Origin of the sequence: Terribacillus aidingensis, assembly GCF_900215625.1 — a bacterium.
In the GTDB taxonomy this organism is placed as follows: Bacteria; Bacillota; Bacilli; order Bacillales; family Amphibacillaceae; genus Terribacillus; species Terribacillus aidingensis.
This window is the reverse complement of the sequence record NZ_OBEK01000003.1, coordinates 57,282-114,011: the sequence shown is the minus strand read 5'-3', so window position 1 is coordinate 114,011 and position 56,730 is coordinate 57,282. Positions and strand designations below refer to the sequence as shown.

General features: G+C 41.1%; 65 protein-coding genes, 1 tRNA gene and 2 pseudogenes (2 of these 68 running past the window's edge). 42 read left to right on the top strand and 26 right to left on the bottom strand.

The window, feature by feature from the left end:
* Positions 1-12, bottom strand: partial view of a metal ABC transporter permease gene (locus CRO17_RS11110; RefSeq protein ID WP_281253820.1) — the beginning only. Its footprint begins 312 nt before the window's first position; the window shows 12 of its 324 coding nt (coding positions 1-12); the start codon lies at positions 10-12; its stop codon lies off the left edge, out of view.
* A 70-nt stretch (positions 13-82) separates the two neighbouring features.
* Between CRO17_RS11110 and CRO17_RS11105 the strand changes: the two genes are divergently transcribed.
* Positions 83-664, top strand: coding sequence for an HD domain-containing protein (locus CRO17_RS11105; protein WP_097042212.1), 582 nt, complete (start codon positions 83-85; stop codon positions 662-664).
* 1 nt (position 665) lies between these two features.
* Positions 666-1,070, top strand: coding sequence for a FosX/FosE/FosI family fosfomycin resistance hydrolase (gene fosX / locus CRO17_RS11100; protein ID WP_097042704.1), 405 nt, complete (start codon positions 666-668; stop codon positions 1,068-1,070).
* A 12-nt stretch (positions 1,071-1,082) separates the two neighbouring features.
* On the opposite strand, the gene CRO17_RS11095 is transcribed toward fosX, so the two are convergent.
* Genes CRO17_RS11095 through pgaC form a run of 3 tightly spaced genes read right to left on the bottom strand, consistent with a single transcriptional unit; the run spans position 1,083 to position 3,609 of the window.
* On the bottom strand, positions 1,083-1,952 hold the full coding sequence (locus CRO17_RS11095) for a polysaccharide deacetylase family protein (RefSeq protein WP_097042210.1): 870 nt from the start codon (positions 1,950-1,952) through the stop codon (positions 1,083-1,085).
* The gene (gene pgaD, locus CRO17_RS11090) at positions 1,949-2,398 is read right to left on the bottom strand and encodes a poly-beta-1,6-N-acetyl-D-glucosamine biosynthesis protein PgaD (RefSeq protein ID WP_097042208.1); all 450 of its coding nucleotides are present in this window, start codon (positions 2,396-2,398) and stop codon (positions 1,949-1,951) included. The genes CRO17_RS11095 and pgaD overlap by 4 nt, the downstream gene beginning before the upstream one ends.
* A complete protein-coding gene (gene pgaC / locus CRO17_RS11085; RefSeq protein WP_425444443.1) occupies positions 2,359-3,609 on the bottom strand; it encodes a poly-beta-1,6-N-acetyl-D-glucosamine synthase in 1,251 nt (416 codons plus the stop codon). Before pgaC ends, pgaD begins: the two co-directional genes overlap by 40 nt.
* A 569-nt stretch (positions 3,610-4,178) precedes the next feature.
* On the opposite strand from pgaC, the gene CRO17_RS11080 reads away from it, so the two are divergent.
* On the top strand, positions 4,179-5,432 hold the full coding sequence (locus tag CRO17_RS11080; RefSeq protein ID WP_245864775.1) for a DUF5068 domain-containing protein: 1,254 nt from the start codon (positions 4,179-4,181) through the stop codon (positions 5,430-5,432).
* Positions 5,433-5,495: 63 nt separating this feature from the next.
* Here CRO17_RS11080 and CRO17_RS11075 read toward each other — a convergent pair whose 3' ends face one another.
* The 3 genes from CRO17_RS11075 to CRO17_RS11065 form a co-directional block, all read right to left on the bottom strand.
* Positions 5,496-5,933: a hypothetical protein gene (locus CRO17_RS11075; protein WP_143596018.1), complete on the bottom strand. Its 438-nt coding sequence runs from the start codon at positions 5,931-5,933 to the stop codon at positions 5,496-5,498.
* Positions 5,934-6,077: 144 nt separating this feature from the next.
* Positions 6,078-7,517 (bottom strand): MDR family MFS transporter, encoded by a 1,440-nt coding sequence (locus CRO17_RS11070; RefSeq protein WP_425444448.1) that lies wholly within the window; start codon positions 7,515-7,517, stop codon positions 6,078-6,080.
* Between the two features lie 7 nt (positions 7,518-7,524).
* On the bottom strand, positions 7,525-8,379 hold the full coding sequence (locus CRO17_RS11065) for a TetR/AcrR family transcriptional regulator (protein WP_097042202.1): 855 nt from the start codon (positions 8,377-8,379) through the stop codon (positions 7,525-7,527).
* A 185-nt stretch (positions 8,380-8,564) separates the two neighbouring features.
* Here CRO17_RS11065 and CRO17_RS11060 point away from each other — a divergent pair.
* Positions 8,565-8,637, top strand: a tRNA-Val gene (locus CRO17_RS11060).
* A gap of 244 nt (positions 8,638-8,881) precedes the next feature.
* On the opposite strand, the gene CRO17_RS11055 is transcribed toward CRO17_RS11060, so the two are convergent.
* Together CRO17_RS11055 and CRO17_RS11050 are read right to left on the bottom strand one after the other, a co-directional pair.
* Positions 8,882-9,724 carry a tyrosine-type recombinase/integrase gene (locus CRO17_RS11055; protein ID WP_245864774.1) on the bottom strand — a complete coding sequence of 281 codons (843 nt, stop codon included), beginning with the start codon at positions 9,722-9,724 and terminating at the stop codon, positions 8,882-8,884.
* A 127-nt stretch (positions 9,725-9,851) separates the two neighbouring features.
* Positions 9,852-10,058 carry a helix-turn-helix domain-containing protein gene (locus CRO17_RS11050; RefSeq protein WP_097042201.1) on the bottom strand — a complete coding sequence of 69 codons (207 nt, stop codon included), beginning with the start codon at positions 10,056-10,058 and terminating at the stop codon, positions 9,852-9,854.
* Between the two features lie 497 nt (positions 10,059-10,555).
* On the opposite strand from CRO17_RS11050, the gene CRO17_RS11045 reads away from it, so the two are divergent.
* The 13 genes and pseudogenes from CRO17_RS11045 (at position 10,556) to CRO17_RS10980 (ending at position 20,023) form a co-directional block, all read left to right on the top strand.
* Entirely contained in the window at positions 10,556-11,008 is a 453-nt protein-coding gene (locus tag CRO17_RS11045; RefSeq protein WP_097042199.1) for a hypothetical protein, read from the top strand.
* A gap of 107 nt (positions 11,009-11,115) precedes the next feature.
* Entirely contained in the window at positions 11,116-11,253 is a 138-nt protein-coding gene (locus tag CRO17_RS17560; RefSeq protein ID WP_097042197.1) for a hypothetical protein, read from the top strand.
* Between the two features lie 194 nt (positions 11,254-11,447).
* Positions 11,448-12,278, top strand: coding sequence for a C40 family peptidase (locus CRO17_RS11035; RefSeq protein WP_097042196.1), 831 nt, complete (start codon positions 11,448-11,450; stop codon positions 12,276-12,278).
* A gap of 11 nt (positions 12,279-12,289) precedes the next feature.
* Complete coding sequence (locus tag CRO17_RS11030) at positions 12,290-12,658, top strand: DUF3139 domain-containing protein (RefSeq protein ID WP_097042194.1); 369 nt, start codon at positions 12,290-12,292, stop codon at positions 12,656-12,658.
* Positions 12,659-12,765: 107 nt separating this feature from the next.
* Complete coding sequence (locus CRO17_RS11025; RefSeq protein ID WP_097042192.1) at positions 12,766-13,071, top strand: HNH endonuclease; 306 nt, start codon at positions 12,766-12,768, stop codon at positions 13,069-13,071.
* Positions 13,072-13,633: 562 nt separating this feature from the next.
* Complete coding sequence (locus CRO17_RS11015; RefSeq protein ID WP_097042189.1) at positions 13,634-14,005, top strand: hypothetical protein; 372 nt, start codon at positions 13,634-13,636, stop codon at positions 14,003-14,005.
* Positions 14,002-15,633: pseudogene (locus CRO17_RS11010) on the top strand (terminase TerL endonuclease subunit). The gene CRO17_RS11015 and the pseudogene CRO17_RS11010 overlap by 4 nt, the downstream one beginning before the upstream one ends.
* Before the next feature lie 72 nt (positions 15,634-15,705).
* A pseudogene (locus tag CRO17_RS11005) lies at positions 15,706-16,074 on the top strand (phage portal protein); the annotation flags it as partial.
* Positions 16,075-16,679: 605 nt separating this feature from the next.
* The gene (locus CRO17_RS17555) at positions 16,680-16,949 is read left to right on the top strand and encodes a hypothetical protein (protein ID WP_179636991.1); all 270 of its coding nucleotides are present in this window, start codon (positions 16,680-16,682) and stop codon (positions 16,947-16,949) included.
* Between the two features lie 30 nt (positions 16,950-16,979).
* Complete coding sequence (locus CRO17_RS10995) at positions 16,980-17,222, top strand: NUMOD4 domain-containing protein (RefSeq protein WP_097042185.1); 243 nt, start codon at positions 16,980-16,982, stop codon at positions 17,220-17,222.
* 694 nt (positions 17,223-17,916) lie between these two features.
* Positions 17,917-18,249 (top strand): ArsR/SmtB family transcription factor, encoded by a 333-nt coding sequence (locus tag CRO17_RS10990; protein WP_097042182.1) that lies wholly within the window; start codon positions 17,917-17,919, stop codon positions 18,247-18,249.
* A gap of 18 nt (positions 18,250-18,267) precedes the next feature.
* Complete coding sequence (locus CRO17_RS10985) at positions 18,268-19,536, top strand: NAD(P)-binding domain-containing protein (RefSeq protein ID WP_097042180.1); 1,269 nt, start codon at positions 18,268-18,270, stop codon at positions 19,534-19,536.
* A 4-nt stretch (positions 19,537-19,540) separates the two neighbouring features.
* Positions 19,541-20,023 (top strand): GNAT family N-acetyltransferase, encoded by a 483-nt coding sequence (locus tag CRO17_RS10980; protein WP_097042179.1) that lies wholly within the window; start codon positions 19,541-19,543, stop codon positions 20,021-20,023.
* A 381-nt stretch (positions 20,024-20,404) separates the two neighbouring features.
* Here CRO17_RS10980 and CRO17_RS10975 read toward each other — a convergent pair whose 3' ends face one another.
* The 6 genes from CRO17_RS10975 to CRO17_RS17550 form a co-directional block, all read right to left on the bottom strand.
* Complete coding sequence (locus CRO17_RS10975) at positions 20,405-20,788, bottom strand: hypothetical protein (protein ID WP_097042177.1); 384 nt, start codon at positions 20,786-20,788, stop codon at positions 20,405-20,407.
* A 463-nt stretch (positions 20,789-21,251) separates the two neighbouring features.
* Entirely contained in the window at positions 21,252-21,452 is a 201-nt protein-coding gene (locus tag CRO17_RS10970; protein ID WP_077310104.1) for a cold-shock protein, read from the bottom strand.
* A 727-nt stretch (positions 21,453-22,179) separates the two neighbouring features.
* Positions 22,180-24,018 (bottom strand): rhamnogalacturonan lyase family protein, encoded by a 1,839-nt coding sequence (locus CRO17_RS10960; protein WP_218839527.1) that lies wholly within the window; start codon positions 24,016-24,018, stop codon positions 22,180-22,182.
* 697 nt (positions 24,019-24,715) lie between these two features.
* Positions 24,716-24,883: a hypothetical protein gene (locus CRO17_RS18050; protein ID WP_425444442.1), complete on the bottom strand. Its 168-nt coding sequence runs from the start codon at positions 24,881-24,883 to the stop codon at positions 24,716-24,718.
* Positions 24,884-24,977: 94 nt separating this feature from the next.
* On the bottom strand, positions 24,978-25,208 hold the full coding sequence (locus tag CRO17_RS18045) for a DUF7010 family protein (RefSeq protein WP_425444441.1): 231 nt from the start codon (positions 25,206-25,208) through the stop codon (positions 24,978-24,980).
* Positions 25,209-25,459: 251 nt separating this feature from the next.
* Entirely contained in the window at positions 25,460-25,627 is a 168-nt protein-coding gene (locus tag CRO17_RS17550) for a hypothetical protein (RefSeq protein ID WP_179636989.1), read from the bottom strand.
* A gap of 386 nt (positions 25,628-26,013) precedes the next feature.
* On the opposite strand from CRO17_RS17550, the gene CRO17_RS10955 reads away from it, so the two are divergent.
* The 3 genes from CRO17_RS10955 (at position 26,014) to CRO17_RS10945 (ending at position 28,702) form a co-directional block, all read left to right on the top strand.
* Entirely contained in the window at positions 26,014-26,991 is a 978-nt protein-coding gene (locus CRO17_RS10955) for an aldo/keto reductase (protein WP_097042174.1), read from the top strand.
* A gap of 146 nt (positions 26,992-27,137) precedes the next feature.
* Entirely contained in the window at positions 27,138-27,566 is a 429-nt protein-coding gene (locus tag CRO17_RS10950) for a MarR family winged helix-turn-helix transcriptional regulator (protein ID WP_097042172.1), read from the top strand.
* 113 nt (positions 27,567-27,679) lie between these two features.
* Entirely contained in the window at positions 27,680-28,702 is a 1,023-nt protein-coding gene (locus CRO17_RS10945) for an NADH:flavin oxidoreductase/NADH oxidase (RefSeq protein ID WP_097042170.1), read from the top strand.
* 45 nt (positions 28,703-28,747) lie between these two features.
* Here CRO17_RS10945 and CRO17_RS10940 read toward each other — a convergent pair whose 3' ends face one another.
* The gene (locus tag CRO17_RS10940) at positions 28,748-29,596 is read right to left on the bottom strand and encodes a nucleotidyltransferase (protein ID WP_097042168.1); all 849 of its coding nucleotides are present in this window, start codon (positions 29,594-29,596) and stop codon (positions 28,748-28,750) included.
* A gap of 109 nt (positions 29,597-29,705) precedes the next feature.
* Between CRO17_RS10940 and CRO17_RS10935 the strand changes: the two genes are divergently transcribed.
* Positions 29,706-30,281, top strand: a complete 576-nt coding sequence (locus CRO17_RS10935; RefSeq protein WP_097042166.1) for an HAD-IA family hydrolase — start codon at positions 29,706-29,708, stop codon at positions 30,279-30,281.
* Here the strand turns inward: CRO17_RS10935 and CRO17_RS10930 are convergent.
* On the bottom strand, positions 30,236-30,676 hold the full coding sequence (locus CRO17_RS10930; RefSeq protein ID WP_097042164.1) for a hypothetical protein: 441 nt from the start codon (positions 30,674-30,676) through the stop codon (positions 30,236-30,238). The two genes, CRO17_RS10935 and CRO17_RS10930, sit on opposite strands and share 46 nt — an antisense overlap.
* A 170-nt stretch (positions 30,677-30,846) precedes the next feature.
* On the opposite strand from CRO17_RS10930, the gene CRO17_RS10925 reads away from it, so the two are divergent.
* From CRO17_RS10925 to CRO17_RS10910, 4 genes are all read left to right on the top strand, one after another.
* Positions 30,847-31,281 (top strand): DUF3139 domain-containing protein, encoded by a 435-nt coding sequence (locus tag CRO17_RS10925; RefSeq protein ID WP_179636987.1) that lies wholly within the window; start codon positions 30,847-30,849, stop codon positions 31,279-31,281.
* A gap of 56 nt (positions 31,282-31,337) precedes the next feature.
* Positions 31,338-31,853: a DUF402 domain-containing protein gene (locus CRO17_RS10920; RefSeq protein ID WP_097042160.1), complete on the top strand. Its 516-nt coding sequence runs from the start codon at positions 31,338-31,340 to the stop codon at positions 31,851-31,853.
* 143 nt (positions 31,854-31,996) lie between these two features.
* On the top strand, positions 31,997-32,425 hold the full coding sequence (locus CRO17_RS10915) for an NUDIX hydrolase (protein ID WP_097042158.1): 429 nt from the start codon (positions 31,997-31,999) through the stop codon (positions 32,423-32,425).
* Between the two features lie 166 nt (positions 32,426-32,591).
* Positions 32,592-33,458 (top strand): SDR family oxidoreductase, encoded by an 867-nt coding sequence (locus CRO17_RS10910; RefSeq protein WP_097042156.1) that lies wholly within the window; start codon positions 32,592-32,594, stop codon positions 33,456-33,458.
* A gap of 119 nt (positions 33,459-33,577) precedes the next feature.
* Here CRO17_RS10910 and CRO17_RS17545 read toward each other — a convergent pair whose 3' ends face one another.
* Positions 33,578-33,736, bottom strand: coding sequence for a hypothetical protein (locus CRO17_RS17545; RefSeq protein ID WP_179636985.1), 159 nt, complete (start codon positions 33,734-33,736; stop codon positions 33,578-33,580).
* 180 nt (positions 33,737-33,916) lie between these two features.
* On the opposite strand from CRO17_RS17545, the gene CRO17_RS10905 reads away from it, so the two are divergent.
* The 6 genes from CRO17_RS10905 to lacZ all read left to right on the top strand — a co-directional run bounded on the left by CRO17_RS10905 (position 33,917) and on the right by lacZ (position 43,622).
* Positions 33,917-35,395, top strand: coding sequence for a response regulator transcription factor (locus CRO17_RS10905; protein ID WP_097042154.1), 1,479 nt, complete (start codon positions 33,917-33,919; stop codon positions 35,393-35,395).
* Between the two features lie 12 nt (positions 35,396-35,407).
* A complete protein-coding gene (locus CRO17_RS10900; RefSeq protein ID WP_097042152.1) occupies positions 35,408-37,186 on the top strand; it encodes a sensor histidine kinase in 1,779 nt (592 codons plus the stop codon).
* 268 nt (positions 37,187-37,454) lie between these two features.
* Entirely contained in the window at positions 37,455-38,729 is a 1,275-nt protein-coding gene (locus tag CRO17_RS10895) for an ABC transporter substrate-binding protein (protein WP_097042150.1), read from the top strand.
* Positions 38,730-38,837: 108 nt separating this feature from the next.
* Positions 38,838-39,734: a carbohydrate ABC transporter permease gene (locus CRO17_RS10890; RefSeq protein WP_245864784.1), complete on the top strand. Its 897-nt coding sequence runs from the start codon at positions 38,838-38,840 to the stop codon at positions 39,732-39,734.
* On the top strand, positions 39,731-40,555 hold the full coding sequence (locus tag CRO17_RS10885; RefSeq protein ID WP_097042148.1) for a carbohydrate ABC transporter permease: 825 nt from the start codon (positions 39,731-39,733) through the stop codon (positions 40,553-40,555). Before CRO17_RS10890 ends, CRO17_RS10885 begins: the two co-directional genes overlap by 4 nt.
* Before the next feature lie 25 nt (positions 40,556-40,580).
* Entirely contained in the window at positions 40,581-43,622 is a 3,042-nt protein-coding gene (gene lacZ, locus CRO17_RS10880) for a beta-galactosidase, LacZ type (RefSeq protein WP_097042146.1), read from the top strand.
* Positions 43,623-43,657: 35 nt separating this feature from the next.
* Here lacZ and CRO17_RS10875 read toward each other — a convergent pair whose 3' ends face one another.
* Positions 43,658-43,975: an antibiotic biosynthesis monooxygenase gene (locus tag CRO17_RS10875; protein ID WP_097042145.1), complete on the bottom strand. Its 318-nt coding sequence runs from the start codon at positions 43,973-43,975 to the stop codon at positions 43,658-43,660.
* A 121-nt stretch (positions 43,976-44,096) separates the two neighbouring features.
* Positions 44,097-45,080: a GMP reductase gene (guaC, locus tag CRO17_RS10870; protein ID WP_097042143.1), complete on the bottom strand. Its 984-nt coding sequence runs from the start codon at positions 45,078-45,080 to the stop codon at positions 44,097-44,099.
* 158 nt (positions 45,081-45,238) lie between these two features.
* On the opposite strand from guaC, the gene CRO17_RS10865 reads away from it, so the two are divergent.
* Complete coding sequence (locus CRO17_RS10865) at positions 45,239-45,892, top strand: reverse transcriptase-like protein (protein ID WP_097042141.1); 654 nt, start codon at positions 45,239-45,241, stop codon at positions 45,890-45,892.
* Positions 45,893-45,925: 33 nt separating this feature from the next.
* On the opposite strand, the gene CRO17_RS10860 is transcribed toward CRO17_RS10865, so the two are convergent.
* The 3 genes from CRO17_RS10860 to CRO17_RS17540 all read right to left on the bottom strand — a co-directional run bounded on the left by CRO17_RS10860 (position 45,926) and on the right by CRO17_RS17540 (position 46,961).
* A complete protein-coding gene (locus CRO17_RS10860; protein ID WP_097042139.1) occupies positions 45,926-46,327 on the bottom strand; it encodes a hypothetical protein in 402 nt (133 codons plus the stop codon).
* 100 nt (positions 46,328-46,427) lie between these two features.
* Positions 46,428-46,712: a hypothetical protein gene (locus tag CRO17_RS10855; RefSeq protein WP_097042138.1), complete on the bottom strand. Its 285-nt coding sequence runs from the start codon at positions 46,710-46,712 to the stop codon at positions 46,428-46,430.
* 108 nt (positions 46,713-46,820) lie between these two features.
* Positions 46,821-46,961, bottom strand: a complete 141-nt coding sequence (locus CRO17_RS17540) for a hypothetical protein (protein WP_179636983.1) — start codon at positions 46,959-46,961, stop codon at positions 46,821-46,823.
* 183 nt (positions 46,962-47,144) lie between these two features.
* On the opposite strand from CRO17_RS17540, the gene solA reads away from it, so the two are divergent.
* The 4 genes from solA (at position 47,145) to CRO17_RS10840 (ending at position 50,576) form a co-directional block, all read left to right on the top strand.
* Complete coding sequence (gene solA, locus CRO17_RS10850; RefSeq protein ID WP_097042135.1) at positions 47,145-48,266, top strand: N-methyl-L-tryptophan oxidase; 1,122 nt, start codon at positions 47,145-47,147, stop codon at positions 48,264-48,266.
* A 101-nt stretch (positions 48,267-48,367) separates the two neighbouring features.
* Positions 48,368-48,538: a hypothetical protein gene (locus CRO17_RS17535; RefSeq protein WP_179636981.1), complete on the top strand. Its 171-nt coding sequence runs from the start codon at positions 48,368-48,370 to the stop codon at positions 48,536-48,538.
* Positions 48,539-48,750: 212 nt separating this feature from the next.
* Positions 48,751-50,247: a murein hydrolase activator EnvC family protein gene (locus tag CRO17_RS10845; RefSeq protein ID WP_097042133.1), complete on the top strand. Its 1,497-nt coding sequence runs from the start codon at positions 48,751-48,753 to the stop codon at positions 50,245-50,247.
* Between the two features lie 125 nt (positions 50,248-50,372).
* Positions 50,373-50,576, top strand: a complete 204-nt coding sequence (locus CRO17_RS10840) for a hypothetical protein (protein ID WP_097042131.1) — start codon at positions 50,373-50,375, stop codon at positions 50,574-50,576.
* Between the two features lie 12 nt (positions 50,577-50,588).
* Here CRO17_RS10840 and CRO17_RS17530 read toward each other — a convergent pair whose 3' ends face one another.
* Entirely contained in the window at positions 50,589-50,735 is a 147-nt protein-coding gene (locus CRO17_RS17530) for a hypothetical protein (protein ID WP_179636979.1), read from the bottom strand.
* A 72-nt stretch (positions 50,736-50,807) separates the two neighbouring features.
* On the opposite strand from CRO17_RS17530, the gene CRO17_RS17525 reads away from it, so the two are divergent.
* The gene (locus CRO17_RS17525) at positions 50,808-50,978 is read left to right on the top strand and encodes a hypothetical protein (protein ID WP_179636977.1); all 171 of its coding nucleotides are present in this window, start codon (positions 50,808-50,810) and stop codon (positions 50,976-50,978) included.
* Positions 50,979-51,009: 31 nt separating this feature from the next.
* On the opposite strand, the gene CRO17_RS17520 is transcribed toward CRO17_RS17525, so the two are convergent.
* Both CRO17_RS17520 and CRO17_RS10835 read right to left on the bottom strand, forming a co-directional pair.
* Positions 51,010-51,183 (bottom strand): hypothetical protein, encoded by a 174-nt coding sequence (locus CRO17_RS17520; protein ID WP_179636975.1) that lies wholly within the window; start codon positions 51,181-51,183, stop codon positions 51,010-51,012.
* Between the two features lie 356 nt (positions 51,184-51,539).
* Positions 51,540-51,740 carry a cold-shock protein gene (locus tag CRO17_RS10835; protein ID WP_097042129.1) on the bottom strand — a complete coding sequence of 67 codons (201 nt, stop codon included), beginning with the start codon at positions 51,738-51,740 and terminating at the stop codon, positions 51,540-51,542.
* Between the two features lie 536 nt (positions 51,741-52,276).
* Here CRO17_RS10835 and CRO17_RS10830 point away from each other — a divergent pair.
* The 5 genes in view from CRO17_RS10830 to CRO17_RS10810 are tightly spaced (at most 18 nt apart) and all read left to right on the top strand, a layout consistent with a single transcriptional unit that may run on beyond the window.
* Positions 52,277-52,624 carry a hypothetical protein gene (locus tag CRO17_RS10830; protein ID WP_097042128.1) on the top strand — a complete coding sequence of 116 codons (348 nt, stop codon included), beginning with the start codon at positions 52,277-52,279 and terminating at the stop codon, positions 52,622-52,624.
* A complete protein-coding gene (gene surE, locus CRO17_RS10825) occupies positions 52,621-53,409 on the top strand; it encodes a 5'/3'-nucleotidase SurE (RefSeq protein ID WP_097042126.1) in 789 nt (262 codons plus the stop codon). The genes CRO17_RS10830 and surE overlap by 4 nt, the downstream gene beginning before the upstream one ends.
* 13 nt (positions 53,410-53,422) lie before the next feature.
* On the top strand, positions 53,423-54,436 hold the full coding sequence (locus CRO17_RS10820) for an ABC transporter substrate-binding protein (protein ID WP_097042124.1): 1,014 nt from the start codon (positions 53,423-53,425) through the stop codon (positions 54,434-54,436).
* Positions 54,437-54,454: 18 nt separating this feature from the next.
* Positions 54,455-56,161: an ABC transporter permease gene (locus CRO17_RS10815; RefSeq protein WP_097042123.1), complete on the top strand. Its 1,707-nt coding sequence runs from the start codon at positions 54,455-54,457 to the stop codon at positions 56,159-56,161.
* Positions 56,158-56,730 carry the 5' portion of an ABC transporter ATP-binding protein gene (locus CRO17_RS10810; protein WP_097042121.1) on the top strand. 507 nt of this gene lie beyond the right edge of the window, so only the first 573 of its 1,080 coding nucleotides appear in the window; the start codon lies at positions 56,158-56,160; its stop codon lies off the right edge, out of view. The genes CRO17_RS10815 and CRO17_RS10810 overlap by 4 nt, the downstream gene beginning before the upstream one ends.

The window sequence follows — 56,730 nt, the reverse complement described above, 5'->3', positions numbered from 1 at the left end:
GTAATGAATCAACGTAACGGGAAGAAAGTGTCACAACAAGAGCTTAGAAAATTATGGTAATATGAAGACTTGGAGGGATGAAATGAATGCAATCAAAGGGATATTAAACGTTTTAAACCTTGCCGAGAAACTTAAATTTGAAATGCGTCACAGCTGGCTGTCAAACGGACGTCAGGAAAGTGTGGCAGAGCATACATGGCGGGTGGGACTAATGGCTGTTTTACTGGAGCCGTACATAGAAGAATCAATGGATATGGCAAAACTGTTAAAAATGATTATGATTCATGACTTAGTAGAAGCAGAAGCAAGAGATATACCGGCTTTTGATACACTGTATGATGCAGACAGGAAAGAACAAAAGCGTCTGGCAGAACATGCAGCAATGAAGAATATTGAAGCTATGCTGGATGAAGCGCCAGGCAGCGATTTACGACAGCTTTGGCTGGAATTTGAAGCAAAAGAAACATTCGAAGCGAAGGTAGCGAATGCATTGGATAAGCTTGAGGCGCAGCTGCAGCATAACGAAGCCGATATGGAAACATGGCTGGAAGTTGAAAAGGAAATGATATATCTGTTGTCACCACACACAGCGTTTCATCCGGTATTGGAGGAATTGCGAAAAGCAATTGTAGCGGATGCAGAGGCGAAATTGCATGTCCGATAAGATGATCAGCGGTATCAGTCACATTACTTTTGTTGTGAAGGATTTAGATCGGACAGACAAGATCTTCCGTGATGTACTGGGAGCTGAAGAGGTGTATGATAGCGGGGAACAACATTATTCTTTGTATCGGGAAAAATTTTACGTAGCAGGCGGCCAATGGATTGCTGTTATGGAGACAGAAGAGATCGTAAAACGAACATACCATCATGTAGCGTTCCGGGTGGAAGGATCCAGTTTGGCAGCGTACAGAAACAGAATCAAACAGGCAGGATTGGAAATCAGACCTTCTCGAAGTCGTATAGGCGGAGAAGGAGAATCCATCTACTTTTATGATTACGATAATAATCTATTTGAACTGCACACGGGCACGCTGCAAGAGCGGTTGGAAGCATACAAAAAAGGATGAAGCGCGGCGGCTTCATCCTTTTTTCTGTGCCTCTAGATAGGGCAAAATAACAGCATGGAATGTATCCGGGTTCGTAACAATCCGGTTTAAGTAATAAGGATAATCGTTCGGTGTGATGGATTGCGGTGCAAGGATAGCTGCTTGTTTGAATCCAACATCTTCTACTATTTTTGCGACCGCGTCATTTGTGTTGCCGTATGGGTAGGCGAATGAGGAAGGCGTCACATTTAAATTCTCTTCAATTGTCTGGACGCTCTTCTTTAAATCTTTACGAAAAGCCTCTAAATTCTTGTTGTCTAAAAACAGCGGTTTATCGGCTTCTAGTCGGTGCATATCGTATGTATGTGAGCCAATTGCAGCCAGTCCGCTGTCAACCATTTCCTGCAGCTGCGGCCAAGTTGCCATTTGCAAGTTCTGGAAGTTGTCATCGCCAACATGTCCTGCAATGACATATAGCGTAAATGGTATGTTCTCTTGCTCCAGAATCGGAAAAGCATTTTCGTACACCGTACGGTCGATATCATCAAAACTGATCCACACACAGCGTTCTGGAAATTTGCCGTCTTGCTGATATTTGCTCAATTCTTCTGGTGTAACAAACGTTGCATCCAACGCCTTCAGCTGTTGCAGCTGTTCTTCAAAATCATCTTTATAAACACTATAGCGCGTTAATTCATCAGAGCGTGTGACGAGAGAGACTGTCTTATTAAAGACAGTGGGCTGCCGCACCCGGTGGTAATTCAATCCAAGACAGCCATCCTTGTTTAAAGCATGATCAATGTTCGTTTCTTCTGCCTCGTCAGCCTCATACAAGTGGATGGCGCGAAAGGTGATCAGTCCGACAACACATACAATGGTAAGGATTAGCAGGATTTTTTTCATTCTTTCAGATCCCGTACTGGATTTTTATGGAACTCTATGTAGTTACTTGCCTGCAGTTTCTTGATTGTTTCCAGCGGCAGGAGCTCCAGCTTTTTCAAATCATCTACAGAGACGGGCTGTGGCTCTTTGCGGCGAGACTTACTGCCAAAACGTTTTTTGTTATACGTCCGCCAGAATATAAAATAGAGAAGAAAAACCACGAAAATACACACGCCTATCAGCATAAAGGTCCGCACCTCTGCATTTGACGTCTTAAATGCAATTTTCAGGACGCCGCTGTACCTGTCATTTGTATTAAATAAAGCTGAAGCAAAGAACCACACAACAAACACACTGTAAATCCACATTACTAATGTGAACAACAGGCTGATAATAAAACGCGGCAGCGGCTGTTTTTCGAGAATAATCACTTGTTCCTGCCGATCCCGCGGTCTGGGCTTTTCCATGTCGCATAGCCTCCTTTATAGCGTGATGCAATAGCGCGAGGAAACGCGCTGATGACAACACCAGTATTGATGATCCAATAAATAGCCGGATACCAAGAGGCCCAAAGATAGAACCTTCTGACTTTGTCATACTTTGAATCTATCTGTAAGGATATAAACAGCTGAATCAAACTCATAAATACAAGTGCAAAAGAAGTAAACGTCAGCCAAATAAGCATCTCTTGGAAAGTATCCGCAGTAATCAGCAGTGAAACCGTAACGAACAGCCAAGCAAACGCCCAAAAGGTGCTGATCCATTGCTCTATATACACAATCCAGATACGGCGCTGATTCCAATGAAAAAGCACACGCCAGTGGCGGAGCATGACTTCTTGGCCGCCTTGTGCCCAACGGACACGTTGCTTCCAGATACCGCTCAAACTCTCTGGCACGAGCATCCAGCAAAGCGCCCGCGGCTCATAACGAATATCCCAGAAGCGCTGCTGTAATTTCCAGCTTACCGCAATATCCTCTGTAATCATATCTCGATCCCATAGCCCAACATCAAGCAAAGCACGTTTCCGAAAGGCCACGACAACTCCAGAAACGGTCATCACTTTACCAAGAATACGTTGTGTCCGTTTGATTGCCCCAATGATGGAAGAGTATTCCACCAGCTGCATTCGGCTAAGTAATGTATTCCGGTTCCGGATGCGCGGATTACCAGTTACAGCACCTAAACGCTCTCCTTTATGAAGGAAATGGTGTATCAAGTAGTATGGAGCATCGTTATCAAGAATAGCATCCGAATCCAAGCAAAGCAGGTATTCGCCGCGAGCTGCATGCGCGCCGAGGTGCAGTGCATTCGCTTTCCCGCGATTGTCATATGACTGAATTACCCGGATGCTAGGATGTTCTCGACTGAGCTTTTTTAGTATGGCAGCTGTATTATCTTTGCTGCCATCATTAATCAAAATAATTTCTTTCCGCGGATAATCCAAAGCGAGCAAATTATCCAATGTTTCTTCTATGGTATCTTGTTCGTTATAACATGGGACTAAGAAACTGATCAGCGGCCAATCGACCTTCTCAAAATCAATTTTTGGAACCTTGTCACGAAACCAAATATAAACAAGCGTACCGGCTATCCAAAATAGCGACATCACAAATGGGTACCAAAAGACAAAACTAGCGATACCGTTCAGTCCTGGTACAAATAGGTTATTAAACAAATTCGTGCCCACCTTCATTAATTCTCAACTGCGTTATCAAATTATAATAGAATAGGAGCTAAAAAGCACGAAGAATTTTGTTATTCTTTGTAAAAAATAGTTAAATAAATAGGCTCTTATAATCAAATACTCTTGATTTGAAGTTGTAGAGTAGATAAGAAGGCCCGCCATGCACTTTGCAGGATTAAATCTTACACTAGAAGAATAGCTGTGATAGAACATCCAATATTAAGATTAAAGTAGATACTTTCCCGTAGTGAAAATGACCTTTAAATATGTAATTTTAAAGAATAAAACCCTTTTTTATCCATAAAAAGGAGAAGACTATGTAAAGTAGCATTCAAATGATTAAGTTTGTCAAAACGTTGTAAATCCTTTTTCAACGTCTCTTTTGAACTGTTTTCTAGGGTGTGCGCATTGGCGGTATACAAACCTTTATATGGGCAGTGTAATTTATACTATACCTTTTTTTATATAGAAATAAGCTCCTCATTTTGTTACTTATTACTGGTATTGTAAATATTTAGAACGTGATACCATGTGATTAGTTTTGATTGGAGGATGAATAAATGAATAATAAATGGATGCTACTTCTTGGAGCGCTGCTTGCAGTTTTTATAATTGGAGGCTGCGGGTCTGATAGCAAGGAAGCGAGTGCAGATGAAGAGAAAAATTCCGCTGAAAAAACAGCAGCGAGCGAAAACAATGAGGATGAACCAAAGGAAAAAACAGAAGACACAAAAGCTGCGACTTTCCCTGAACTAATTGATTATATGAAAACAACAACTGATGCGGAAGAAACTAAAGTTTTCTATGAACATACAGAACCCCAAACACACGAAATGGAAGGCGTAACTGTCTCTCTTGATGCTTATTCACTTGTGGGAATCAAGGATTTCCATACAGATTTCAGCATCCCGTTCGATGATGAAACAAGCGGTGCAGTTATTTTGGCCAAATACACAGTGAAGAATGATTCAGACAAAGAAATATTCTATATGCCGAGATTTGATTTAAGCTACTCAAGCGGACTTGTCTACAACAGTGATTACAAAGAACTTCTTCCGGAAGATCAGCAGTTATTTGAAAAAATAAATCCGGATACTAAATATGCGATTAAAGCTGGGGAATCTGTAACAGGATTTGTAGCTTATCCATTTGGAACAGCGGAGTTAGAAACAGTAATGAGTGAAGGTTCTGCTTTAATTGAAGTACGAGCTGCACAAGCAAAAGCAGATGATTTCGACAATCCAATCGGAAAAGATGGCAAGTTCACAATCAATTTTGACGAAGAAGGAGCAGAGAAAACGGAAAGTAATAAGGAATTCTATCAAGATGCAGTGTCTATAGAGAATATGGGCGACAAGCAAATGATTGATCAAAAAGAAGATGTAGGGGAAAGCAAAGAGCTTGGTGATGCAACGATCACATTAGACGGCTACCAGTTCACAGAATTTAAACCAAATGAAATTGAAGCACCTCGATTCGAGAATTTTAAAAACGGAATCGTTCTGTTAACGGTAAAATTCAATGTGGATAACAAAGGTTCTGCAAACATCGCACTAGACAATCTGCGTTCCAATCTTTATGTAAATGATGGCGCTCAATATCAAATGAACGAAGGGATGCTGTCTCCTCATGAATTCGGCGAAGTAGCTTCAGCAGGAGGAACTGCTGACCTGTTCCAAGTATACGTGCTGGATAAAGAGCAATACGATAAGATTTGGAAAGACAAAGCATTCGATATCGAACTTGGACCGCTGTATGATGATAATGTGAAAGATGTTTCAAAAGGGAAGAAAGCTGAATTTAAGCTTAAGTAACAAAGAAACAAGAAACCGATCAGCTGCTGCTGATCGGTTTTATTGATTATGTATGTAGGATTATTAAGGTTCAGATCCAATCACAGCGTTTTCAGGCGTAATGTTGTCTTGTTGCTGCTGCAAATATCCATATCGGGTAAAAGCTCTCGCGTACGCAAATGTTCCATTATCCTTAACTACAACAACTAGTTCCATATCATCTCGCAACGACATATCTACGGGATCGTGGAATCGCATACCAAGCTTTGCCTTCATATATGCTTCATCTGTGTAGGGTGGGAAAATAATAACTTCCTTCCACTCATAATCAATATGATCCCCAAAATCAAAAGTCTCAGAACTCGCAGTTTGCAGCTGTTCATGAAGACTTGCTTCCAATGTTTTATCGTGACTTACAGATATTCGAGGCACAATGATAAGAATCACGATGAGAATAAGTACTGCGAGTGATAGCATGACTAGCAGCTTTTTCGCTTTTTTAGATATAATAATCTGCTCCATTCTAGTTATAAGATATGAAGTTATTATAATACAATTTGTTTTCTGTTTACATATTTTTAGCAATTAAAGAAAAATGAGGATTGAAAAAGACAGAAGCCATCTGCATAAGATTGCTTCTGTCTTTTTATGAAATATTAATTAGATTTAACCCTCAGTACCTAATGTTTCGGATGTAGCTTGCTTCCCGCTTGTATTGTTACCTTTTTTCAAGAAGAATGCCAAAACTAAACCAATTGCTGATAGTATGACAGCTGCAAGGAAAGCGGCATCCATGCCTGTTACTTGTGCTTTCGCAGGGTTGGTGAAATCACCATATTTAATTGTATTCGTCATGATCGTAATCAAAATGGCTGTACCAATCGACCCGCCGACTTGACGGAAGGTATTGTTCATTGCCGTCGCATGCGGAATCAAATGATTCGGCAAGGCATTAATGCCCGCAGTGGTGAGCGGCATCATAACCAGTGCTGTTCCCGCCATTCGTAACGCGTAAATTATTACGATAAAGGTAATCGACGTATCCAGCTCTAGGAAAGCGAACGGAACAGTTGTCGCTGTCATCAGCAGGAAGCCGACAATAGCCAGCGGTTTAGCACCGATCCGGTCGAAGATAGCTCCGACAAATGGAGATAATACGCCCATTACAACTGCTCCCGGCAATAACATTAAACCGGAATGAAATGCACTGATATCTCGCAAGTTCTGAGTATACAGCGGCAAAATAGTTTCTGTACCAATCATTAAACCAAAAACAAGCATCCCCATGATGGTAGTAATCGCAAATGTGAAATTCTTAAATACTCTAAACTCTAACAATGGTCTTTCCAGCTGCAGCTGGCGAAGAATGAATAAGAGAAGCGACAGCGCACCTATTCCAAGAGTGCCCATAACCTCCAGATTAACCCACCCGCTAGTACCGGCAGAACTAAATCCGTATAAAATACCACCAAAACCGATGGAAGAATACACAACAGAAAGCACATCGATTTTTGATTCCCGAAACGTTGTTACATTTTTCATGATAAAAATCGCCAAAATCAAATCGATAACAGCAATCGGCAATACAATATAGAACAAGTAGTGCCATGAGAAGCTGTCTACAATCCAACCGCTAAGTGTTGGCCCGATTGCCGGTGCAAACGCAATAACAAGTCCGAACATTCCCATTGCCGTCCCGCGTTTTTCAGGAGGGAAGATTGTTAAGAAGACTGTCTGCATCAGCGGCATCATAATGCCGGCGCCGATTGCCTGGATAATACGAGCTAGTAGCAGAACGCTGAAAGTCGGCGCAACCGCTGCCACAAGTGTCCCGATACTGAAGGTTGTCATGGCAAACAGGAATAACCTTCGGGTCGAATACTTTTCAATTAAGAAGGCCGTAATAGGAATCAAAATCCCGTTCGTCAGCATAAAGGCGGTCGTCAGCCACTGCCCTTCATCCGCGGTAATAGCAAAGTCACTCATAATATGAGGGAGTGCTGTAACCAATAAGGTTTGGTTCAATATCGTAACGAAAGCACCGACAATAAAAATCGCCACTGTCGCTTTTCTGTTTATTTGCATGTTTTGTTCTGCCATGTGTATTCCTCCATTACATGAGTAACCGAACGGATCGGATACATTCTTTTAGTAAGGATTGTTGATCTAAGTACGTCAGCAAAGCTTCAACAAGATAGCCGGTCGGTTTATCTTTTGCTAATTCTTTTTCCAAGTGGTCTGCCGCCTCAGTCAAAGCTGCATCTTGCAGCGTATTCGTCGTGATTTCCTGGATTTGCAGGAAAATTGTATGCATTAATTCGGCGTTTCCAGGCGACTCGGCCAGGTCTGCGTGGTAATGTAATTGGATATGCTGCTCATCCAAAAGAGGAGCCCGCCGCAGCTTATCTGTTACGATTGCATCCATCACCAGCTTCAACTCATGTGCTACTTCAGCTGGGTCGCGGATAATCACGCCATCCGCCAACATTTTTAAATATGGATTCAGCAGACCGAGCAAATTCAGTGTCATATCCCATTTGAATGGCTCTGCTTTTTCACCATAGAGATTAAGAATCATATCCTGGTGCCACTTCATAAGTGTAGCTCTAACATTGTTCATATGCCGCTGAAGTTCAGAAGACTCCTTAAAAGGAGGAGAGAACATCAACATCTGAATCAAATGCTTGTTTTCTTTAAAAGATTCAATCTCCAACACAATCTTTCGCTCAAACCGAGCTTCCGCAGATAAACTCTTATCCGCCTCAATTAAAGCCGCCTTATTTGTCAGCTGCTGGTGATTATATTGAAGCAGCTCATCCAATAAGGATTCCTTCGAATCAAACAGCTTATAAATAGAAGCTTTTGAAATCTTACAAGCTTCTGCAATCGACTGCATGGACACCTGCTGAAAACCAAATTCCGCAAACTTCTGCTTCGCAGCCAATAAAATCTCTGTCTTCCGATCCATCTACATCCCCTCACTCAAAAACTCGTTGGTTTTATAAAAACCGATAGGTCACTATTGGCACTATACGCCCCAGGAAATCGAAAGTCAATACATATGCTATAGGGTACCCGAATTCTCTCTTCCTAAAAGCGTTGACAAGCCCTAGCATCTAGAATAAAATAATACAAGACGTTACATTACATAATGATTCCGTAGCTCAGCTGGGAGAGCACTACCTTGACAGGGTAGGGGTCGCTGGTTCAAGTCCAGTCGGAATCACTACTTACAATCGTTGATATGAAGCGATTTATAAGAAAAACACCACTTTTAAAAGAGTGGTGTTTTTGTCGTTTATAGGGTGTTTGATACGAATTTGATACGAATGCTTACTCGTTCTGTGCGTAGAACATTTTGCCGAACTCAGCGACAGTATCTTTTTGCAAGTTGGGTAGCAAATGACTGTAGGTGTCTAATGTTATTCGTACGTTCGCATGGCCGAGTCGTTCTGATACGATTTTCGGATTTACTCCAAGCTGGCATGCGTATGCCGTAAATCATGAAACCTTATTCTTTTTACGCCGCTTTGTTTTATCAAACTATAAAATATTCGGTTGAGGTTTCTAGGGTTAAGAGGAGTACCTACGCTAGTCCTTATAACTAAATCATGCTCATTCTTATAAAGAGGCCTGTTAGCCATAAGCTCTTGCTTGTACATGGACTTCAACCGCAATATTTGATTGAGTGTATTTTTGTCTACGGATATTCTTCTGTTACCTGCGCTAGTTTTGGCGCCAATGTTTAACTCGCCATTCATATCCATTGTCTGTACAACAGAAAGAGTTTCATTCTGTTCATCTATATCTTTCCAACGTAGACCCAGTATTTCTCCACGTCTCATGCCTGTTGTTAAAGCTATTAGAAATACAGAATAATATCTGGAGTTCTTTGCAAAGTCTAAGAATGTCTTGATATCATCCTCATCCCAAACTTCGACTTCTTTCTTTGTTACCTTCGGTGGGTCTACCAGAGCTGCAGGGTTACGGAGGATCATATCCCACTTCTGCGCTTTATTTAATGAATCATTTATAATTGTGTGCAACTTTCGTAAGTTCTCAGATGAAAGACTTCCGCTGCTTTTCACATCGTTATAAAAAGACTGGATGTCCCGAGGAGTAATCTTGCTTATTTCTAAATGACCAAGCGCCGGCACAATGTGGCTATTTACATAATAGGTGTAGCTTTGAAAAGTACTCTTACGAACATTCATACCTTTATCTTCAAGCCAGGACTTCATGAACTCTGCGTACAAGGTTTTGGAAGGTTCAACATATACGCCTTTGTTCATAGCATCTTTCGCTTCAGTCATGGCTGCCTCGGCGTCTTTCTTTGTTTTAAATCCACGCTTCAGTTTCTTTTTATATTTACCGTTCTCTTTATAGCTGAAGGAATAGTACCTTTTTTCGTTTTGGCATTATCATCTTTGTAGACAGGCATTACTCATCTTCCTTCCATACGATGACTTGATTGATTGGTATTTGATAATGACTGCATACCTTGTCTAATACTTCCATGGCAACATATTCATTTCTGCCCATCTTAGCCAGGGTGGCAGAAGAGATACCAACATCTTCACGCATCTTCGATTTTGTTTCCTCTACATCAATAAGGTGCTTCCATAAGGGAGCATATGAGAAAGGCATGTAATAACCTACTTTCCATCATTTATGTGCATATTATAAAACTAATTGTTTAACTATGTAAATGTTTGTTTTATGTTTATGTAGGAACATACGGGATTTTATAGAAAATATTTCTTTTTTTACTCTAAATAAGTTCATGTCACTCCTTATATTTCCGTGTATATTTGTATTATCAACAGTCGGCCAAGAGATACTTGGCTGGCTTTTTTTATGCCTACTGTCCTCTACGTAGGGGACACATTCACTGTCCTCTACGTAGGGGACACCACTGTCCTCTATATAGAGGACACCAAAAATAGTTCCTTCATATAATGGAAAACTGCTAAAGAAAAGTATTAAAGAAATATATAAAGAAATACCTAGCAAACGTTATTTGCTAGTTTTAATGAAATAAGAAGTATAAAAGACTATGTGTTATTTATTTCCATGGGGTATTATAGAGTAAATTAGCTTACTGTAAGAGTTATTTACACTAAAGTTATTTAGGAGGCAAATATATGGAAAGCAGTTCATTAACGTCAATAACGAAATTAGATGCACTTTTAGAGGAGTTTAAAGCTTCTAGAGAAGAACTTAATCAAATTGTAGCCGAAAAAGCCCAGTCTTTACGGAATATGCTGAGTGAGCGTAGTCATCTTATAGATTGGTATTGTAATAATAAAGTATTTTTCATGCACCCAACAATACAGTACGTTACAATGGTTGGACCTATTCTCGGAATGGATGAAAAAGAAAGAGATGTATTTGTCTATGAATACCAGTCTGGCATGGTATACAGGTATAGCAGAGCTAACTCCAGAAAAAAAGAAGCAATCTCATTTGAAAAGATTGTTGAACTTGATCAGTTCGATAATGCGGTGTCAGGGTTGGAATATCTCAATCACATCTTAGATGATCTTGTAAAGGACATGCGTGAACAAATCAATAAACATAAAGGCGATTTTAATTAATCTAATGATTAAATTCTAATAAATACTTGTTATAGAAAGGCATTCTCCTTTAATTGGAGGATGCCTTTTATAGTTCATAAATTTAAAAAAGTAGGTGATGGGATGAGATGAAGAATAAAAAGGCTGCAGCTGCTAAGAAGGTAAACAAGCCGATGACCGATAAGGATTGGAAAGAATTGATGGGAATGAACCGCGATACTTATAAGCGTGGTAAGGGTGGAGTGATAAGGAGTACGAAGAGGTGATTAGATAGAAACGGGTAATAAGGAGGGCGATTTACCTGTGGATACATGTATTTATAACTAGTAGGACACACAAAAAACACATGGTGGTGGTAAATTATTCAAATCGGCCGATTTTTTAGCATGTTATTAGGTGTCTTGACGTCTACGCCTAGTAATCAAATTAAAAAAATCTAAGAAATCGAGAGTGTAGTACAATGAAAAAGTTTATATCAGTCTTACTAGCAACCATATTTACCTTTACCCTGCTGTTACCTATGACAGCTAATGCAGCACAAACTTCTGATTCAGATTACGAAGCACTGTATAATCAAGCAATACAAGAAGGTATTGTAAATAAAGAAGAATTAAGTTTAGAAGAATGGTTGAAACAGAATGAAGAGTTTCAACAGATATATGATGATGGGGTTAATGATGATGTTCTAGATCCTTCTACACTTAAATATGGCGAGTGGTTAAAATTAAATAATTATGGCCAGGAGCCAAAAGATGAGGATAACGACCAAGTAGTTACTTTTAGAATCCGTGCCAAGTCTACTTTTACTGTGAGACCAGGAGATATCTTTATTACTAATTCTACTTCTGGATCAGGAATAGTTGGACATGCAGCAATAGCTAACGGGTCAAACCATATCTTAGATATGCCAGGAGTAAAAAGAGGTAAGTCGAAAAAGAACAATAACCGTCAGTTAACTGTTTCGCAATGGTTATCAAAATATGATAATGGTTGGATTAAAGTATATAGAATAAAAGATAAAGCGTTAGCAGCCCAAGTTGCTAAATATGCAGATAGACATTATTATTCTTCTAAAGGAACAGCAACTAAAGATATTCATATAGATTATGGATTGACTCCACACTTGTATTCATTGACTCCAAGCTATTGTTCAAAGCTAGTTTATGATGCATACTATTATGGTTCTGGGTCAAAAAATGTAATGAAAAAACACACTGGTTATGTATTTCCTTATGACCTAGTTACATTTTTTAATAGAAGTTATAAGCCATCCAAGGTACATACTTATTAATAGGAGTTATTATGAAAAAGAAAATAATGATGATAATAATACTAATTATTGTAATTGTAGGTGCCGTATCTTTAGGGAATTACTTCATAAATAGGTACACTGCAGAAAAGAAGATAGACTCGTATATAGAAGACTACGGTATTTCTAAAGAAGATATAAGCGACGAGAATTACCCATTATTCGGATCACTTAATTCACCACCGGGATTTGTTAAAGTAATCTATACTAAAGATGATGGGGATAACTTTTATATTTTTGAATATGACAAAGATAATGATAAAGTTGATGTCTTTGGAAATGTACGTGGAAACGAAGTTCCAATTGATGATGAATTTTTCAAGGAACTTAAACATCAACCTTCTGATAAAGTGTTGCCATAATTTTAAACCCTTTTACCTAATAGGTAGAAGGGTTTTGTATTAACTAAAAACATCGTTCGTAGTTATCTTTCTACAATAAAAGCAGAAAACTCAGAGGGGTAATTTTCATGACTGAGTACAAGACCAGGCAGCAGAAGCAAAGGTTTTATAAGTCAGGACCATGGCGCAAGCTAAGGCTCGTTGCATTAGAGCGTGACAACTATGAATGCCAGCAGTGTAAGAAGAAAGGAAAGTTCAGCAAGGGACAGAACGTTCACCACATACAAGAGATCTATCATCATCCTAAGCTTGCTCTTGAGTTAGATAACCTTGAGACACTATGCATCAACTGTCACAATGAGGAACACAAGAGGACGTTCAATAACATTGGTACGAAGAAGGATAAGAAGGAGTGGAATGATGAGAGGTGGTAACGGAATTTGTATCACTTTCTCAAAGAGAACCAAGAAAGATACAAAAAGTATATATAATTAATAAGTAGCCATAAGATATACTAACTGATAAAATTATGGTATTAATACCCATTAACACTTTGAATTTGGTATTAAAGGAGGTGACCATATTGCTTTTACTAAAAATATTGATAGGTACTATACTTGGTCTCGTCGGAGTTGCTTATGAAATGTTAGTTTCTAATCCTAACCATTTGATGGTTTTCATTTCTTCAATAATTGGAGCTATATTAATTGGCTGGGCAATAGCGGAGATTATTCTAAATAATAATACCTCAAGTGCGAAGAACAATGTGAAGTTGTAATTAAATATCAGTTGATATAAGGCGACCTTTCAAAAGGGAGGCGTCTTTTTCTATACTTGTGACTAGAATAGTTGCGATTCTAGGATTTAATAGTGAATAACATTAGACCCCCCGCCTAAAGTTTTGGGCGTTTTTTTATGCTTGGGGAACCGGGGCAGGGGGTCGATTTTCCAGATTTATCGCGCGCGAGTGAGTGAGGGGAGGGGGGGTACCCATGAATGTCGAGGAAATATTCTAAGGAAAAACAGAATGAACAGATTGCAGCTGAGATAGAAAAGTGGAATGCGACGCTTAGCAAGATGCCATCGAACAAGCGGGAAGCTGCACAGGTTCTTGTCGAGCGGGTTGCTTTTATGACTGTCACTCTTCGCATATTGGAAGAAGACATAAAAGCTAAAGGGCCGACTTATAGATTCGTGAATGGTTCACAAAAGATGCATGTGGAGAACCCCTCCCAGAAATCTTATAACACCATGATCAATCGATACACTGCAGCATGCGATAAGCTGCTTGCTATGGTGCCGAACGCTCCGGTAGATATCGATAAAGTACAAGCCAAGAAACAGCGCTCTGCGGAAGACTTGGTATGATACAGAATCAATATGTCACTGAGTACATCAAACTCTGGAAGACGGGCAAAATTGAGCTGAATAAAGAGCGCATAATGCTCATTGCCTATCTGGAGAAACACATCCTCACCCGGGATGACTTGTACTTTGACGAAACCATGCTTGAAAACTTCATAAAATTTGCTGAGCGATGGTACTTCCCATTAGAGCCATTCCAGAAATTCTTTTCGGCGTTTGTCTTTCTTTTGTATAAGGAAGACGACGCCAATTTTTATGAGCAATTTTTATTACTCATGGGCAGGGGCGCCGGTAAGATGGTCTCATCTCCGCCTTGGCGCACTTCTTTATCATTCCGCTGCATGGCATCCCGAAATATAACGTGTCGATTGTGGCCAACAACGAGAAACAGGCCAAGACATCTTTTAAGGAAATCTATGACACTATAGGATCCAGAGAAGTTCTGGAGGATATGTTCTATCGCACCAAAGTTTTGATAATGGGATACGACACTAAAAGCGAATTGCAATTCCATACATCAAACGCTGGAACAAAAGATGGTCTGCGCGATGGCTGCGTTATCTATGATGAGATTCATTCCTACGCCACATTCGATACCGTAAACGTCTTCTCTTCTGGACTTGGTAAGGTACGTAATTCACGAGAGTTCTTTATCGGCTCAGATGGGTATGTCCGCGATGGTTTTCTGGACAAAACAATTCAAAGAGCCATGGACATCCTTGAGGGTAAAGAGTTGGACGATCCGCTGTTCCCATTCATTTGCAGAATCGATAACGTTGATGAAATGCATGACCCGGACAAATGGGGCAAGGCAAATCCTATGTTCGAATATGAAATGTCGACATATGCGAAAGGATTGCTAAGAAAAGTCAAGACCCAGTATCGTCAGTTGAAAACAAACCCTTCTAGCGTATGGAATTTATAACGAAGCGAATGAACTTTCCGGAAGTAGATCTTGAAAATCAGTTGCTACTTGGGAAGAAATCGAAGCCACTAACAGACCGATGCCTGACTTGCAGGAAAGGACTTGTATCGGCGGTCTGGATTATGGGAGGATTAAAGACTTTGCAGCCGTTGGTTTGCTGTTCTACGTCGATGGCAACTACGTCTGGAAAACCCATTCATTTGCTCGAAAAGGATTCCTCGACTCTGTGGAGCTGCAGGCACCGATTCGGGATTGGGAAGATGAGGGACTGCTGACTGTTGTTGATGGTCCAGTAATAGACATCAAGCATATTGTGAATTGGTTTGTAGAAATGCGAGAGACCTACGGGATAACGAAAATTGTAGTCGATCTCTACAGATTGGATTTGGTCAAGACAGCATTGGAAGATGCCAACTTTGAAGTCCTGTTTATACGGAACCCGCGAAGTATCCCTAGCAAGCTGGCTCCGAGAGTGGAAACGATGTTCGCTAATCGCAATCTAATCTTTGGAGATAACCCACTTATGCGCTGGTACACAAACAATATTTATGTCAAGACCAGACCTGACGGTAATAAAGAGTATCTGAAGAAAGACGAGTATCGCCGGAAGACAGACGGCTTCCAGGCGTTCATTCATGCTTTGTGGCAGGCCGATGAAATAGTGCAGGATGTCGGAGAATTCTTCCTGGATGCACTAAATTTCTAAACAGAAGGGGGTGATAGATTGGGAGTGTTAGATTTATTTGGACTGCTTAAAAGGAATCGCGAAATAGATCAGATGATTGATTTGGATCTCTTTGAAGACAGTTCTAATAAAACTCATTTGAAGCGTGTGGCTATTGAAACATGCATAGGGTTGATTAGCAGAACAATAAGCCAGTCAGAGTTCCGAGTTAGGAAAGATAAAAAAACAATCAAAGATGAAATGTATTACAAGCTGAATCTACGGCCCAATAAGAACATGACAGCTTCATACTTTTGGCAAAAGGTTGTTCGAAAGCTGATATACGACAATGATTGTTTGATAGTCCAAAGCGATTCTGGCGACTTACTAATTGCTGACTCTTTCGTTAAAAACGAATATGCGGTGATGGAAGATGTGTTTAAAAATGTCATTGTGAAAGATTACGAATTTAAGCGTAGCTTCCTGATGCTGGCAGAGTTTTGGATAGTGGAGTTCGCTGATACGCTGAGCGACCTCACAGCAGCTATTCGCACTGCGAAGGTAAATGCTCCAGGAACCATCGAAGATGCGCTCAGCGATGTGCAAGGCGAGAGTACACGCGGTCTTTAAGTCGGAGATAACCGGAGAGTTGCAAAGCAACGAGTAGCGAAGGCATTCGAGAGGCATGGTCTCACATCATTTGTGAAGGACAATAAGCGGCTGCCGCTGGATTTCTATGCTGGCCTAGTGGCGGCAACGAAACTTCGAGACGCAACGGTTACCGGTATCAGCAAATGGTGAATGCCCGTAATAATTACTTGAGGTTAAGTAAGAAACCTCTTGTCTTACCTGCATGGTTACATATAGTAGCTTACATCGTATTCCTTTATGCAATTACTGGTGTATTGTATCTCTTAATCATGTTATTACCAGAGGGATCAGATGGTTCAGAAAGCTCAAATCTATTAATGATAGGGTATCTGTTTCTTATATGGATCCTTTATTACGTTTCGTTTAAGATAGGTCAGAATAAATTACATAAGAGAAAACTACAAAGAAATAGAACACAATTAAGTAAACACGAGGAAATGTTTAATCAATCGAGAAATCAGCTAGATAGTACTGTTACTAATATTCCACCAGCCTATTTAACTTTAAATGCTCTTACGAAACTTCATGAGTACTTTGCAAATGGTAGAGCAGATTCTTTAAAGGAAGCGCTAAACTTATATGAAGCAGAGAAGCAACACCATGCTCACCTACAAGCATTATCTGATGTGAAAATCATGCAAGAGGAAATGATAAGAGTCACGAACGAAAATAACCGATTACAATGGATGGGCATGTTCAGAAGATAAAATATAAGCAAGTCTTATAAGGAGCTTATTATGGAAGAGATAAAGAGAAGCATCAAAAACTATGAAGAGCAGTATGAGATAACAAGCAGCGGAAGAATTATTTCTAAACACACTAACAAAGCTAGGCATAAGAAAGGTGACGAGCATGGTTATACACATGTTCATTTATCTAAAAATGGTATACGAAAACTATATAGGACCTTCGATGTTTGGAAAGAGAATTTTCCGGAATTAGATACTACAGAATATAAAGGATTAAAGTTAATTAAATAATACTTTGGCGGAAGCAGTAAGGATGTAGAAAAAGTGGGCGCCAGTTGACGTCCATTTGGCGTCCAACTCGATTGACATTAATAAAGAACAGTCAGTATTATTCCAACCAATTCAGAAGTGAATCCCAATGTACAAGGCTTTATTCTACTCTTACCATATGCGAACATACGTACCAAATGACCTTGACAGGGTAGGGGTCGTTGGTTCGAGTCCAATCGGAATTACTACATTGAAAAAGCTTGGAACCCTTGGTATATAAGGGGGCCAGGCTTTTTTTGTTTATCTTGTTGAGAGTGTTTAAGGGCGATAAGTAAGCAAATGCTTTCGTGAATCCGAAACCGTGTGATCTACCCATTTTCAGGTTGAAGGTCAGGTGACGCTGATTGGAAGCCCGAACCCACGCACGTTGAAAAGTGCGGAGATGAGGGGAAATGCTAACATTTCGCTAATATAAACATATCAATTATGTACGATGTAATAAAAACCAGCGTGTAGGAAATCAAGTTATTAGATTTGCAATGGAGGAGCACTAAGAATTGGTGGAAGTAAGCCCGCCCTTTTAAAGGGTAAGACTAAAACGGGTTGGGCTTTAACGGTGCGGTATAAAAGATATTTATACCTCCTTTACATCAAAAAAAATTGATGTATTATGTGATTATAAACATCAAAAAAATTGATTTAGGGGGATTGGTGTATGGAAACTAAAGAACTTTCGATAAATGATTACCAAGGAATTTTTAAAGCGTTAGCTGATACGAAGCGGTTAGAGTTACTTCAATTATTATCGCAAGCCCCGGGTGAAGCCATATGTGTTTGTGACTTAACAGAAACAATGGAAATGGCACAGTCCAAGCTTTCTTATCATCTTAAAATCCTTCTCGACGCTAACCTAATAACTAAGGAGAAGCGTGGTACATGGAATTACTACTGCTTAAATCCATCTATGTTAAACCACATACTTTCGGAAGAACTTTGCTGCTTATTCAGAGGTCCGGCGGTAAAAGCTGAGAAATGCTGTACTAACTAAATTAAAGGGTGGAGTTGTATGAGCAATCAATTACCTGTAGTTATTATTGGTGCCGGTCCTGTAGGCTTAGCGGCTGCGGCGCATTTAGTGGAATATGATTTACCTTTTGTGATTTTGGAAAAAGGAGAAAGCGTAGGAAGCAATATCCTAGAATGGGGTCATGTTCAACTATTTTCTCCTTGGGAGTACAACACGAATCAAGCAGCAACGAAGTTATTAGCTGAAACTGAATGGCAACATCCAGATAAAAATAAGTTGCCAACTGGTCAAGAGTTAGTAAATGAATATCTAAAACCACTTTCACAGTTACAAGTAGTACAAGAAAATACACGCTATAATTCCCAAGTTGTTGCTGTAACTAAAGATGGTGCGGATAAATTAAAATCTGACAACAGAGGTGAACGGGCATTTGTAGTCCATTATAAAATTAAATCTAAATTAGAGAAGGTTAGTGCTTCAGCAATCATAGATGCAAGCGGAACTTGGCAAAATCCGAATCCGCCTTATGCTGATGGTGTGTGGCTTGATGCTTCTATCAGCGATTCAGTACATACGAATATCCCGGCGGTTCAGCAGCAACAAGAAGTATTTAAAGATAAGCATACTGTTGTGATTGGATCTGGCCACTCTGCAATGAATACGTTGCTGAACCTAGCGGAGCTTAAGAAAGATTATCCATTAACAAAGATATCTTGGGTTCTTAGAAGAGAGTCACCGGTATCTGCATTTGGAGGAGAGGAACAAGACCAGCTTGCAGCTCGAGGTGCATTAGGATCAAGCGTACATAAGCTTGTAGATCAAGGTGTTGTAGATGTATTCGCGCTGTTTAATGTTGAAGCGATTGATTATGATGGATCAAACTATACATTAAGCAGTAAGGCAGGGAGAATTATCTCTTCCGTTGACGAAATCGTAGTTAACACAGGAGCGCGGCCAGATTTTAGTTTTCTTCGAGAAGTCCGGTACGTAATCGATCCAATCGTAGAGAGTACACCAGCATTAGCACCGCTTATCGATCCAAACTTGCACAGTTGCGGAACAGTTCGTCCGCACGGCGAGGGAGAATTAAGACATCCGGAAAAGAACTTCTACGTTGCTGGAGTTAAGAGTTACGGCAGAGCTCCTACGTTCTTACTGTCTACGGGATACGAGCAGGTAAGATCCATTGTCGCTTCTATTGCAGGTGACGCTGAATCGGCTAAGCAAGTAAAATTAAAACTTCCAGAAACGGGTGTATGTAAAACTGATATAGTTACTGCAAAACAACGAAGCTGCTGTGGTTGTTAAGGCAATGAAATCAGTTCAGGTGCGTGAATTCGTAAAAAGCGATTGGGAGCGCGTAAGAGACATTTACAAGATGGGTATAGATGGTGAGAACGCTACTTTTGAAACCGATGCTCCCGATTGGGAACATTGGAGCAAGAGCAAATTGACATATGGCAGGTTGGTCGCAGAGATTGAGGAAAAGATAGCAGGTTGGGTAGCGTTATCCCCTTATTCCTCTCGCCAAGTATATAAAGGTGTTGTTGAAGTGGGTATCTACGTAGACCCTGACTTTCAAGGTAAGGGTATAGGTTCTGCGTTGTTAGAAAATGAGCTTAGTGTTTGTGAAAAAGAAGCCGTGTGGACAGTGCAGGCAAGTATCTTCCCCGAGAACGCTGCAAGCTTGGCGCTGCATCAAAAGTACGGTTTTCGTGTGGTTGGTAGAAGAGAGAGAATTGCTCAGTTAAATGGAAAATGGAGAGATGTTTTGCTGATGGAGAAGCGATTATGATTACAAATAAAGGTGGAGTTTTAAGCAAAAAATACTATTTTAAGCTTATGAAAACTTATTAAATTGCAGAAAAGATGAGGCCGGCAACAAAATTGACAGGGGTCGTTGGTTCAATTCCAATCGAAAGCACAAAGAAAATCCCAAAAGCCGCAACGGTTCTTGGGATTTTTTGTGCACGTTTCTCGCACATCATTACTCGGTATTTAAGTGGAGTCTAACTTTTTATAGCTGATTAATTGTTGACGCTTTTTCAAGACAGCCATAAAGATTTAAGGTGAAGAATGTGATGTATTTGCTTTAACACATCCAGCATGTTGCATGTCTCCCATATCTTAATCGGCTGCGGTTTTATGTAGCTTAGCTATTACATGAACAAGTAACTTAGTTCTCGGGTTTCTTATCTACACTTAAAATGTGACTTTTATTAAGAGCTATGAAAGCGATAATAAAGAATGCAATGGAGGAAACTATGTAAAGATCAAATTTGAAAAGCCAGGCTAAAATGATACCTATAACACCGATAAAATATAAAGTTTTTGAAAAAGGATTTACTTTTATTGTGACAGAAGAATCATCATTAACTTCAACCTTATTACTGTATCCGCCACCCTGGACAGTAGTTCTAATATTGACGAGTTTGCTGTCCGGTTTAAACTCATAGGTTTCGCCATTTTTAAGTTTAGTTAGCATTCGATCAACCGCATACAATTTAATGCGTGCTAAACCACCATAATAATTCTTTTGTCGAGTAACTTTAATAGTCATGTAGAAAACCACCTTTATAAAATACCTTAAAAATATATCATAATTTACCAATAATTACTATGCGAGTTGATTACTTCTTAAGATAGCTAAGGAGAGGAGAAAGTAGTAGATTTTACGACCCTGGAACATGAGGAATGTACAAGTTTCTTTGGAAGTACTTCTCTGATGGAGACGATTTCTACAGTAAACAAATGAAGTTAATGGTAATGAGTGAAAAGAAGAAGAACTGCTAGAAGTCAAAGAAAGGATGATTTTTCTAGGGAAGAGAATGAAGAATAACTTAAAAGCTAAATACTCTTGTTGATGGTGCACACGGTAACATGGTATATGGTATTAAGAAGGGGAATACTGGAGTCGTGCTAACGCGTTTTCATGAATTGCTCGGAGGTTATCTTATAAGGACATTCTTATACGAATAGAATACAAATAAAAAAGACTCCGAATGGAGTCTTTTTTAAAGAAATTAACCTTTGTTTACGTTAACAGCTTGAGGTCCGCGTTGACCTTGTTCGATTTCGAAAGATACTTTTTGACCTTCGTCTAAAGATTTGAAGCCTTCGCCTTGGATAGCGCTGAAATGTACGAATACATCGTCTCCGCCTTCAACTTCGATGAAACCGAAACCTTTGTCTGCGTTAAACCATTTTACTGTACCTTGTTCCATAGTATTGCCTCCTGTGGTGGGATATCCCACGCTTGTATTACTACCCTTGTTTTTAAGATAAAAAATTATAAGGAAGAGATCTCTCTTCTCGCAAATTTTACACCGAACAAAAATAATTAACCTTAGTATATCACCTAGAAGTAATTTTGGCAAATGCCTAATAGTATTTAATTTAATTGGTGAGCATCTGGTCTAGGTTTTTACTAATTTTTTATGATCGTCACGAAAGAATATACTCCCATTTACAGGGCTGCAAATACAATTAACATTCCGATAAAAGAGATATGCAACCTGCTAAACAGAGTTGGCATTATGGCCATACACAATAGAGTTGCAAAAGTGGTCTGCATGAAAAAGGAGATAATCAACACATTTATAGTAAAGAAAATTGCGAGAAGTCTGATGTTTAAAGTGAAACTGAATAACATTTAGTGTTAACTAAAAAAATGTTCGGCGATTGCATGGAATATAGGAACGTATTTTTGCTGGATTTACTGGTGATAATGTTACACGAGTTTAGAATAATGTGGTGCGCTGCAGAGATAATCAATGAAGAGAATATACGAGTTAAGTGCAGCTGTTATCAGCGAACATAATCATGCAAGCTAAGAAGGACAGATAGAGTGTTGCTAATTCAGTTATTTTTAAGAAGAGAGGGTAAGGTGTTGGGAAAGTAAAAGAAAGCCCCTGAAGCAAACTCCGGGGGCCTTCCCAATCTATTAATCAATCATTGTGCCAGGTAAATATTCGGTTTCGGAGGTGCCGCCATCTCACTTCCAAGGTAATAATCAGTTAAATGAGACTGATAATACCCTTTGAGTGTCATGCTATTCCGATACATTGGGTTTTGAGCTAGTGTATACAAGCGTTTGTCGGTTGGAGTAGAAGTTGTAAATATGATTAATTTATCATAATCTCGATTCGTCATAACTACTTCTTCGCGCCAGTCACCGAATATATCACCATAAAACGCCGGAGCTCTTCGGTCGTTTACTTTGGCGAATTCAAATTTCCAATTTGTTACGAGGCGGGAAACTTTATTGGTGTCGTAATTCCACTTTTCAATTTTCCCGTCATTCCAGCTTTCACTTAGCAGGTCTCCATCCCACCATAAGCGGAAGGAAGGGTAGGGTTGATTTTCTCTCGTTGTGATTTGCGTATTTGTGGGACCATTGTAAATGCCTGAAAATGACCAGACCTCATATCCAGGGTATCTTGGATCTATATCTCCAACGTCGGCTCGCCCTACGTCCTGAGTTCCAGCAGTTGCTTTATCTACATGCTGCCAAAGCATGGAGCCGTTTGATGCATCATAGTAATGCTCCATCAAACCACTTCGGTTATCTTGTTGTACACCAAATCCTTGGAAACCGTCACTGTTGGGATCGAACTTTCCTATATAAAAACGATCGCCGTGTCCGACATTGTCATCAGCTAGAGAATAACGTAAAGTACCATCGCCATTTAACATAAAACCAATTTGGCTTATTTCATCTTTTCCGTCGCTATTGTAATCACCAATTCGTATTTGATGGCTATCGCCAGCGTCCTGAGATCCGCGCAGCCATTTCCAATCCATCTCTAGATCTGATCCATTATAACTATAAGCAGACATGACTAAATTAAATGTTCTGTCTTTATTGCGATTTTTCGCATAAACGACAACGCTGGGTGTTTTTCCGTTTAGATAACCAATTCCTAGTTGAGTAGCAAGCGGGCCCATGGAGATATAATCATTTGGTAAAGAGCTCGTGCTTTTCAGTTCCCCAGTCAATCCATCGAGGATAGCTATCCATTGTTTAGAGTCGCTGCTATCTGTCCAGCGCTCCCCATCACCAAAAGTTACGCCGTCAGCAATCTTGAGAATGACCTCTGCTTTTCCATCACCATCTAAGTCATAAACTGTTGCGCCATCCCACATACCGGTATCCAGTGTTGCGGAACCAGGGGATATTCTGTTTTTGTTTTTACTGTTTGGTCCCATGTTTGCTGACCACAAAAAAGTACCGTCTTGTTTGTAAGCTTCGACTACTTGGTGTTTTTCTTTATTGCGTACAACCAAGTAGTCATATTCTCCGTTCCCATCAAAATCGCCTATCCATACGTTGCGGATTGGCCCACCTTTTTTTATGGGGATTGATACATAAGGACCGTCTGCCTTACCAGCTTTTAATGTAAACGTGGAGCCGGCTTTTTGTTCATTTGTTTCCTTTCCGCCAATAACAGGAACGATGCGATACGTGTTGTCTTCTGATGTATTAGCAGTCTTGTCTTGATAGTTTGTGCTGTTAGTTAGAACAGAATCGTTAAGTTTAATTTCTTTCTCACCCGGAGAGGAACGATAAATATTAAATCCTATTCCTGGTTCATCCAATGCGAGCAAGCGCCAGCTGATAAACACATTGGACCCATCGCGAACAGCAACTGCACCGCGTCCAAGCTTTTCCATTTGTCTTGGAGCAGTTTCCGCTTGGGCGGAAACAAGTGGTAAGAAGGATGATGCAACGAGTACGATTGCTATCAGCATACTGATAGCCTTACAGATTCTTTTGTTAAAGTAAGACAAAAAATCTCCTCCTAGTGATCGTATAACGAAATCAAATGGATACGGATGCCGGAGTTTGTTTTGCGTGTGATTCTGTCCGATTGTCTTCGTCTCTATTTATTTCGACATAATTCGCCATCGTTACATAGGTCTATAAAGCTGATTATTCATTGTTAATGTTGTTTTTAGTCGTATTATCGTTCAGAAAAGTTAACCTCAACAAATTTAGTAAATGAAAAAGCGCAAATCAATAATGGTAACGGGTTCGGCACTGTAGCGCAATACACCAAGAATGGAGATATGTCTTAAAATGGTGATTAAGTAACAATGAAATATATACCGTAGCAGTATAAATAAGACAACAACAGAGCCTGAGACAAACAAGGTTAATTCATTCTAAGAGCGAACTTTCAATAAATCGAACATTTTTTAAAGCAGTCCTCAGATAGTTGCTTAAGCAAAATGCACGTTTTCCGCGGTGTTGGTCTGCTCGCAGGTGATTAAACCTGCTGCGTTTTGGCTCGTGCCGTAGGAGGAGTGAATCGCTTTTTCTGTGGTGCTTTCGTAGGCAGCTGCGCTAGTGAGGGTTTCTCATAGCGCAATTCAGCGGCGTGTATTTCTGAAGCGGCGCGCTGCACGCTAGTTCTTATCGAAGAAAAAACTCCAAACAATACTGCTGTTATTCGCAGTATTGTTTGGAGTTTATATAGCAAAACAGTTATGCTCCAGTCTCTTTCATATACGTTACAGATTTTTTCTTATAATCTAAGTGAACCAATAAATTAAAAATACTAAAAGAACAACCATTGCAAGTGGCTCTAACCATAGATTTTTTCCATCTAAGAATATTCCTAAAAATAATTATTACCGAGATTATTGGTGCCATTACATAATATGGTTTAGCATTATAAAACCATCCGTAAGGAAAAAGTGAGCTCCTGTTATGATTGTAAATAACATAATGGCATTACTCGGGCTTTCTATAATTCCCAAGAAGGAATAGGAAAATAGATCAGCTGAGCAAGATTTAAATATAAACCTAGATCACCCAATGGATTATCTTTGGATTTCCAATCAGCTTTTAATAAAGTAGAAATACCAACGGATAAAGGAAACAACCTGTTGCAAATAACATAAAGATGTTTTTCTGGTTCGATTCTTAAGACAGAGTAAACAGTATTGTGATGATTGACCAGATGATAAGCTGACATTAAAAATCAGATTGCGTTTTTACTTGTGACTGTTAATTCATTTTCTAATTTTAGTAATCTCCAAGCTATTCTCCGCTTTTATTTAACCACTCACTATGTAAGTTATAGATAAAAATTATTCCTAACCATTTAATCATAATTTTTCCACAATGCTTCAAAAAATAGCCCACTTATCTTTAAGTGAACTAGTATAAGAAAACTTTATAGCTATTCGCTGTCCAGATAACAAGCGCTCCGTTGACGTGATTATTTTAGTGATTAACATGGTTGTCGCGGTTTGCATTTAAGTAATTAGCCGCTTCAGTTTTTGCTTGTTGTGTTGCTGCCGCAGAGATTTCTTCGTGATAATGAAAAAGGTGTTTGGGCGTTAAGACTGTGATAATGGCTACAATAAAAAAGCCGAATAAGAACAATAACATGTTTATATCTCCTCTTACATTTTCGTTTGTACTTATTATAAGAACCTCTTGTGTACATCATGTGTTGTTCTCGTCTGATTTTAATATAAATGCGAATTTTCTAGTTGATTGTCAGCTTTTTATTTTTCTAAGACGATACACGAACTGTCCTGATCCTTCTAGTCAGGAGAAAAGACGTTGATAACAGATAAACTTTCGCTAAAACAGGGATTCAGCGTGCCAGTGTAGAAATGCTTTTTGAGGACTTTGGGCAATAGCTGCTTTTTTCAGTTCTTTGCCTAAGCAGGATTGGTTTAAAGAAGGGAAGCCCAAGTAGTTGTTATGACAGGTAATGAAAAGTGAGATTACTAGTTTTCGTAAATAACAGATAGATTGGAGATTCAAACATGGACTATCAATACCTGGGTAAATCAGGATTAAGAGTGAGCAGGCTTTGTTTAGGCACAATGAATTTTGGTACTGCTACGGACGAAAAGGAAGCATTTCGTATTATGGATACAGCACTTGATGCTGGCATTAATTTTTTTGATACGGCTAATGTTTACGGCGGTGAAAATGCTGGTCTGACGGAAACTATTATCGGTAAATGGTTTAAGCAAGGCGGAGGCAGAAGAGAAAAGGTAGTGCTCGGTACAAAGGTTTACGGGTCCATGCAGGATGCAATGGATGGTCCGAATGATAAAGCGGGATTGTCAGCATTTAAAATACGGCGGCATCTTGAAGGATCGCTTGAACGCTTGCAAACGGATCATGTTGAGTTGTATCAAATGCACCACATTGATCCTGCCGTAACTTGGGAAGAGTTATGGGGAGCCTTTGAATTAGGTATCAGCCAAGGCAAAATCGGATATGTCGGTTCCAGTAATTTTGCGGCCTGGCAGCTTGCTGTGGCACAGGGCGCTGCTAAACACCGCCATTTTCTTGGCCTTGTATCGGAACAGCATAAGTATAATTTGAACTGTCGGTATGCTGAATTAGAAGTGCTTCCCGCAGCAAAACAACTCGGTATCGGTATTATCACATGGAGTCCGCTTGATGGAGGGCTGCTCGGCCGAAATGCGCTCAAGAAATTGCCTGGAAGCCGCAGCGGGGACATTGCTGAAAAGATAAACACGCAGCGAACTCAATTGGAACAGTTCAAAAGTTTGTGTGATGAATTAGGAAAATCTCAAGATACTGTTTCGTTGGCTTGGCAGCTTGCTAATCCCGCCGTAACAGCGCCGATTATCGGACCGCGTACGGTTGAACAGCTCGAGAGCGCTTTTGCGGCGATTGAAACGAATTTAGATCAAGCTGCTTTAAAACGCTTGGATGAGATATTCCCAGGTCCCGGCGGTCCCGCTCCGCAAGCGTATGCTTGGTAAGCAGAAAAGATTCATTAGAGAAAAATTTGAAGGAGGGGTTATTATCCCTCCTTTTCTTTGTGCTTGAAAATTAAATTTGAGCTGCCTTCTCAATTCCAGTATAGTTAGACGTATAGTATTTGAGATAAGAATAGGTGGAATTTCTTATGACAAACCAGGCGTTCATGGATGAGTGGTTGGCACTGGACAACTTACAAATAAAAATAAAAAAGGAACTGGAAACAGTTCTTCAAAAAGAGTACAGCTTATCAATCAAAGAGTTTTATGTTTTATACTATCTTTCCGAAGCTCCTGAAAAAAAGCTCCGTTTACAGCAGCTGCAGGAATTGATTGGCCTGAGTCAAAGTGCGCTTTCCAGGCTGGTTGGTAATATGGAAGCAAGCGACTGTGGTGCTTTGCAAAAGAAGGACTGTACAGATGACCGCAGAGGAACGTATACGCAGCTCACAGAAATAGGAGAGCAAAAACTGCAGCGTGGCTTGGAAGCGTTTCATGAAGTTTTAAAAACGAATCTTTCAGAAGTTGATTCGGAAGGTATCTTCCAGCAATTATTGCAGAACCTAAGAATGACCTAAAAGTACCTAAAAAGGTACTTTTTTTGTGGAAGCTTTTAAATTGACAGGACAATTTAGAAACGCTAAATTATATGCATGTGTAATGCATGTATATTTATGGAGGAGTGGTTAACATGGATAATTTATTTAGTACATACAAAATAAAGAATCTAGAACTGAAAAACAGAGTTGTCATGCCGCCGATGTGTCAATATTCCGTAGAGAAGAAAGACGGTATCGCGAATGAGTGGCATTATCAGCATTATGTCAGCAGAGCAGTTGGCGGAACTGGGTTAATCATTGTGGAGATGACAGATGTAGAGCCTGACGGACGAATCACAGATTATGATTTAGGGTTATGGTCAGATGAGCAAGTTCCAGCGCTAACAAGAATTGTAGACGCAGTGCATAGCCATGGCGCAAAAATTGCCATCCAAATCGCACATGCTGGACGTAAAGCAGAGGATGCAGCAGAGCCTGTAGCTCCATCTGCGATCCCGTTTGATGAGAACTCGAAGACACCTCGCGCGCTTACAACGGACGAAGTGAAAGGAATGGTCGAAAAATTCCGTTTGGCCGTAAGACGTGCCGTACAAGCCGGGTTTGATGCAATCGAAATTCATGGTGCGCACGGCTACTTAATTCATCAGTTCCATTCTCCGCTTACAAACAAGCGAGAAGATGAATATGGCCAAAATCTAACGAAATTCGGCCGTGAAGTTATTGAAGCAGCTAAAGCCGAAATGCCAGCTGATATGCCGTTAATTATGCGAATTTCGGCAAAAGAGTATGTGGAAGGCGGCTATGGTATTGAGGAAAGTATCGAGTTCGCAAAAGCATACAAAGATGCAGGAGCAGATGTATTTGATATTTCTTCTGGCGGTGAAGGCCAAATTGCTGCTTGGGGAAGACCAGGAACACATGCAGCTTACCAAGTGCCATTAGCACGTCAAATTAAAGAAGCGCTGCAAGTTCCCGTAATGGCAGTCGGCAGACTAGATGACCCAACATTGGCAAACGCTGTGATTGGAAATGAAGAAGCAGATCTTGTCCAAGTTGGAAGAGGGATGCTGCGAAATCCATATTGGACATTAGAAGCGGCAAAACAGCTGCGAAAAGAGACAGCTGTACCGAAGCAGTATGAAGCTGGATTTTAAGTGAATTTGCCTATGAAGCCCGCCTGCGGAACAGGCGGGCTTTTTTTAGGGATGCAGTTTCATGTTACTGATTCTGTGCGGGTTATAATGCAATAGCCATTTGTCAGCTTCTTTAACCAGCCATTCTTCCATCACATTTAAAAAAGTCATTAATTGCTTCCAATCTGGAACTGGATTAATCGCATATTCCAGCGCTTGCCTCATATTGAGTTTGTACTGCGGATAGTGTTTAGCAAATGCTTCATATGCAGGGTATAAATCTCGCGTGTAGCGTTTTACATGGTCCAGTACGAAAGCAAGGCCAGATCTGACGATAATCTTCATAATCCAGCTGCAGCAATCTAAAACATCCTCTTTCTCTTCATTATCTTGAAGGTCCTTTTTCGCTTGTTCAATTTGGTCCTCTAAGTGGACAATGTGGTGATTAGCCAGCGTCTTATCAGCTTTGTATGAAGGTAAATGCGAGCTGACATCTTCACCTAATACGCAAACGCTATGTGTTTTGATCATAAACGGGATGATGGAAAAAGACTTCGTATCGTTAAAATCTTCGATAGGATAAAAACTCATTTCAATACCGCTCACACATGGGAAGCTGTTATTTAATTCTTCTTCTGCTTTGCTAACCCAGACTAAATCTGTAGCTTCTATTCGCTTCTTTGTGATACAAATTGTATCTAAATCAGAAACTCCTAAGATTCCCAGACCGCGCGGAATAGACCCCCGTATATAGATACTGTGCAGATTTGAACCAAGCTGGTTTTGATAAGTAAGTATTACCTTTTCAATTAAATCGTCATAAGCAGATGCAATTTTCGTTTGATTTGCTTCGTTTATAATATAACCGCTATCATCATTTGGGCAAAAGCGGCCAATGTTTTTAATTTGTGTCAATGTATATCTCCTTATTTTCTCTAAATGTAAAACGATGTATCTATTTCCTATTCTAGTTATGTTAGACTTGTCCTATCAAAACTATACAGGTAAAAGGCAGGGATACGCTTTGAACATCCTATGGGATTTCGACGGAACATTATTTGATACTTATCCAGCTTATACGCACGCTTTCTTGACAGTAGTGGGTGAACATATCCCAGAAAAGGAGATCTACCAAAACTTAAAGGTTTCGTTCGCACACGCAGTACGATATTATGCTGTTTCAAGTGACAAAGAAGCTGAAATTAAAGAGATTATAAAAAAACTAGTACCAGCTGATTTAAAGCCATTCGATCAAGTCGAAGAGATACTGAAATTTGCGGACAAGAATGTGATTATGACACACAAAAAGAGAGCACAAGTTCTGGATATTCTGCAGCACTACGGCTGGGAAAAGTATTTTGTCGACATGGTAGCCGGTGATGATGGTTTTCCGCGGAAGCCAGATGCGGCTTCGTATAAATACTTACATAACAAACATGGTGTTGATTTAGCAATTGGCGATAGAGAACTGGACTTACTTCCTGCGAAGGAATTGGGTATCTCTACATGTATGTTTCAAGGGCAGTGTAAAGCAGCTGATTATCAGTTAGAGAATTATGCTGATTTCTTTAAGTTGGATTTCTTAGTCACTAAACAATGACCAGTATTTATGTATTCATAATACCAGTTTGCTTCATAGGTACGGATCAGCTTCCACATGCCGTTTTTATTTGTGAACGTTTGGAAGAACAGATTTGATGTTTCAATTAGTTTCCCATCAAGAGTCATTGTTGCTCGGATGATGGCCATTATTTCTCTATCATTGAGTGACAGGATTGATATTGGAGTGAGAACCCATTCCATTTTTTTATCTTCAAAATAAGCAAAGGCTTGTTTCCATCCTGTCACCGATAATTCCTTCCCATAATGAGAGAGAATTCCATCTCGTACTTCAACCCCTTGAAATGCCTCGTCAATTACATCCGCGATAAATTCAACATCCGCTGTTTTCCATTTTGCTAGATACTGATTAATAAAAACGTGAAAATCTTCCATCTTCTAACCTCCCTTTTATGATTGTATCCTGTAAATTATCGATGGACTTGAACTGTTTACGTAGTTAGTATGATAAATTGAGTTTATCAGATTTTTCCATCTGCAGTACGGGAATTTACAATACTAGCAAACCTATCAGTTAAACATAGTTCTGGAAGGAGATTTTCTTTGTGAAAAAATATCGATGGCGGGTCATTCGAACAGGAGTTATCTTATTACTGCTGATCAGTACGCCTTTTGCCTTTCTTTATCTATTGAATAACGGAAACCCATATACACGCTTTTGGACAGAAAAACAAGTACCATCTCATCTCGCGGAACAAGGATATACAGACGATGATTACCTGGAGGCGCACTGGGTTCTGCCAAACTATCGGATTAACAAAGATATCTATACAGATGGCTTTGTTGTTCGATTTAAAGATGAACCGAATGTCGTCTATACATATGGAGTAAAGCGTCATGGAAAGGAAGTTGTGCAATATTGTGAGAAAGAAATAGGAGAAGCTGAGTCGGATGATGCGTTGCAGATTGTGATATCAATGGATGAGCCATCAGCGAAGCATAGCGAGAGTACATGCATTGATTCAATGGCTAATAGGTAAATAAAGCAAGGATACTGCAGATCGAAGTCTTTTGCCGCGCAAAGAGGAGAGGTAAGATGAAGGAAATCATCCATTTAAAATCTTATAAATATCCAAATATACCTCACTATGAATGGAAAGGACAATTGCTTCAAAAAAAGCCAGATTACGCTATGGTGCTTTGTGAAAAAGGGAGAGAGCTGAAACACCATACGAAGGGCATTACATTTACGATAGACGTCACGTCGCTGGAATACTTCTTTTTTAAGGAAGGATTTACTGTCGCGATGGAGGTAGGAGCAGGGGAAATACTATCTTATTATTGCAATATTGCTACGCCTTCCGTATTTGAAGGAGATGAACTCCGTTATATTGATCTGGATCTAGATTTAATTAAGAAGAGAAATGAGAATTGGCAAGTTATCGACAAAGATGAATTCGAATCAAATGCTGTGAAATATAGCTATCCTCCTGACCTGAAGAGCTATGCTTTAAAGTCATTGGAGCTATTGCGGAAGAGGATCAACACAGCTTCGTTTCCTTTTGATGGAAGTGGATTGGATTACTTGTCTGATAATAAACTGTTTCTGTGAATGAGCTGTCTCCATTGATATAGTTGCGCTTTCTTTAGCGTTGTGGTGAGGACGTATATACCTTTATGTTATAAAGGGAAAATAATTACAAACTTTGTCGATAGAAAGCTAGATATTATGACAAATAGGAGGAGTGAGTATCAGTGTTTATAGTCAATGTCGAAGGAGCCATTCACCGGAACGGAAAATGGCTATTAATCAAAAGAAGTGAAAAAGAGGAGCATGCTGCTGGTGCTATTTCCATGGTTGGAGGGAAATGTGATCAAGAAGGCATGTCATCTGATATATTAGAGCGGACATTAAAGCGGGAGATTTATGAAGAAGTCGGCATAAAGGTTAATGATCTTACTTATGTGAACAGTTCGTCCTTTGTTACGGATAAAGGAACACATGTGATTGATATTGTATTTCTTTGCGAACATATATCAGGTGAACCTTATGCCAAGAGCGAGGAGGAAGTTGCTGCTGTGATGTGGATGAGTGCGCAGGAAGTTCTTGAGAATCAGCATTCACCAGGCTATTTAAAGGAAAATATAAGACAGGCGGAACTAGTGCTGCTGCAGGGTAAGTGAGAAGAGCGGCAGTCAATAAATAACGGTACTTTATTTTACCAGCAAGATGATATGTTAAAATCCTGCTCTTCATGCTGACTTCAACTCATAGATTATTCATTTGTTTCACTCTCATCCAAACGTGGAAAGAGTATCCATGAGATAACTCAGCAAAGGAGAGATAATCATGGAACCGAAGAACATGCAAACAAATGGGACACCAAAGCAAGAGCAGGAACGTCAGCCTGGTATTGAATCCAGAATGGAGCCGCTGCCGCATCAGCCGAAAGAATATAAAGGATCTAGCAAACTGCAGGATAAGGTGGCGCTGATTACCGGAGGCGATTCTGGTATCGGACGTGCTGTTGCTATCACCTATGCAAAAGAAGGTGCTGATGTTGCTATTTCTTACTTGGACGAGCAAGATGATGCGGAAGAAACAAGACGATTAGTCGAAGCAGAAGGGCGGAAATGCTTGCTGCTTCCTGGAGATATTAAAGATGAAGAGCATTGTGTCAACTTGGTAGAAAAGACAGTGAAGGAATTCGGCAAGCTGAATATCCTTGTAAGTAATGCGGCTATTCAGTATGTAGTCGATGATGTTCTTGAGATTTCAAGTGCGCAATTCGAGGAAGTATTCCGCACAAACTTCTTCCCGCTATTCTACTTGACAAAAGCTAGTGTGAAGCATATGAGCGAAGGTGACTCTATTATTGCAACGTCTTCTATCAATGCTTTCCAAGGCAATGCCATCTTCATGGACTATTCAGCTACGAAGGGTGCAATTACGGCTTGGATCAGAAGTATTGCGCAAAGTTTAGCGGGTAAAGGCATTCGTGCTAATTCTGTGGCACCGGGACCTGTATGGACACCGCTTATTCCCGCATCTGTTCCAGCCGATAATGTGGAGAACTTCGGTCAAAGTAATTTAATGGGCCGTCCTGGACAGCCGTCTGAGCATGCATGGGCATATGTGATGCTGGCTTCAGATGAAAGCTCCTATATGACAGGTCAAACAATTCACATTAACGGCGGACAATATACGTCTTCCTGATGAAGGTGAGAAAGTACCAGCTAATGCCAGCTGGTGCTTTTTTTATGCATTCATTTTTCACTTTTCTGGAGTAGCTTAGGCATCCAGGGATGATTTTAAGATTCATTAGTAATCAGCTCCTAAGTCCACATATGGAAGATACGCACAATACTGCGCCCAATCCAAAGAACAAAGCGAATGGGCAGCTCCGGAACCCAGAGCAGTACATCAATAATATCCCATTTGTAACTTGGCTTTTCTGCCTTTTTTCGCTGTCTTCTTCTTTCACGAGGCGTCAAACTGCATCTCCCCTTACGTCATATTGTTAGTTTTATCATAGCATAATCACTAACAATATTTGTAAATAAGTATAGGTAGATTTTTCTGTATCTTGACAAATGAAAGAAACGATAACACTATTGAAGAAAGCGCTTTCCGAGTGAAGAAATGATGACTGGATAAAGGGGTGTCATACACTTATGGAATTATGCAAAATATTAATTGTAGATGATGAGATTCTTATCCGGCAGGGGATTAAGTATTATATAGATTGGGAGAAAGAAGGCTTTTCAATTGTAGGGGAAGCGTCGAACGGACAAGAAGCTTTAGAGCTGATTGAAAAATTGCGGCCGCATATTGTGGTTACTGACGTGGTCATGCCAATCATGGACGGCGAAGCATTAACCAGAGCTGTGAAGAAGCAATACTCGCATATCGGTTTAATTGTTTTAAGCAGTTTTAGTGAATTTGATTATGTTCGAAATGCTTTTCAAAACGGGGTTGTCGATTATATTCTAAAGCCTAAACTGAATGCAGAAAGTTTGCTTAAAGCGTTGCGTCAAGCAGCAGGTAAATTAGATGATGTGAATCTGAACAATAATGAAGCGCATGAACAGACACTAAATGAAAAACTGCGAAAATTATATGAAGGAAAAGAAATCAACATAGAAAACGAAACGGCTGCAAATTTTCCGGGTAATTTCTTTCAAGTAATCAGTTACAGATATAAAGCTGACCAAGATGCTGCGTCGGTTTTTGGTGCTATCGAAGGGAAGGACGGATCTCTTACGACGCTGTTATCATCTGCAAATTATCATCTTTATTTGTGGAATGGCAAGAAAACACTCGTTAAAGACAGTTTTTCAGGATTATTGAAAACAGGTACCGTGTGCAGTACAAATTCTTTTCTTCATCTTTCCGAACTGAAGGGCAAGCAAAAGGAATTAGAAAAAATAGAAGGATATCGGTTTTTCTTTCCCGATAGTTCTTTTCTATCCGATGAAACGCTCCCGCCGCCCCCTCGCGAAAGGCGTCTGTTTCAACTGGATTATTTTATAGATGCTTGCAAAATGGAGAACTTCCGAGAAGCTTTTTCTTATTTAGAAGAGCATCTGGAACGAATGGCACTTGATTATCAGCAGGATGTGGATGAATACAAAGCATTTCTTAATAATATTCTGTTCAATCTGCTGGTTCTGCTTGGTAATTTGAAGTATCAAATAGAAGTAATGCAAGCAAAGAAATATCTGTACTTTCAACAGATCAGCCGAGCGGCAGATGTGTATACTGCAAACGAAATCGTCACGTCATTCCTCATAGATGCTGAGGGGATTGTGAAAAAGGAAGAAGAAGAGCAGGGGCATATGCGTAAGCTGACAGATTATATTAAAGCGCATTATCATGAGTCCTTATCACTTACGGACATTGCACAGCATTTCCATTTTAGTCCGTCTTATTTGTCCAATTACTTTTCTACGCACAGCAAAGAGGGATTCAGTGAATACCTTAATCGGATCCGGATCGAGGCGGCTATCGTGTTGCTCAGACAGAATGATATTCCAATTTCCAAGGTTAGTGAGCAGGTTGGGTTTTCTGATCACAGTTACTTTTGCCGTGTTTTTAAAAAGCAAACAGGCTATTCTCCTTCGCAATACCGGCGGAAAAGGATAACGCCTTGAGGAGGTGAAGAGATGAGATTCATTAAGGATCGGCTTCATCCTAACGGGTTGTTTATGAAGTTGTTTTTCATAACGGTTTCCCTAATTATGCTAGTGGCTGTGACGGTAACACTTGCAACAATCCGGATGGCAGAGCAATTTTTTGTTGAAAAGTTCAGTATTACAAACTCCCAAATTATTAATCAGATTCAGAATGATTTTGAGGAGTTGAATTATAGCATTGTCATGGCTGCCACAGACATCAGTCAAAGCAATACCATTGAAACATATCTATTAACAGATGAGCAACCTGATAACGAACGGATACTCAGGCTATTTCTTGTGATGCGGCAAATAGATAATTTGCGGGAGCAGCTTGGAGATCAGAATGTTGAGATTGCCATTGCTGATCAAACGGAGATTGTTTATACAACAAACTTTACATATTGGCCTGCTGCATCTATTGACATGCGTGCACACCACATTACACAATCAGTCACGGCTGAGCCGAATAAATTACTTTATTTCCAGGCTTCGCAAGGTAATGCGGATGATTACGTCGTTGCTGCCAAGACATTGATGAATCGCGAAACAGATCAAGCATATGGTGCTGTATATTTTCCAATTAAAGAAGAGCAGCTGCGTTCTTTTTACCAAGATTATGTTAAAGCAGGGAACGATTTTTATGTGTTGAATCAAGAGGGGAAAGTCGTTTCGAGCAGTATAACCAATACAATTGGTACATCGCTCCCCGAGCTTCATCAACAAGCAGAAACGATGGTAATGGATGGCGAGTTGTTCCAGGAAATAAACAAGGAAGACACAAGTAAAATAATGGTAGCAGAGTATTTGCCATATTTTAATATGTATCTTGTGAACATGGTGGATAAGCAGGCGGCAGTCGGTAACTTAATTGATACCAAGCAGATTATCTTTTTGCTGGCAGGCGTCGTTGTGCTTGCGCTGGTGATTGTATTCCTTGTTACCAAGCGGCTAACCAATTCTCTTTCCAAGCTCGTTAATGACATCGAGGCAGTACCTAAGAAAGGGCTGAAGCGGCGGCTGGATTATACAGGCACGTATGAAACAAAACAAATCGGCTTGGCTTTCAACAGTATGATGGATGAACTGCAAGGGCATGTGGAGAAACTTCTTAAAGCCCAAAAGCAGCAGCGTCAGGCTGAGCTGGCGGCTTTACAGCAGCAAATCAATCCGCATTTTCTATATAACACGATGGCTTCCATTAAGTTTTTAGTAATGATGGGAGAGCGTACAGAAGCGGAGAAAACGATTGATGCTTTTATTACGTTGTTGCATAATACAATTGGAAATGTGGACGAGTCCATTACGGTAGAATTGGAATTAGCCAATTTAAAAAACTATGTACTTATCAATCAGAAACGGTATGGAAACAAAATTCAGGTGCAGTTCATGGTTGCGCCGGATTGTATGCAATGTCAGATACCAAAACTAATTCTTCAGCCTTTTATTGAGAACTCATTTTTCCATGCGTTTCATAAAACAGCAGCAGGAACAATATCTGTACTTGTATGGAAGGAAGCAGATGAGCTGCTCTGTGAAATTGCAGATAACGGCGATGGCATGGCAGCGGATGGCAAAGAGCTTCCCAATACAAACCGAAATAGACAGTTGTTTTCAGGTATAGGGGTAAAGAATGTGCATGAGCGGATTCAGCTGCTGTATGGTACCGACTACGGTGTGACGATAGCTAGTAAAGCAGGAGAAGGGACGACCGTAAAGCTGCGGCTGCCGGCAATTCATACGGAGCCAGATGAGGAAAATGTCATATAAGTATGCTTTTCAGAAAAGGGCATAATTGAGCTTGTTCGCCAGCTTAATGGTGCTTGTTAATCGGTTGTGAAAGCAACCAGGAAAAACAGCAAATCAAATCAAAATAAAGTGCAAAAAACAAAATATAATCCTAATCCATACAATGTAAGCGCTAACAATGGAGTGATTTACTCCTACTATGGATAAAGAATTTCCTAACAGAGAAGGAAGTGCGCATGCTACGATAAGAACATAAAGATAGCGCTTACAAAAAGAGGAGGGTTATATAATGAAGAAGTTTTTAGTACTTTTATTTATTAGTATGCTCGTTCTGTCTGCTTGTTCTTCAGGCTCCAATTCAGAAGCGGATGCCGACACAAACGATATAAAAGTTTGGGCCTGGGATCCGAACTTCAATGTAAAAGCGATGGAGCTTGCCAAAGAAGCATATAAAGAAGAAAACAGTGAGCTGAACATTGAAATCATTGAAAATGCCCAAGATGACATTATTCAGAAGCTGAACACGAGTCTTAGCTCTGGTACGACGAAAGGGATGCCAAACATTGTGCTGATTGAAGATTATCGTGCACAAAGTTTCTTACGATCCTACCCGGATATGTTTTATGCGGTAGATGATGCAATCAATACAGAAGAATTTGCTAAATATAAAATACCGCCGACAAGCTTCGAAGGTAAGCAATACGGTGTACCTTTTGACTCCGGTGTAGCTGGTTTGTATGTACGAACTGATTATTTAGAAGAAGCTGGGTACAGCAGTGAAGATCTGCAGAATGCTGACTGGGAGCAAGTAATTGAAATCGGTAAAGCTGTGAAAGAGGCAACAGGCAAACAAATGATCACACAGGATCCAAAAGATCTTGGGCTGCTGCGCATGATGATTCAGACAAGTGGTGCATGGTATTTGGAGGAAGATGGTGTAACACCAAATATCGCCAATAACGAAGCGCTGAAAGAAGCTTTCCGTTTGTATAAGGAAATGATAGATGCAGACTTAGTAAAACCGCATGCTGATTGGAGTCAGTTCATCGCATCCATCAATAACGGAGATATTTCCATGGTGCCGAGCGGTAACTGGATTACACCATCCATTAAAGCAGAAGCATCACAATCTGGTAAATGGGCAGTAGCTCCATTCCCGAAACTGCCTGGTATGGAATCTGTCAATGCATCTAACCTAGGCGGAAGCTCTTGGTATGTGTTAAATATCCCTGGTAAAGAAAAAGCAGCCGAATTCCTAGGTAAAACATTCGGAGCAGAAGGCAAATTTCATCAGCAATTCGTTGAGGAGATTGGCGGTGTAGGAACTTACCAGCCAGCACTTGAAGGAGATGCATATCAAGCAGAAGATGAGTTCTTCGGCGGCCAGAAAATTCTATCTGACTTTGCGTCATGGACGGAAGAAATTCCACAGGTGAACTATGGTTTGCACACGTACGTCATTGAAGACATCCTTGCAAACGAAATTCAGAAGTATCTGGATGGCGAAAATTTGGATACTGTTATGGATAATGCACAATCGCTGGCAGAACAGCAAGCGAAGTAATCAATGGCTCTGGGATGCTGCAAACAATTATGCTGCTTCCCGGGGCTTTTTTAGAAAGGAGCCCTTATTGTGAATATACCAAAGAACCTTGGTCCAGAAGAAGTTGCTATAAAACCAGCACCACGCCCAGCGCGGTCTTTACGGCTGAAAAATACGCTTGTTGGCTGGTCATTTGTCTGCATAGCTTCCCTGCTTATTGGAATTTTCTACTTCTACCCGATGGTGCAAGCATTAATTCTGTCTTTTCAGTCAGGAACTGGTGTACATCTGTCTTTTGTCGGATTTGAAAATTATGTGCGTCTATTCCAGGATCCTGTGTTTCTTACCACTGTGAAAAACACAGTAATTTATCTAATCATCCAAGTACCGGTGATGATTTTATTGGCATTATTTTTGTCTGTTGTACTCAATAACAAGACGCTCAAATGGAAAGGGTTTTTCCGAACTGCAATCTTTTTGCCGTGTGTCACGTCACTTGTTGCATACTCCGTTGTATTCAAGTACTTATTCGCACCAGATGGCATCGTTAACATGATGCTGCTTAAGATTAATCTGGTCGCTGAGCCAATTCAGTGGCTGACAGATCCATTTTGGGCAAAAATCACAATCATCCTGGCTATTACATGGAGATGGACCGGATACAATATGATTTTCTATCTATCGGCGCTGCAAAACGTGGATCGATCTATTTATGAAGCTGCTAAGATTGACGGTGCTTCTGCTGTACAGCAGTTCTTTAAAATTACCATTCCGATGCTGAAACCGATTATTTTGTTCACCTCCATTACATCTACAATCGGAACTTTGCAGCTATTTGACGAAGTTATGAATATTACAGCGGGCGGTCCAGGAAATGCAACCATGACCATCTCTCAATACATCTATAATCTATCATTCAAGTACACCCCTGACTTTGGCTATGCTGCGACTGTATCTTACGGCATTGTCTTCTTAATTGTCATCTTCTCGATCATCCAATTTAAAGCGGCAGGTGATAAAAAATGAAACGACCGAATAAAGTAATTGGCTACTTGTTTCTAAGCATTTGTGCGATCATTTCTATCTTTCCGTTTTATTGGATGGTCGTTAGTATGACCAACACCTCAGCAGATGTTACAAGAGGCAAACTGCTGCCGGGCGGGCATTTTATCGAGAACTTTAAGAACCTTTTGCAGACAGTCGACCTTGTACCGGCGTTATCAAATTCGGCTCTTATAGCAGTAGGAACGACTGTGCTGAGTTTACTAATCGCTTCCTTAGCAGGGTATGGATTTGAAATCTATCGAAGCAGAGCGAAAGACGTTGTGTTTAATATATTACTATTATCGATGATGATTCCATTTGCTGCATTGATGGTGCCATTATTCCGGATGTTTGGTTCTATCACACCTATGCTGCCGTTCATTGGAATTGATACACTTTCTGCTGTTGTTCTTCCGACCATCACAACAGCCTTTCTAATCTTCTTTTTCCGGCAAAGCACCAAAATGTTTCCGAAAGAAATATTGGAAGCGGGTCGTATGGATGGGTTGAAGGAGCTTGGCATCTTCTTCCGTATCTACGTACCAACCATGAAGACAACATATGCAGCTGCTGCCATCATTACGTTTATGGCAAGCTGGAATAACTATCTCTGGCCGCTAGTTGTGCTGCAGTCGCCAGAAAAACAGACCATTCCGTTGCTTATCTCAACGCTAGGTTCCAGCTACTCGCCAGATTACGGGATGATTATGATGGCAATCGTAATCGCGACGCTGCCGACAGCGATTATTTTCTTCTTTATGCAAAAGCATTTCGTAGCAGGAATGATGGGCTCTGTGAAGTAATGGATACAAAGGGGAGGAGAATTTTATGACGAACAATACAAAGGTGACACCAAGTTTGGATTGGCTAAGTGATACGAGTGTTTTTGCAGTCAATCGTGCAGCTGCACATTCGGATCACTTGTATTATGAAACAATGGAGCAGGCGGAATTGCGCGGAGAGATGCCGTGGCGGCACAGTTTGAATGGCCAATGGAAGTTTCATTATGCGAAGAACCCTGCAGCACGACCGGCTATCTTTTATGAACAAGGATTTGATTGCAGCAGCTGGGATTCCATTACAGTACCTGCGCATATCCAGCTGGAAGGGCACGGAACGCCGCAATATGTAAATACAATGTATCCTTGGGATGGGGTACATGATATTCGGCCGCCAGAGGTGCCGATGGAGGATAATCCAGTCGGCAGTTATGTGACACAATTTACAGTACCAAAGCATATGGAAGATATGCCGTTGTTCATCTCCTTCCAAGGAGTAGAATCTGCGTTTTATGTGTGGCTGAACGGTCACTTTGTTGGGTATAGTGAGGATTCCTTTACGCCAGCAGCATTTGATTTGACCGATTATTTGCAGCCAGGTGACAATAAATTAGCGGTAGAAGTGTACCAGCGCAGTACAGGCAGCTGGCTGGAGGATCAGGATTTCTGGCGTTTCTCAGGTATTTTCCGTGATGTCTATCTTTATACCACACCAGAAATACATGTGTTTGATTTGGCAGTGCAAGCGAGATTGGATGACACATATTCGAAAGGTTCCTTGAAAGCAGCAATGCAGTTTCAAGAAGCATTGCCAGCGGCTGCTAAAATAACGGGCAGCCTTCACGATAAAAATGGCAGATTGGTGCAGGAAGCAGAAGGGTTATTCAGCGAACAAACAGCAGTTGTACCTTTTGATATCGACAAACCGAATTTATGGAGCGCAGAAGATCCCTATTTGTATTCACTGTATCTGCAAATTTACAACGAAGAGGGTCAGCTTGTGGAAGTTGTTCCGCAGCAAGTTGGCTTCCGTCGTTTTGAAATGATTGATAAAGTAATGTGCTTGAACGGAGAGCGCGTTGTATTCAAAGGTGTCAATCGGCATGAGTTTAACGCTCGTACGGGGCGGGTTGTCTCGGAAGCGGATATGCTGTGGGATATTAAAACGATGAAGCAGCACAATATCAATGCCGTCCGCACATCTCATTATCCAAACCAAACCCGCTGGTATGAGTTGTGTGATATGTACGGTTTGTATGTGATTGATGAAATGAACTTGGAAACACATGGGTCATGGCAGAAGCTCGGTGAGGTAGAGCCGTCTTGGAACATCCCGGGAAATTTACCGGAATGGCAAGACATTGTGATGGACCGGGCCATTTCAATGCTGGAACGAGACAAAAACCATCCTTCTATCTTGATTTGGTCATGCGGCAATGAATCATACGCCGGCGAAGTTATTGTACAGGTAGCGAACTATTTCCGCCAAAAGGATCCAAGCCGTCTGGTTCATTATGAAGGTGTGTTCCATGCCAGGGAATATGATGAAGCAAGTGACATGGAAAGCCGCATGTATGCAAAAGCTGCTAATATTATCACGTATTTGGAAAATGATCCAGAAAAACCTTTTATCCTTTGCGAGTACATGCATGCGATGAACAATTCATTAGGCGGGATGGACAAATATACTGAATTGGAAAATAAGTATCCGATGTATCAAGGCGGGTTCATCTGGGATTATATCGACCAAGCATTAGTGAAAAAAGATCGTTTTGGAAAGGAATTCCTTGCTTACGGGGGCGATTTTCATGATCGTCCGACCGATTATATATTCTGTACCGATGGTCTCGTTTTTGCCGATCGTAAACTTTCGCCAAAAATGCAGGAAGTAAAATATTTGTATCAAAACATCAAGTTAGATGTAACAGATAAAGAGATTAAGGTACGAAACGAAAATCTATTCGTAGATACATCAGCTTATCAATTAGTCTGGACACTGCGAAGAGATGGTATCGTAGTATACGAAGAGTCCGTCCAGCAGCAAGTTCCGGCCGGAGAGGAAGCGGCATATAGCATTACTATCCCGCAGAGCCTATTAGCTGAAGCAGGTGTCTTTACAATCGATGCGAGCATGCAATTAGCTGCGTCTACCGCATGGGCCGAGGCAGGATTTGAAGTCGCATTTGGACAATACGTTTGGGAAAAGCAACTCGCTGCACCGAAAGCTTCTGGAATACTTCGTGTTGTCGAAGGAGATGTGAACATCGGGGTGCATGGCCGTGATTTCGCTGTCCAATTTTCCAAAACGGCCGGAAGTCTTACTTCACTTCGTTACGATGGAAAAGAAATGATAGAGATACCTCCTTATCCAACATTCTGGCGTGCTAGTACAGATAATGACAATGGTTATCAGCAAAGTTATACAGCGGGCGTGTGGCTGGCGGCCAGTATAGCGAGAAAATGCACAGATGTAGCGTTACATGCGGATGAAAAGCAAGTAGATGTTACATTCACTTATACGTTTGCTATTGCGGAGAAAGTAACCGTACAAACTATTTATTCTGTGTTCCCCGATGGAAAAGTTCGTGTGAAAGCAGTGTACCATGGGGCAGCAAACTTGCCGGATTTGCCAACATTCGCTCTTTCTCTCAAAACAAGTGCTGATTACAGCAATCTGGAATGGTTTGCCAAAGGACCAGAAGAGAACTACGAAGACCGCAGTCGCGGTGCAAGATTATGCCGTTTCCAAAATACTGTGGTAACAAACGGAACAGCATATGCAAGACCGCAGGAGTCCGGCACGAGAACAGGGGTCCGCTGGCTGACACTGACGAACGAACAAGGCAGCGGTATACAGCTGCAAGCGGCAGATGCGCCTATTACATGCAATGCGTCGCCCTATACGGCTTTAGAAATTGAGCAAGCAAATCATGCTTATGAACTGCCGCCGGTTCATTACACAGTCTTAACGGTTGCTGGAAAGCAGATGGGTGTTGGGGGAGACGACAGCTGGGGTGCACCAGTACATCCAGAGCATAGATTAGCAGCTGCAGAAGAACAGTCATTTGTATTTACCATAAATAGAGCGTAAAGAAAATCCCCTTTGCTAAGGCAAAGGGGATTATTTTATGCAAAGATGGCTTCTTCGTATTGCAATAATGTTTTGGTCATAACCGGAGCTTGATCTTTCTTCTCTTTGCGCATGGCGCGATGTTCAGCAACATGAGATTCCCGAGAGATCCAAGCGACAAAATCTTGCTTTTTATCCCATTTCGTCACAATTGCATAAGCAACAGTATCCCTTTTCTTTGTATCTTTATTCCAGCATTCAGCTGTGTGTAAACCGCTGACATCTGTCAGCTCTTCCATTGTATGTTTTACTTTATTGATAATTTTATCTTCATTCGCAATGTCGCCTTCAAAAATGACTTGATTGACAAACATAGGATTGCCTCCTCATTGAACTGATTCTTCTTTAACGGTATCAGAAAAAAAGAAGGCAGTCAATGAGAATGATTATCATTGATAAAAGAAAAAGGAGCTGTATATGCCAGCTCCCATATCATTAATAAACTTTATCTCCGTTAAAGATGCTGTTTTTCACAACAACATAATCAACGTTGCGAATTGCTTCTAGTTTGTTTCCGCCAGCATAAGAAATGGAGGACTGCAAATCTTGTTCCATCTCTGTCAGTGTATCTTGAAGCGCGCCTTTATGCTCAACGAACATTTTCTTGCCTTCAACATTGCGTTTCTCGCCTTTTTGGAATTCGGACGCAGAGCCGAAATATTCTTTGTACAGCTTGCCATCTTTTTCAACTGTATCGCCAGGAGATTCTTCGTGGCCAGCGAATAAAGATCCAATCATGACCATGGAAGCGCCGAAACGGATGGATTTTGCGATATCACCGTGTGTGCGGATGCCGCCGTCCGCGATGATTGGTTTGCTAGCTGCTTTGGCACACCAGCGCAACGCAGCCAGTTGCCAGCCGCCAGTACCGAAGCCGGTCTTGATTTTCGTAATACATACTTTACCTGGTCCAATTCCTACCTTTGTAGCATCGGCACCAGCATTTTCAAGTTCTCTGACTGCTTCTGGTGTACCAACGTTTCCGGCAATAACGAAGCTTTCAGGCAAATGCTTTTTAATATGCTGAATCATGCGGATAACGGCATTTGAATGACCGTGTGCGATATCAATTGTAATATATTCTGGAACCAATTTCTTGCTGGCCAGGTCCTCAATAAAGCCGTATTCGTCTTCTTTTACGCCGACACTTATAGAAGCAATCAAATTTTGCTCCTGCATTTGCTGGATAAATGCAATTCGAGTCTCTGGCTCAAAGCGATGCATCACATAAAAATAATTATTTTCAGCCAAGTAAGTGGCGATTGTTTCATCAATGATCGTCTGCATGTTAGCTGGTACGACCGGCAGACGGAATGTATGGTTTCCTAGTGTGACCGCTGTGTCGCATTCTGAACGGCTCTCCACTACGCATTTTGCAGGAATTAACTGAATATCTTCGTAATCAAATACATTTTCCATGTTTATACCCCTCTAAAGACGAATTATTTTTGGTTAAACTATTTATTTCGTTCGCCCTTTGGTACTATACAATAATTCAGAAAACAAAGCAAAGGTTTTTACCTAGAAAAATAAAAAAAACCGTCAAATAGGGTAAGCTATAGAAGGAGGGATACGAGATGAAACTTCGGATGAATATCACTTATTGCACACCAAAAGGTACGGAAGCAGCATTTCATTCAGATTTTATGCCGGCTGGAGCTGTAATGCTGTTAATGGAAGACATGCAGCAAAATAGCAGAGTAGTACAAACGGAAATACTCGATCAGTATGAAACAGAATGGACGTTAAAAGAATTACGTGCCTATATGAAGGAACTGGAGACAGAACCGCATCATGTTCGTCTGTTTGCTGATGGCGGTTTTGAGAAGCATACCGGACGGTCGGGGCTCGGCTGTGTTGTGCATTACGAACAAAACCAGAAGGAATTTCGTCTGCGGCGCAATCGAGAAGTGGAACAGCTAGCTTCTAATAACGAAGCAGAATTTGCAGCCTTGTATTTTGCAATCGATATCTTAGGGGAGCTCGGTGTAAAAAATCAAGAGATAGAAGTATTCGCTGATTCTCGTACTGTCATGATGCAAATGTCTGGAGAGTGGCCGGTTTATGAAAAAGAACTGCAGTATTGGGCAGATAAAACAGATGACTTGATAAAGGAATTCGGGCTTACGGTTCTGTACACACATGTGGATCGGAAGCAGAACAAGGAAGCAGACCAGCTAGCGAGTCAGGCGCTGAAAAAGATCGAAATCGACAGTACCATACAAAAATGACCGCCTGGCACATAATTGGCCGGGCGGTCATTTTTATTTGGAAGTCTGTTGATCGAGCGCTTCGATCAAACTAGTTTTGGTTGAACCAGATGCTGCTTCCACTAGTGTCTGGAAACGTTCTGTCAGCAAATCTTTATTTTTATACTCCTCCGGATGGTTCTGATTATAATAGAAACGGAAGACAGCTTCTTCTGGGAAGTGCTGTTTACCTGTCTTAATCATGAATCCAACAGGGAGCTTATGATAAGCATATGCTGTTGCTGTTTTTGTTTCTGCAAGCGGTGCTTCAGCTTTCACTGCAGCTGTATCCTTTTCAGTTTCGAGCTGCTGCATAGCCTGCTTGATGAATTTCTTGCGAGCGCGCTTTTTCTTGGAACGCATGTTCATCTCAGCAAGAACTTTATCCAGACTTTCAGTTTTTGTAAGTACAGTCACGACGAAAAACTCCTCTATTATTGTCTGCAACCTCTATCATATGATATTTTCGGAGATTTTAGAAGGCTAGAGGTAGAATTGTTAACATTCTGACAAATTATCAATACGTATAAGTGGTTGAATATGTTGGATCTGTATCCGGGATTAAGGAGATACCTATGATTGTAAATACAATTGCAAGGAGTATACCCAGCACAAATCCAACGCCCATGATGATGAAATAAGCAATGGCAAAATTCCTTCTGGGATTCATTCGATCAACTGCCCAGATGATCAGCATTACGATATTTACTACCGGAAGTACAAGTAATAACAGCGTCCAAACCCAATCCATAATACCGAGCTGATTATTATTTGCCCGGGTTACTTGTTCTTGATGTTCCATAAGATCGCTCCTGACTAAGATTTAATAATGGCAAAAACAACTATAAGGCATAGTTTCTGTATATTCAACCAAAGTCAGGAAGGTCATAATCAGCATAAGCAAGCCTTTTTAAGGACTTTTTCCCTGTTTTGATGCTCGCTCCAGCTGCTGCTTCATTCGAAGCATCTCTTGCCTTGCCAGCGGATCAAAAAGTCCTTCATTCAGGGTTTTATCAATGAATTTTATCGCTTGGTCCATTTGTCGATTCAACTTGGTTTACCTCCTGCCCGTTAGGTTTCATTTCCTATCTTAGTTTGTGAACACCTTCATTAGAATAGCTAATAATCGCATCTATTATACTAGGTAAAATGAAGTCATATTTAATTGGAAAAGCTTGTCTGACTCCATGTTGTTCGATACACTTCTGTTAATGAAAAAATGAGGTGAACGAAGATGTTGTACGATGTTATTGTTCTTGGAGCTGGAACGATGGGGATGAGTGCGGGCTACCAGCTTGCGAAAAAAGGACTGCATGTGCTTTTACTGGATTCACATCACCCGCCGCATGTACATGGAAGCCATCATGGTGAAACGAGAATTATCCGGTATGCTTATGGCGAGGGAGAAGCTTATGTACCGCTGGCTCTTCGGGCAAAAGAATTGTGGAAAGAGCTGGAACAGCAAATAAGCAAAAATGTTTTTGCAGAGACTGGCGTATTAAACAGCGGACCGGAAACAAGTCCTTTCATTCAAAACGTTCTAAAAAGCGGAAAAGCTTATAATCTGCAAGTCGAGCAGCTTACTGCTGCCGAAATGAAAAAACGCTGGTCAGGCCTGACTGTTCCGTCTGATTATATTGGTTGTTATGAACAGGACGCTGGCTATTTGCTGGCAGACCAAATTCTAAAAGGGTATGCACAGTTGGCTGCTTCTCATGGAGCTGTCGTGGCGGGCGGACAACGCGTGGAAACCATCCAAATAAAAGACAGTTTGGTGGAAGTCAAAACCAAGGAACATACATACCGAGGGAAGAAACTGATCGTAACAGCGGGCGCATGGGGAGGCGAGCTGTTAGCACAGCTTGGATTAAAACTTCCGATTCAGGTGACTAGGAAGACATTTGCTTGGCTGCATGCAGATAAACACTTTCGGGAAGGCAATTTCCCATGCTTCAGCTTTGATACAGAATTGGGTACTTATTATGGTTTTCCGGACATCAATCATACAGGGTTAAAGATAGGACGCCATGATACCGGCACACCAATACATCCAGATGATAAAGGTGCTCCTTACCATGAAGGAGATACAGAGGAACTGCTTCGTTTCTTGACGCAATTTATTGGAGGCGGTTCATTCAACTTGCGAGAAGGAAAAACATGTATGTACAGCATGACGCCGGATGAAGATTTTCTCATAGACTATCATCCAGAATATCCGCAAATCCTATATGCACTTGGCTTTTCCGGTCATGGTTTCAAATTCGCCAGTGCAATTGGCGAGGTTCTGAGTGAGATGGCAATGGAAAAAGAGACAACATTAGACGTAAGCTCATTTCGGAATAAAAGATTTCAATAGAGAAATGAAGGACTTTTGTGACAGAATGGTCATAAATAGAAAAATTGTGTCACGCTGTCATGGTATAATAAATGCAGATCATTAGTAAGGAGATGCGTTTCATGCCACCAGTAGTACGTTTAATAGTCATTTCTGCGTTTGTTTTGCTCACAGTCGGACTCTTAGTGTTGGGCGCTGTTAAGAGCAAGCAAATGCGAATACCTTTTACAATCTTAGCAATCGTTTTAGCATTTATTTATATGGTGTCCTATATTGTATTATTTGCCTTATAAAACATGCGCGCTGTCGTGCATGTTTTATTTTTCTACAAAAAAACAGAGATAATTCTCCAGTATATGAAAAATGAAATATTATTGTAATGTTTTGTCAGACTGTCGTGTAGTATACTGTTTCCGGAGATTACTTTATTTCTATTCTAATCATCGCAGACTAATCGAACTAGGAATGCTGACGCCTATACAATAGATTCACAGGGGGAAACAACTTGAAAAGAAAATGGCTACATATTGGCTTGGCTGCAGTGATCGGAACAGCTGCATTAGTTTTGCCGGTATCTGGAAACGCTGCATATGCCTATGAAGATTTAGATGAGAAGAAGGAAGAAGTCGAGCGGAAGAAAGAAGCTATAAAAGAGGAGCAGTCAAAAAAGACAGAGAAGCAGGACGACCTGCAAGCTGCTGCTGAGAAATTGCGCGTCGATTTAAAAGAGATTGATAGTAAAATAGAAAAAACAAATATAAAACTAACAGAGACTGAATCTGAGGTTGCTGATTTGGAATCAGATATCCAATCATTAAAGACAGAGATTGCAGACTTAGAAAAGAGAATTGAAGAGCGTCATAGTTTGCTGAAGGACCGTATTCATTCCTTGCAGAAAAATGGCGGACAAGTCAGCTATTTAGATGTCATTATGGAATCAAAGAGCTTTTCTGATTTCCTTAATCGTGTAGATGCCGTGAGCACAATCATGGGTGCAGATCAGGAACTAATGAATGCCCAACAGCGTGACTTGGATGACGTTGAATCGAAAAAGACAGAGCGCCAAACCAAACTGGAACGTGTCGAACAGCAAGCTGCCGTACTGAAAGAAACAAAACAAACACTGACTGATCAGCAACATGAGAAGGACAAGCTTATTGAAGATGTCATGAAGGAATATGATGTGACGTCTGAGGAGTTATTCAGCCTGACAGAAGAAGCAGATTTATTGGCTGCTCAAGAAGAAGCAATTGCGGAAGAAGCTGCATATCGCGATAAACAAAAGGCAGAAGAAGAAGCACGTAAGGAAGCAGAACGCCAGCGTGCTGAACAAGCGAAGCAGGAAGAAGCAGCGCGTATAGCGAAAGCCGAAAAAGAAGAAAAAGAGGCAGCAGCGCAAGCGGAGTCCGAACAAAAAGCAGCGGAACAAGAAACGGCAGAAGAGAAGACTGCAGCATCTGCTGCACCATCTGCATCTGCTGAAACAGAACCGAAGCAGGAAGTGGAGAAGAAATCTTACTCCCAGCCAGCAGCACAGCCTAAACAAAAGGCAAGCCCTGCACCTGCGCAAGAAAAGCACCAAGTGTCTAAGGCTCCAGCCTCCAGTGCTAATTTTATTACGCCAGCACCAGGTTACATCTCATCTGGTTTCGGTCCAAGAGCCGGCGGTTATCATTACGGCATCGATATTGCCAAGCGTGGTGCAGGAGTTCCCATTTGGGCAGCTGCATCCGGCAAGGTTATCCGAGCGTATCAGTCATCTAGCTATGGAAATGTGATTTTCGTGACCCACTCGATAAATGGCAAAACGTATACGACTGTGTATGCCCACTTAACGTCAATGCACGTGAGCACAGGGCAGCGCGTGTCACAAGGGCAGCAAATCGGCACAATGGGGAACACTGGTATGTCACATGGACAGCACCTCCATTTCGAATTGCATACAGGTCCTTGGAATGCTTCCAAATCAAATGCGGTTAATCCGCGTTCATACCTTAACTAACAGAAACGCCAACACTCTATTTGAGGGTTGGCGTTCTTCTTTTTTATGCAAGGTAATAGGAATATAAACAAAGGGGGAGAAGATGCAGCGAGGCATTGAGGCATTACAAGCAGTTCTAGAAAAAAATGTCCTTACTCGCTGCTTACCGTGAAGTTCTTTATAGCAAAGAGTTGTTTATTATCGCGCCTCAATTAATTGTTGTGTATGATAATTTGCTGACTGTAGACTTGTTTACTGTGACGGAGGAGACATTTAAACATACTAATCAGTTTCTTGTCCTTTATGATCCGAAAATCGACTCCAACAATTTAAAGAAACGCAAACATTGACAATGACGGATGTCATGTATGGAGAACAAGTAATTGACTTGACGTGGTTTCTGTTTCAGTACTGAAAAGCGGCTTTAAGAGGTAATGCGGCATGGGGTGCTGCAATGCTTCAGCAAGTAACAGAGCCGCTAGCACGAATGCTGCTGCATCATCACGCACGACACGTGCCTTGCTAGCACTGAAAAGAGCGCAGCAGCTTCTGCCTGCTGCAGTATATAGCAAATACTGGATGTGTTAGAACATGTAACACCAACCAGTCATGGCAAGGCTGCAGCTGCTTTGTTAAAGCTGCTAGACAGCGAGGAGCCTTTCCTGGAGAAGCATCTAAAAGGGGAAGAGAAAAAATTAATTGAACCTCTGCTTGCGTGTTTAATTACAGAGAAGCAAATAACGGAACCATAATAAAAGCCATATCCTTAACGGGATATGGCTTTTAATCTATGCAAGGCTGAACCGACCAAACGACATTGCTTTTCGTGTGGGTATTAAGCTTCTCCATCAAATCAGCTGCATCCGCTTCACTGCGAAACAGCATATCTGAAGATGTATTGGAATGTTTTAGGTAGGTTTTTGTTCCGTGCGCTTCCCGTACAATTTTATAGAACATCGAACACACTTCCTCACCTGTTTATTTTTTCTATTGTTATTTTCTCATAGCGGTACAGCCATGTATAGGAACACAGATGAATATTCAATTAAGATTTTGTGGTAAAACTGTGAAAAGTGTCTCTTTTCAGTCAATGTTGACGGGGAAAGCGAATGCTGCAGAGAAATGGGATGTGTTTTTTTCTTGATAGTCTAAAATACAGAGCATCTTGGCGAAGGAGCGGAATATTTCCAGTCAAACAAACAGCCAACTGCCGATAAAGTACCGCGGCAATTGGCTGTTTGTAAGTGTTCCTGCTCCTCTCTCTAAGACAGGGGCAGTCCCAAACCAAAATAAAGATATTTTATTAGGGTTTATTATACTTTTTGAACGTTTGCTGCTTGTGGTCCGCGCTGACCTTGTTCAACTTCAAACGTTACTTTTTGGCCTTCATCCAATGTTTTGAAGCCTTCGCCTTGAATAGAGCTGAAATGTACGAATACATCGTCTCCACCTTCAACTTCGATAAAACCGAAACCTTTGTCTGCGTTAAACCATTTCACTGTACCTTGTTCCATTATATTGCCTCCTAGAATCTAAAAACTTCACTAGACTATATTTGAATCTAGCCTATTTCCTATATTAACACAATAAAGCTGTTTTAAACTTAAATTCTCATGGTTTCCATAAAAAATAGAATTTATTGCTTATCCGAACGTGAAAAAACGTGGAAATATACATGTTTTGTTGTTTCTCTGCCTATCACATGAGGTAACGCCATATTTTAAGTTCTTGAATGCTGCACAACTGAAAAATTTTTGAATTACCTGTGACAGCGTTTTCGAAGCATTAACCTTTCCCCTTACATGAGAGCGTCCATTGTGTCGTGCCTTATTGCTATACGAAACAATCTGTTTTGTAAATACCATGTAAATTATTTACGTAATGAGCCTGCATCTATTAGTGAATGATTGCACTGGCAGGGGATTAGTGCCGTTACTCAATTTTTTTATTTTTACATTAATTAAACATATCTTCACAATATTTTAAACACCAGCTTCATATTCGGCTTGTACAGTTAACAATATAAGAACAAATGAGGGGAGATAGTGTTTTGGAGAATATATATTTTTCTTCAACCTTGCGTTGGCATGAGCCTGCAGAACAAGTTGTCCGGCAGGCTGCTAGTGATCAACTGCCAGGTATAGAGATTTGGGCACCGCATGTGTTCTTTCATGACAGTGATCCGCTTGTCATTCGTAAAACAACAGAACAGGCGGGAATGCACTTTACCATGCACGCTCCGAGCTGGGATTTGAATAGTACAAGTTTCGATCGCAGCGTCCGACTTAAACAGGATCTGCAAACTGTTGTCGAGGGAATGGATACGACATCTGCTTCTTGGGAGCAGAATCTTTCCTTCATTCGCCAGCATTTTCAGGCAAAGGAGCATGTGATATGAAAATACTTGTTACTAATGACGACGGCATTTTTTCGCCGGGCGTGGAAGCGATGATTGAGACGCTTCAGCATTTTGGTGAGGTGTATGTTGTTTGTCCGGATCAAGCGAGCAGCAGTCGCAGTCATCCCGTTACACCACGTCAGCCAATTCGTGTCAAAGAGATGTATCACTTTCCGGGCGTTGCAGGTGCATGGTGTCTCAATGGAACTTCCGCAGATTGTGTGAAATTAGCAGTAGAAGTTCTTATCCAGGACGAGCTGGATTTTATTTTTTCTGGCATCAATCTCGGTCCTGCTATAGGGCGGGACATTTATTATTCCGGCGCAGTAGCAACGGCAATAGAAGCCTCTCTGTACAACATTCCGGCTGCTTCTGTCAGTTTGAATAGCAGTTCCCAAAACCATGTGAACTATTCGAAGGTGAAGACACTGTTCTATCAGGTCGCCGAGGTGCTGCTGCAGCATAAGTCAAAATCAATCGGTCTGCTGAGTGTGAATTTGCCGAATGTCGACAAGCGGGAATTCAAGGGAATCCAAGTTATTCCAACGGATATGCATGTATCGCGTTATCGTTTTGTCGGTCTGCGTGATCCGCATGGAGAAGTATATTACTGTGTGAGGGATCAGCTGCAAGAGCTTGCTGCTTTCCATCCGACGAGTGATTATCTGCTACTAAAAGAAGGATACATAACCGTTTCTCCAATAGAATTGCGCAATCATTACCGACGAAAACAGGAACAAGTGGAACGCTGGTTTAAAACAATGGAAACAAATACCTCTGAATAAAGGAGAAATTCATATGAAACGAAAATGGATGGTTGTTATTGCCAGTGCTGCATTGCTGGCATTAACAGCTTGCGGACAAGAAGAAACGGGCGGCAGTACAAGTGCAGCAGATGGTGAGGTTGCAGGAACACTTAGCTTTTATACGTCACAGCCAGATGCGGATGCACAGAAACTAGTAGAAGGATTCGAGAAAAAATATCCGGATGTAAATGTGGAAACATACCGATCTGGTACAGAAGAGGTTATCTCTAAATTGAATGCAGAAAAGATGGCTGGGGATGTACAAGCTGACGTGCTGCTTGTAGCAGACAGTGTAACGTTTGAAGATTTGAAGGAGCAGGATATGCTGCAAGCTTATGAATCAGGTGAACTGGATGCAGTCCCGGATGATTTTGAGGATAAAGATCACTATTATACAGGTACAAAGATTATGGCAACTGGTATCGTAACGAATACAGAACAAGGAGAGACACCGAAGAGCTGGGAAGCACTAACGGACGCAAGCGGCAAAACGGTTATGCCAAGTCCCCTCTACTCTGGTGCAGCTGCTTATAATCTTGGAGTCTTGACTAGACAAGATAACTTTGGCTGGGAGTTTTATGAAAAGCTGAAGAAGCAAGACACGACAGTAGTCAAAGGGAATGGAGATGTATTGAAATCTGTTGCTTCTGGCGAGAAACAGTATGGTGTTATCGTTGATTTCCTTGCAGCCAGAGCGAAAGCAGATGGTTCTCCTGTTGAACTTGTGTATCCGGAGGAAGGGGTGCCGGTTATAACTGAGCCGATTGGCATCACGAAGAATACCGACAATGCCGCCGCTGCCGAAGCATTTGTAGATTATGTATTATCTGAAGATGGACAAAAACTTGCAACAGAACTTGGGTATACGCCGATTAGAGAGGGAATTGATGCGCCAGAAGGGTTGAAAACCTATGATGAAATGAAGGTGCTGCAAGCAGATACAGAAGAATTGTACAGTTCCCGAAACAAAGACAAACAGCAATTCGAAGACTTGTTCGGGAAATAAGCAGATGGAGGGCGACGTATGCAATTAACAATGAAACCAGAACATCTTGAGAAAGGCAGGCATGCTTCCCTCCAGAAGCTGCCTCGTCTCATCGGTATTTTAATGCTCATCTTCTTTTTTCTATTACCAATCATCCGTCTCATTATGATGAGTTTTACTTCCGGTGAGAGTCTTTCCGTCAGTGCCTATACAGAGGTGCTGCAGGATGCTGTTACGTGGAAAACACTTTGGAATACGATTGGCATTGTGGCTGGCAGCACAGCATTATCAATGGTCCTTGGCGTAACAATGGCTGCAATTATGGCGTATACAAACGTGCGGGGCAAATCGGTCATGCAGCTGCTTATCTTTTTGCCTTTTATTATTCCATCTTATATTACAACCCTTGCGTGGGTGCAGTTTTTAAGTGCTTCTGGACCGCTTGGAGGACTGCCGGATTGGATGCGGCCGGAATTATATAGTGTAGGCGGCATCATCTTTGTACTAGGTATTTCACATTATCCGCTTGTCTATTTAATGACAGTGCAAGTGCTTAGGAGAATTCCTCGTGACGCAGAATTAGCTGCCATGGTTTCTGGTGCATCTCGGTTTGCGTGCTGGCGGAGGATTATTCTGCCGATGGCTCTTCCCGGCATATTGAGCGGCGGACTGCTGGCGTTTTTATCAAATCTCGATAATTTTGGAGTACCCGCTTTTCTCGGCATCCCGGCTAATATTCGAGTACTTAGTACATATATTTACGAGCAAGTAATTGGCTATGGACCAAGTGCTTTTAGTCGAGCTGCAGTTCTGTCTGTTCTGCTTGGGTTGCTCGCAATAGCTGTAACCTTCATTCAAGTATGGCTGTTACGAAAAAGTAACGTAACCGAAACAACAGTAGCTGATCATGCACCGCGCATCCACTTAACGCCAATCAGGCGGAAAAGTTTACAGATGCTCCTTTGGATTTTTCTGCTTGGAACAAGTCTTGTTCCATTCTTGGCAATGGGAACAGTCAGTCTGGTACAAGCCTATGGTGTGGATTTAACATGGAAGAATTTATCATTTGGAAACTATCATTATATTTTATTTGAAGATGAAAAAGTGATTCGATCCCTTCGTAACAGCATCCTGCTCGGTGGAGTCACCGCGGCTGTCTGTCTCCTCTTCGGTACGTTTTTCGCTTATTACCGCGCTAGAAATCAAGGAAAGCTGCCAAAGATAATGGAAGCAATCATCACGATGCCTTATGCACTTCCAGGTACAGTATTGGCACTTTGTATTATCCTCATGTGGATGCAGCCGCTTCCCGGCTGGTATCCAGGCGTGTACGGAACACCGGCCATTATATTGATTGCTTACATCACACGTTTCTTTGTGCTGCAATTCCGCGGCAGCTATACAGCATTTTCTCAGCTGGATAAGCGGATGGAAGAAGCGGCAAGAACAAATGGCGCAAGTTCTTTTGTTCGGTGGAAGCAAATTTTACTGCCGCTCATTTTGCCTGGCGTCATTAGTGGTGCACTGCTTGTCTTTCTGACAGCATTAACAGAACTAACGGTCTCGAGCATGCTTTGGTCGAGTGGTTCTGAAACAGTAGGTGTAATTATCTTCAGCTTCGAACAAGCAGGCTACAGTACGTATTCTACCGCTTTCTCATCCCTCATTGTGCTGGCAATACTGCTAGGCGCATTGGGCTACTTGTTCATACAGCATAAATGGAAACAAAAGGGGAGAAAAGTATGATAGCATTACAAGGCATTGAAAAACGATATGGTGATACAACTGCTTTGCACGAAGTTGATTTGACTATACAAGATGGTGAATTTTTAGCTATTCTTGGCCCTTCAGGCTGTGGTAAGACAACGTTGCTTCGCTTGCTGGCAGGCTTTATGAATCCAACAGTCGGCACCATCCAGTTTGGTGAAAAAGAAGTGGCTAATCCGCGAAAATCGAGCAAACCGGAAAAACGAAATATAGGCATGGTTTTTCAGTCATTTGCACTATGGCCGCATATGAACGTCGAAGAGCACGTCCGCTTTGCATTAAAAAATCACCGGTTCTCTAATAAAAGTACAGCAAATGAACAGGAAAGCAGAGTGACAGAGGTGCTGCAGCTGGTCGGCATGGAAGCTTTTCGAAAAAGATATCCTGCTGCACTTTCTGGCGGACAGCAGCAGCGTGTGGCGCTGGCAAGGGCCATTGCGCCAGAACCGGATATCTTGCTTATGGATGAACCGCTCAGTGCATTGGATGCTGAACTGCGCATCAGTATGCGGAAAGAAATTAAGCAGATTCATCGGAAGCTGGGTGCC

Coding starts and splice junctions, on each gene's coding strand:
- CRO17_RS11105 (WP_097042212.1), top strand. CDS start 83: ATGAATGCAATCAAAGGGATATTAAACGTTTTAAACCTTGCCGAGAAA.
- fosX (WP_097042704.1), top strand. CDS start 666: ATGATCAGCGGTATCAGTCACATTACTTTTGTTGTGAAGGATTTAGAT.
- CRO17_RS11095 (WP_097042210.1), bottom strand. CDS start 1,952: ATGAAAAAAATCCTGCTAATCCTTACCATTGTATGTGTTGTCGGACTG.
- pgaD (WP_097042208.1), bottom strand. CDS start 2,398: ATGGAAAAGCCCAGACCGCGGGATCGGCAGGAACAAGTGATTATTCTC.
- CRO17_RS11080 (WP_245864775.1), top strand. CDS start 4,179: ATGAATAATAAATGGATGCTACTTCTTGGAGCGCTGCTTGCAGTTTTT.
- CRO17_RS11075 (WP_143596018.1), bottom strand. CDS start 5,933: ATGGAGCAGATTATTATATCTAAAAAAGCGAAAAAGCTGCTAGTCATG.
- CRO17_RS11065 (WP_097042202.1), bottom strand. CDS start 8,379: ATGGATCGGAAGACAGAGATTTTATTGGCTGCGAAGCAGAAGTTTGCG.
- CRO17_RS11055 (WP_245864774.1), bottom strand. CDS start 9,724: ATGACTGAAGCGAAAGATGCTATGAACAAAGGCGTATATGTTGAACCT.
- CRO17_RS11050 (WP_097042201.1), bottom strand. CDS start 10,058: ATGCCTTTCTCATATGCTCCCTTATGGAAGCACCTTATTGATGTAGAG.
- CRO17_RS11045 (WP_097042199.1), top strand. CDS start 10,556: ATGGAAAGCAGTTCATTAACGTCAATAACGAAATTAGATGCACTTTTA.
- CRO17_RS17560 (WP_097042197.1), top strand. CDS start 11,116: ATGAAGAATAAAAAGGCTGCAGCTGCTAAGAAGGTAAACAAGCCGATG.
- CRO17_RS11035 (WP_097042196.1), top strand. CDS start 11,448: ATGAAAAAGTTTATATCAGTCTTACTAGCAACCATATTTACCTTTACC.
- CRO17_RS11030 (WP_097042194.1), top strand. CDS start 12,290: ATGAAAAAGAAAATAATGATGATAATAATACTAATTATTGTAATTGTA.
- CRO17_RS11025 (WP_097042192.1), top strand. CDS start 12,766: ATGACTGAGTACAAGACCAGGCAGCAGAAGCAAAGGTTTTATAAGTCA.
- CRO17_RS11015 (WP_097042189.1), top strand. CDS start 13,634: ATGTCGAGGAAATATTCTAAGGAAAAACAGAATGAACAGATTGCAGCT.
- CRO17_RS17555 (WP_179636991.1), top strand. CDS start 16,680: ATGTTTAATCAATCGAGAAATCAGCTAGATAGTACTGTTACTAATATT.
- CRO17_RS10995 (WP_097042185.1), top strand. CDS start 16,980: ATGGAAGAGATAAAGAGAAGCATCAAAAACTATGAAGAGCAGTATGAG.
- CRO17_RS10990 (WP_097042182.1), top strand. CDS start 17,917: ATGGAAACTAAAGAACTTTCGATAAATGATTACCAAGGAATTTTTAAA.
- CRO17_RS10985 (WP_097042180.1), top strand. CDS start 18,268: ATGAGCAATCAATTACCTGTAGTTATTATTGGTGCCGGTCCTGTAGGC.
- CRO17_RS10980 (WP_097042179.1), top strand. CDS start 19,541: ATGAAATCAGTTCAGGTGCGTGAATTCGTAAAAAGCGATTGGGAGCGC.
- CRO17_RS10975 (WP_097042177.1), bottom strand. CDS start 20,788: ATGACTATTAAAGTTACTCGACAAAAGAATTATTATGGTGGTTTAGCA.
- CRO17_RS10970 (WP_077310104.1), bottom strand. CDS start 21,452: ATGGAACAAGGTACAGTAAAATGGTTTAACGCAGACAAAGGTTTCGGT.
- CRO17_RS18050 (WP_425444442.1), bottom strand. CDS start 24,883: ATGGCACCAATAATCTCGGTAATAATTATTTTTAGGAATATTCTTAGA.
- CRO17_RS18045 (WP_425444441.1), bottom strand. CDS start 25,208: ATGTCAGCTTATCATCTGGTCAATCATCACAATACTGTTTACTCTGTC.
- CRO17_RS17550 (WP_179636989.1), bottom strand. CDS start 25,627: ATGTTATTGTTCTTATTCGGCTTTTTTATTGTAGCCATTATCACAGTC.
- CRO17_RS10955 (WP_097042174.1), top strand. CDS start 26,014: ATGGACTATCAATACCTGGGTAAATCAGGATTAAGAGTGAGCAGGCTT.
- CRO17_RS10950 (WP_097042172.1), top strand. CDS start 27,138: ATGACAAACCAGGCGTTCATGGATGAGTGGTTGGCACTGGACAACTTA.
- CRO17_RS10945 (WP_097042170.1), top strand. CDS start 27,680: ATGGATAATTTATTTAGTACATACAAAATAAAGAATCTAGAACTGAAA.
- CRO17_RS10930 (WP_097042164.1), bottom strand. CDS start 30,676: ATGGAAGATTTTCACGTTTTTATTAATCAGTATCTAGCAAAATGGAAA.
- CRO17_RS10920 (WP_097042160.1), top strand. CDS start 31,338: ATGAAGGAAATCATCCATTTAAAATCTTATAAATATCCAAATATACCT.
- CRO17_RS10910 (WP_097042156.1), top strand. CDS start 32,592: ATGGAACCGAAGAACATGCAAACAAATGGGACACCAAAGCAAGAGCAG.
- CRO17_RS10905 (WP_097042154.1), top strand. CDS start 33,917: ATGGAATTATGCAAAATATTAATTGTAGATGATGAGATTCTTATCCGG.
- CRO17_RS10900 (WP_097042152.1), top strand. CDS start 35,408: ATGAGATTCATTAAGGATCGGCTTCATCCTAACGGGTTGTTTATGAAG.
- CRO17_RS10895 (WP_097042150.1), top strand. CDS start 37,455: ATGAAGAAGTTTTTAGTACTTTTATTTATTAGTATGCTCGTTCTGTCT.
- CRO17_RS10885 (WP_097042148.1), top strand. CDS start 39,731: ATGAAACGACCGAATAAAGTAATTGGCTACTTGTTTCTAAGCATTTGT.
- lacZ (WP_097042146.1), top strand. CDS start 40,581: ATGACGAACAATACAAAGGTGACACCAAGTTTGGATTGGCTAAGTGAT.
- CRO17_RS10875 (WP_097042145.1), bottom strand. CDS start 43,975: ATGTTTGTCAATCAAGTCATTTTTGAAGGCGACATTGCGAATGAAGAT.
- guaC (WP_097042143.1), bottom strand. CDS start 45,080: ATGGAAAATGTATTTGATTACGAAGATATTCAGTTAATTCCTGCAAAA.
- CRO17_RS10865 (WP_097042141.1), top strand. CDS start 45,239: ATGAAACTTCGGATGAATATCACTTATTGCACACCAAAAGGTACGGAA.
- CRO17_RS10855 (WP_097042138.1), bottom strand. CDS start 46,712: ATGGAACATCAAGAACAAGTAACCCGGGCAAATAATAATCAGCTCGGT.
- solA (WP_097042135.1), top strand. CDS start 47,145: ATGTTGTACGATGTTATTGTTCTTGGAGCTGGAACGATGGGGATGAGT.
- CRO17_RS17535 (WP_179636981.1), top strand. CDS start 48,368: ATGCCACCAGTAGTACGTTTAATAGTCATTTCTGCGTTTGTTTTGCTC.
- CRO17_RS10840 (WP_097042131.1), top strand. CDS start 50,373: ATGTCCTTACTCGCTGCTTACCGTGAAGTTCTTTATAGCAAAGAGTTG.
- CRO17_RS17520 (WP_179636975.1), bottom strand. CDS start 51,183: ATGTTCTATAAAATTGTACGGGAAGCGCACGGAACAAAAACCTACCTA.
- CRO17_RS10835 (WP_097042129.1), bottom strand. CDS start 51,740: ATGGAACAAGGTACAGTGAAATGGTTTAACGCAGACAAAGGTTTCGGT.
- surE (WP_097042126.1), top strand. CDS start 52,621: ATGAAAATACTTGTTACTAATGACGACGGCATTTTTTCGCCGGGCGTG.
- CRO17_RS10820 (WP_097042124.1), top strand. CDS start 53,423: ATGAAACGAAAATGGATGGTTGTTATTGCCAGTGCTGCATTGCTGGCA.
- CRO17_RS10815 (WP_097042123.1), top strand. CDS start 54,455: ATGCAATTAACAATGAAACCAGAACATCTTGAGAAAGGCAGGCATGCT.